Annotated in this window: 52 protein-coding genes, 1 tRNA gene and 1 pseudogene (2 of these 54 only partly in view); 24 read left to right on the top strand and 30 right to left on the bottom strand. The window is 69.0% G+C overall.

What is annotated here, in order from left to right; translation table 11 throughout:
- The 4 genes from ACIBH1_RS26830 to ACIBH1_RS26815 form a co-directional block, all read right to left on the bottom strand.
- A protein-coding gene (locus tag ACIBH1_RS26830; RefSeq protein ID WP_397316674.1) for a dipeptidase crosses the window boundary here: on the bottom strand, positions 1-894 show its 5' portion. 444 nt of this gene lie to the left of the window's left edge; 894 of the gene's 1338 nt are visible here — the first part of the coding sequence; the start codon lies at positions 892-894; the stop codon falls past the left edge of the window.
- Complete coding sequence (locus ACIBH1_RS26825; protein WP_397316673.1) at positions 894-1304, bottom strand: hypothetical protein; 411 nt, start codon at positions 1302-1304, stop codon at positions 894-896. Before ACIBH1_RS26825 ends, ACIBH1_RS26830 begins: the two co-directional genes overlap by 1 nt.
- An 8-nt stretch (positions 1305-1312) precedes the next feature.
- Positions 1313-2782: an APC family permease gene (locus ACIBH1_RS26820; RefSeq protein ID WP_397316672.1), complete on the bottom strand. Its 1470-nt coding sequence runs from the start codon at positions 2780-2782 to the stop codon at positions 1313-1315.
- 201 nt (positions 2783-2983) lie between these two features.
- A complete protein-coding gene (locus tag ACIBH1_RS26815; RefSeq protein ID WP_397316671.1) occupies positions 2984-4837 on the bottom strand; it encodes a xanthine dehydrogenase family protein molybdopterin-binding subunit in 1854 nt (617 codons plus the stop codon).
- Positions 4838-5031: 194 nt separating this feature from the next.
- Here ACIBH1_RS26815 and ACIBH1_RS26810 point away from each other — a divergent pair, with 194 nt between their 5' ends.
- Positions 5032-5724 (top strand): hypothetical protein, encoded by a 693-nt coding sequence (locus tag ACIBH1_RS26810; RefSeq protein WP_397316669.1) that lies wholly within the window; start codon positions 5032-5034, stop codon positions 5722-5724.
- A gap of 298 nt (positions 5725-6022) precedes the next feature.
- Entirely contained in the window at positions 6023-6406 is a 384-nt protein-coding gene (locus ACIBH1_RS26805) for a hypothetical protein (RefSeq protein ID WP_397316668.1), read from the top strand.
- 441 nt (positions 6407-6847) lie between these two features.
- On the opposite strand, the gene ACIBH1_RS26800 is transcribed toward ACIBH1_RS26805, so the two are convergent.
- Positions 6848-6929, bottom strand: a tRNA-Tyr gene (locus ACIBH1_RS26800).
- Positions 6930-7062: 133 nt separating this feature from the next.
- Here ACIBH1_RS26800 and ACIBH1_RS26795 point away from each other — a divergent pair.
- On the top strand, positions 7063-7551 hold the full coding sequence (locus ACIBH1_RS26795) for a YajQ family cyclic di-GMP-binding protein (protein WP_181616061.1): 489 nt from the start codon (positions 7063-7065) through the stop codon (positions 7549-7551).
- Positions 7552-7696: 145 nt separating this feature from the next.
- Here the strand turns inward: ACIBH1_RS26795 and ACIBH1_RS26790 are convergent, their stop codons facing one another.
- Both ACIBH1_RS26790 and ACIBH1_RS26785 read right to left on the bottom strand, forming a co-directional pair.
- Complete coding sequence (locus ACIBH1_RS26790) at positions 7697-9484, bottom strand: FtsX-like permease family protein (protein WP_397316667.1); 1788 nt, start codon at positions 9482-9484, stop codon at positions 7697-7699.
- Between the two features lie 5 nt (positions 9485-9489).
- Positions 9490-10005, bottom strand: coding sequence for a PadR family transcriptional regulator (locus ACIBH1_RS26785; RefSeq protein WP_397316666.1), 516 nt, complete (start codon positions 10003-10005; stop codon positions 9490-9492).
- Positions 10006-10081: 76 nt separating this feature from the next.
- On the opposite strand from ACIBH1_RS26785, the gene ACIBH1_RS26780 reads away from it, so the two are divergent.
- Positions 10082-10543 carry an NUDIX hydrolase gene (locus tag ACIBH1_RS26780; protein WP_397316665.1) on the top strand — a complete coding sequence of 154 codons (462 nt, stop codon included), beginning with the start codon at positions 10082-10084 and terminating at the stop codon, positions 10541-10543.
- On the opposite strand, the gene ACIBH1_RS26775 is transcribed toward ACIBH1_RS26780, so the two are convergent.
- From ACIBH1_RS26775 to ACIBH1_RS26755, 5 genes are read right to left on the bottom strand one after another with little or no spacing between them, the layout of a single operon-like run.
- A complete protein-coding gene (locus ACIBH1_RS26775) occupies positions 10524-11675 on the bottom strand; it encodes an ABC transporter ATP-binding protein (protein WP_397316664.1) in 1152 nt (383 codons plus the stop codon). The two genes, ACIBH1_RS26780 and ACIBH1_RS26775, sit on opposite strands and share 20 nt — an antisense overlap.
- Before the next feature lie 3 nt (positions 11676-11678).
- The gene (locus tag ACIBH1_RS26770; protein WP_397316663.1) at positions 11679-12491 is read right to left on the bottom strand and encodes a carbohydrate ABC transporter permease; all 813 of its coding nucleotides are present in this window, start codon (positions 12489-12491) and stop codon (positions 11679-11681) included.
- Positions 12488-13372, bottom strand: coding sequence for a carbohydrate ABC transporter permease (locus ACIBH1_RS26765; protein WP_397316662.1), 885 nt, complete (start codon positions 13370-13372; stop codon positions 12488-12490). Before ACIBH1_RS26765 ends, ACIBH1_RS26770 begins: the two co-directional genes overlap by 4 nt.
- Positions 13369-14607: an ABC transporter substrate-binding protein gene (locus ACIBH1_RS26760; protein WP_397316661.1), complete on the bottom strand. Its 1239-nt coding sequence runs from the start codon at positions 14605-14607 to the stop codon at positions 13369-13371. Before ACIBH1_RS26760 ends, ACIBH1_RS26765 begins: the two co-directional genes overlap by 4 nt.
- A gap of 31 nt (positions 14608-14638) precedes the next feature.
- Complete coding sequence (locus ACIBH1_RS26755; RefSeq protein WP_397316660.1) at positions 14639-16117, bottom strand: hypothetical protein; 1479 nt, start codon at positions 16115-16117, stop codon at positions 14639-14641.
- 87 nt (positions 16118-16204) lie between these two features.
- On the opposite strand from ACIBH1_RS26755, the gene ACIBH1_RS26750 reads away from it, so the two are divergent.
- On the top strand, positions 16205-17209 hold the full coding sequence (locus tag ACIBH1_RS26750; RefSeq protein WP_397316659.1) for a hypothetical protein: 1005 nt from the start codon (positions 16205-16207) through the stop codon (positions 17207-17209).
- Here ACIBH1_RS26750 and pip read toward each other — a convergent pair.
- The gene (gene pip / locus ACIBH1_RS26745) at positions 17169-18128 is read right to left on the bottom strand and encodes a prolyl aminopeptidase (protein WP_397316658.1); all 960 of its coding nucleotides are present in this window, start codon (positions 18126-18128) and stop codon (positions 17169-17171) included. The genes ACIBH1_RS26750 and pip overlap by 41 nt on opposite strands.
- A gap of 19 nt (positions 18129-18147) precedes the next feature.
- On the opposite strand from pip, the gene ACIBH1_RS26740 reads away from it, so the two are divergent.
- A complete protein-coding gene (locus tag ACIBH1_RS26740) occupies positions 18148-18615 on the top strand; it encodes a MarR family winged helix-turn-helix transcriptional regulator (protein ID WP_397316657.1) in 468 nt (155 codons plus the stop codon).
- A gap of 19 nt (positions 18616-18634) precedes the next feature.
- Positions 18635-19564, top strand: a complete 930-nt coding sequence (locus ACIBH1_RS26735) for a hypothetical protein (RefSeq protein WP_397316656.1) — start codon at positions 18635-18637, stop codon at positions 19562-19564.
- 311 nt (positions 19565-19875) lie between these two features.
- On the opposite strand, the gene htpX is transcribed toward ACIBH1_RS26735, so the two are convergent.
- The 7 genes and pseudogenes from htpX to ACIBH1_RS26700 all read right to left on the bottom strand — a co-directional run bounded on the left by htpX (position 19876) and on the right by ACIBH1_RS26700 (position 28976).
- Positions 19876-20727, bottom strand: coding sequence for a zinc metalloprotease HtpX (gene htpX / locus ACIBH1_RS26730; RefSeq protein ID WP_397316655.1), 852 nt, complete (start codon positions 20725-20727; stop codon positions 19876-19878).
- A 141-nt stretch (positions 20728-20868) separates the two neighbouring features.
- Positions 20869-22644 carry an NADH-quinone oxidoreductase subunit N gene (locus tag ACIBH1_RS26725; protein ID WP_397316654.1) on the bottom strand — a complete coding sequence of 592 codons (1776 nt, stop codon included), beginning with the start codon at positions 22642-22644 and terminating at the stop codon, positions 20869-20871.
- Positions 22645-22951: 307 nt separating this feature from the next.
- Entirely contained in the window at positions 22952-24853 is a 1902-nt protein-coding gene (locus ACIBH1_RS26720) for a NuoM family protein (RefSeq protein ID WP_397316653.1), read from the bottom strand.
- Positions 24854-24908: 55 nt separating this feature from the next.
- Complete coding sequence (locus ACIBH1_RS26715) at positions 24909-26852, bottom strand: NADH-quinone oxidoreductase subunit L (RefSeq protein ID WP_397316652.1); 1944 nt, start codon at positions 26850-26852, stop codon at positions 24909-24911.
- A 167-nt stretch (positions 26853-27019) separates the two neighbouring features.
- Positions 27020-27316 (bottom strand): annotated as a pseudogene (gene nuoK / locus ACIBH1_RS26710) (NADH-quinone oxidoreductase subunit NuoK); the annotation flags it as partial.
- Entirely contained in the window at positions 27316-27999 is a 684-nt protein-coding gene (locus tag ACIBH1_RS26705) for an NADH-quinone oxidoreductase subunit J (RefSeq protein WP_397316651.1), read from the bottom strand. The gene ACIBH1_RS26705 and the pseudogene nuoK, both read right to left, overlap by 1 nt.
- A gap of 2 nt (positions 28000-28001) precedes the next feature.
- Positions 28002-28976 carry a 4Fe-4S binding protein gene (locus ACIBH1_RS26700; protein ID WP_397316785.1) on the bottom strand — a complete coding sequence of 325 codons (975 nt, stop codon included), beginning with the start codon at positions 28974-28976 and terminating at the stop codon, positions 28002-28004.
- 301 nt (positions 28977-29277) lie between these two features.
- Between ACIBH1_RS26700 and ACIBH1_RS26695 the strand changes: the two genes are divergently transcribed.
- The 5 genes from ACIBH1_RS26695 (at position 29278) to ACIBH1_RS26675 (ending at position 33978) form a co-directional block, all read left to right on the top strand.
- Positions 29278-30447, top strand: coding sequence for a serine/threonine-protein kinase (locus ACIBH1_RS26695; protein WP_397316650.1), 1170 nt, complete (start codon positions 29278-29280; stop codon positions 30445-30447).
- A 90-nt stretch (positions 30448-30537) separates the two neighbouring features.
- Positions 30538-31425 (top strand): ATP-binding cassette domain-containing protein, encoded by an 888-nt coding sequence (locus tag ACIBH1_RS26690; RefSeq protein ID WP_397316649.1) that lies wholly within the window; start codon positions 30538-30540, stop codon positions 31423-31425.
- The gene (locus tag ACIBH1_RS26685) at positions 31425-32141 is read left to right on the top strand and encodes an ABC transporter permease (protein WP_397316648.1); all 717 of its coding nucleotides are present in this window, start codon (positions 31425-31427) and stop codon (positions 32139-32141) included. The genes ACIBH1_RS26690 and ACIBH1_RS26685 overlap by 1 nt, the downstream gene beginning before the upstream one ends.
- A complete protein-coding gene (locus ACIBH1_RS26680; protein ID WP_397316647.1) occupies positions 32138-33349 on the top strand; it encodes a sensor histidine kinase in 1212 nt (403 codons plus the stop codon). The genes ACIBH1_RS26685 and ACIBH1_RS26680 overlap by 4 nt, the downstream gene beginning before the upstream one ends.
- The gene (locus tag ACIBH1_RS26675) at positions 33346-33978 is read left to right on the top strand and encodes a response regulator (RefSeq protein WP_397316646.1); all 633 of its coding nucleotides are present in this window, start codon (positions 33346-33348) and stop codon (positions 33976-33978) included. Before ACIBH1_RS26680 ends, ACIBH1_RS26675 begins: the two co-directional genes overlap by 4 nt.
- A gap of 526 nt (positions 33979-34504) precedes the next feature.
- On the opposite strand, the gene ACIBH1_RS26670 is transcribed toward ACIBH1_RS26675, so the two are convergent.
- The 5 genes from ACIBH1_RS26670 to ACIBH1_RS26650 form a co-directional block, all read right to left on the bottom strand.
- Positions 34505-35410 (bottom strand): hypothetical protein, encoded by a 906-nt coding sequence (locus tag ACIBH1_RS26670; protein ID WP_397316645.1) that lies wholly within the window; start codon positions 35408-35410, stop codon positions 34505-34507.
- 170 nt (positions 35411-35580) lie between these two features.
- The gene (gene nuoH / locus ACIBH1_RS26665) at positions 35581-36525 is read right to left on the bottom strand and encodes an NADH-quinone oxidoreductase subunit NuoH (protein ID WP_397316644.1); all 945 of its coding nucleotides are present in this window, start codon (positions 36523-36525) and stop codon (positions 35581-35583) included.
- Positions 36518-37006, bottom strand: coding sequence for an NADH-quinone oxidoreductase subunit C (locus ACIBH1_RS26660; protein WP_397316643.1), 489 nt, complete (start codon positions 37004-37006; stop codon positions 36518-36520). The genes nuoH and ACIBH1_RS26660 overlap by 8 nt, the downstream gene beginning before the upstream one ends.
- 128 nt (positions 37007-37134) lie before the next feature.
- A complete protein-coding gene (locus ACIBH1_RS26655) occupies positions 37135-37602 on the bottom strand; it encodes an NADH-quinone oxidoreductase subunit B (RefSeq protein ID WP_397316784.1) in 468 nt (155 codons plus the stop codon).
- Between the two features lie 205 nt (positions 37603-37807).
- The gene (locus ACIBH1_RS26650; RefSeq protein WP_397316642.1) at positions 37808-38179 is read right to left on the bottom strand and encodes an NADH-quinone oxidoreductase subunit A; all 372 of its coding nucleotides are present in this window, start codon (positions 38177-38179) and stop codon (positions 37808-37810) included.
- A 108-nt stretch (positions 38180-38287) separates the two neighbouring features.
- Between ACIBH1_RS26650 and ACIBH1_RS26645 the strand changes: the two genes are divergently transcribed.
- The 4 genes from ACIBH1_RS26645 (at position 38288) to ACIBH1_RS26630 (ending at position 42823) form a co-directional block, all read left to right on the top strand.
- Positions 38288-39700 carry a polysaccharide deacetylase family protein gene (locus tag ACIBH1_RS26645; protein WP_397316641.1) on the top strand — a complete coding sequence of 471 codons (1413 nt, stop codon included), beginning with the start codon at positions 38288-38290 and terminating at the stop codon, positions 39698-39700.
- Between the two features lie 21 nt (positions 39701-39721).
- The gene (locus ACIBH1_RS26640) at positions 39722-39808 is read left to right on the top strand and encodes a putative leader peptide (RefSeq protein ID WP_376771787.1); all 87 of its coding nucleotides are present in this window, start codon (positions 39722-39724) and stop codon (positions 39806-39808) included.
- 137 nt (positions 39809-39945) lie between these two features.
- On the top strand, positions 39946-41784 hold the full coding sequence (locus tag ACIBH1_RS26635) for a 2-oxoacid:acceptor oxidoreductase subunit alpha (protein ID WP_397316640.1): 1839 nt from the start codon (positions 39946-39948) through the stop codon (positions 41782-41784).
- Positions 41777-42823 (top strand): 2-oxoacid:ferredoxin oxidoreductase subunit beta, encoded by a 1047-nt coding sequence (locus tag ACIBH1_RS26630; protein WP_397316639.1) that lies wholly within the window; start codon positions 41777-41779, stop codon positions 42821-42823. The genes ACIBH1_RS26635 and ACIBH1_RS26630 overlap by 8 nt, the downstream gene beginning before the upstream one ends.
- A gap of 157 nt (positions 42824-42980) precedes the next feature.
- Here ACIBH1_RS26630 and ACIBH1_RS26625 read toward each other — a convergent pair whose 3' ends face one another.
- On the bottom strand, positions 42981-43589 hold the full coding sequence (locus ACIBH1_RS26625; protein ID WP_397316638.1) for a polysaccharide deacetylase family protein: 609 nt from the start codon (positions 43587-43589) through the stop codon (positions 42981-42983).
- A 166-nt stretch (positions 43590-43755) separates the two neighbouring features.
- Here ACIBH1_RS26625 and ACIBH1_RS26620 point away from each other — a divergent pair, with 166 nt between their 5' ends.
- Genes ACIBH1_RS26620 through ACIBH1_RS26605 form a run of 4 tightly spaced genes read left to right on the top strand, consistent with a single transcriptional unit; the run spans position 43756 to position 47195 of the window.
- The gene (locus ACIBH1_RS26620; protein ID WP_397316637.1) at positions 43756-44364 is read left to right on the top strand and encodes a methyltransferase domain-containing protein; all 609 of its coding nucleotides are present in this window, start codon (positions 43756-43758) and stop codon (positions 44362-44364) included.
- Positions 44365-44383: 19 nt separating this feature from the next.
- Positions 44384-45292, top strand: coding sequence for a glycosyltransferase family 2 protein (locus ACIBH1_RS26615; protein WP_397316636.1), 909 nt, complete (start codon positions 44384-44386; stop codon positions 45290-45292).
- Positions 45289-46284, top strand: coding sequence for a GNAT family N-acetyltransferase (locus ACIBH1_RS26610; RefSeq protein WP_397316635.1), 996 nt, complete (start codon positions 45289-45291; stop codon positions 46282-46284). The genes ACIBH1_RS26615 and ACIBH1_RS26610 overlap by 4 nt, the downstream gene beginning before the upstream one ends.
- 32 nt (positions 46285-46316) lie before the next feature.
- Entirely contained in the window at positions 46317-47195 is an 879-nt protein-coding gene (locus ACIBH1_RS26605) for a right-handed parallel beta-helix repeat-containing protein (protein WP_397316634.1), read from the top strand.
- Here the strand turns inward: ACIBH1_RS26605 and ACIBH1_RS26600 are convergent.
- From ACIBH1_RS26600 to ACIBH1_RS26590, 3 genes are read right to left on the bottom strand one after another with little or no spacing between them, the layout of a single operon-like run.
- Entirely contained in the window at positions 47185-48657 is a 1473-nt protein-coding gene (locus ACIBH1_RS26600) for a lipopolysaccharide biosynthesis protein (protein ID WP_397316633.1), read from the bottom strand. The genes ACIBH1_RS26605 and ACIBH1_RS26600 overlap by 11 nt on opposite strands.
- Complete coding sequence (locus ACIBH1_RS26595) at positions 48654-50105, bottom strand: O-antigen ligase family protein (RefSeq protein ID WP_397316632.1); 1452 nt, start codon at positions 50103-50105, stop codon at positions 48654-48656. The genes ACIBH1_RS26600 and ACIBH1_RS26595 overlap by 4 nt, the downstream gene beginning before the upstream one ends.
- A complete protein-coding gene (locus ACIBH1_RS26590; protein ID WP_397316631.1) occupies positions 50102-51130 on the bottom strand; it encodes a hypothetical protein in 1029 nt (342 codons plus the stop codon). The genes ACIBH1_RS26595 and ACIBH1_RS26590 overlap by 4 nt, the downstream gene beginning before the upstream one ends.
- Before the next feature lie 218 nt (positions 51131-51348).
- On the opposite strand from ACIBH1_RS26590, the gene ACIBH1_RS26585 reads away from it, so the two are divergent.
- Positions 51349-52377, top strand: coding sequence for a glycosyltransferase family 4 protein (locus ACIBH1_RS26585; RefSeq protein WP_397316630.1), 1029 nt, complete (start codon positions 51349-51351; stop codon positions 52375-52377).
- Between the two features lie 218 nt (positions 52378-52595).
- On the opposite strand, the gene ACIBH1_RS26580 is transcribed toward ACIBH1_RS26585, so the two are convergent.
- Positions 52596-53705, bottom strand: coding sequence for an acyltransferase family protein (locus ACIBH1_RS26580; RefSeq protein ID WP_397316629.1), 1110 nt, complete (start codon positions 53703-53705; stop codon positions 52596-52598).
- A gap of 234 nt (positions 53706-53939) precedes the next feature.
- Here ACIBH1_RS26580 and ACIBH1_RS26575 point away from each other — a divergent pair, with 234 nt between their 5' ends.
- The 3 genes in view from ACIBH1_RS26575 to ACIBH1_RS26565 are tightly spaced (each overlapping or abutting the next) and all read left to right on the top strand, a layout consistent with a single transcriptional unit that may run on beyond the window.
- A complete protein-coding gene (locus ACIBH1_RS26575) occupies positions 53940-55001 on the top strand; it encodes an NAD-dependent epimerase/dehydratase family protein (protein WP_397316628.1) in 1062 nt (353 codons plus the stop codon).
- Positions 54991-55941 carry an NAD-dependent epimerase/dehydratase family protein gene (locus tag ACIBH1_RS26570; protein WP_397316627.1) on the top strand — a complete coding sequence of 317 codons (951 nt, stop codon included), beginning with the start codon at positions 54991-54993 and terminating at the stop codon, positions 55939-55941. The genes ACIBH1_RS26575 and ACIBH1_RS26570 overlap by 11 nt, the downstream gene beginning before the upstream one ends.
- A protein-coding gene (locus ACIBH1_RS26565; protein WP_397316626.1) for an aminotransferase class V-fold PLP-dependent enzyme crosses the window boundary here: on the top strand, positions 55934-56239 show its beginning. Its footprint extends 798 nt past the window's final position; only the first 306 of its 1104 coding nucleotides appear in the window; the start codon lies at positions 55934-55936; its stop codon lies off the right edge, out of view. Before ACIBH1_RS26570 ends, ACIBH1_RS26565 begins: the two co-directional genes overlap by 8 nt.

Below are 56239 nucleotides of genomic sequence, written 5' to 3'. Positions count from 1 at the left end.
CGGCGGGCAGTCGATGCCGAGCACGGTCAGTGCCGGCCGCGCCCAGAGCATGTCGGAGACGGTGCCGTCGCCGAGCAGGCTCTCGCCGTCGAGGACGTGCGCGTCGGCGGCGAACTGCTCGGTCGGGTACGGCGCGCCGGACCAGGTCTGGGTGTTGTCCAGGCCCTGGATCGTGGTGTTGCCCCTGTCGTCGCGCAGGGTGGACAGCATGTGGATGAGCGCTGCCAGCGCGTCGGGGGCGGCGCCGCCGAACATGCCCGAGTGGATCTCGCTGCTGAGAGCCTCGACCGAGACGATGACGTTGGCCAGCCCGCGCAGGCTGATGGTGAGTGCGGGCTTGCCCACGGCGGCGCCGCCGGTGTCGCAGACCAGGATGGTGTCGGCCCGCAGCAGGTCGGCGTTCTTGGGGACGAAGTCCTCCAGGCCGCCGGTGCCCTGCTCCTCCGAGCCCTCGACGATGAGCTTGAGGTTGACCGGCACGTCACCGCCCATGGCGCGCAAGGCGGTCAGGTGCATGAGGATGTTGCCCTTGCAGTCGGCCGTGCCCCGGCCGTACCAGCGCCCGTCACGCTCGGTGAGCTGCCAGACCGGGGTGTTCCAGGCGTCATCGTCCAGAGGCGGCTGCACGTCGTAGTGCGCGTACAGCAGGACGGTCTTGGCGTCGGGCGGCCCTGGCCGCTCGCCGTACACGGCCTTGCTGCCGTCGGCGGTCTCCACCAGGCGCAGGCCCGTGAAGCCGACCTCGGCGAAGGCGTCGAGCACCCACTGGGCGGCCCGCTCGCACTCCTCCGGCGGAAACTGGCGCGCGTCGGCGACCGACCTGAACGCCACCAGCTCGGCCAGGTCGTTCTTGGCTCGCGGCATCAGGCCGGCGATGCGCTCCCGCAGTTCCATCACTGCTCGCCTTCGAGGTTGAGACCGGCCAGGGCCTGCATGAACTCCTCCTGCTTGTCCGGGCAGTACACCTTGACCACCAGGCCCGCTCCGGTGAGCAGCCGCCGCTCGGCGATGATGGGCCGCAAACCGGGCCCGGCCGCGCCGGTGGTGAGCGCGACCGCCCTGGAGATCGTCTGCTCGGGGTCGGCGCAGAGCGCACCTCCGTCCTTGCCCAGTGCCTGGACGAGCACGCCTTCGTCGATCGGCTTGAGCCCGGCCGCCACCAACTCCTCGTTGAGCTGCGTGGCCTTGTTCTGGGCGGTGGCCGTGGCGTTGGTCTGCCGGGTGCCCCACATGATCGCCATGATGATCAGCAGGACCACCAGGAGCAGCCCGGTCGCCGTGTAAGTGACCCATCGACCGTTCATTGACCGGGTCATGAGATCTCCTCGACTGCGGCGGCCCGCTCGGGGTTGCGCCAGGAGGGCTTGCTGAGCTTGATGAGCAGGTACGGCACTGCCAGGCCGACCAGGAGCAGGCCGCCGCCCACGATCAGGAAGTAGACGAAGGGGCTGCCGGAGCCGAACTGCGAGGGCGGCACGAAACCGATGATCATCGCAGCGGCCGAGGCGAGGAAGCCGACCACGCAGATGAAGCCCAGAGCCGGGACCCGGAAGCCTCGCGGATGATCGGGCTGCTTCTTGCGCAGCCGTACCGCGGCCACGAACATCAGCAGGTACACGATCAGGTAGATCTGCGTCGTGATCACCGACAGGATCCAGTAGGCGCTGGAGACATTGGGGATGAACGCGTAGAGCAGGGCGATGATCGTGGTGACGACACCCTGCGCGACCAGGATGTTCTGCTGGATGCCGTGCTTGTTGAGCTTCTGCAGCGACGGCGGCAGCCAGCCCTCCTCCCGGCTGATCATCAGAACACCCTTGGACGGCCCGGCTAGCCAGGTGAGCATGCCGCCGAGCGAGGCGGCGATGATCATCAGGCCGAAGATCGGGGTCAGCCACTGCACGCTGAAGTGCGCGAACATGGTGTCGAAGGCCTGCATGACGCCCGCCGTGAGGCTGGTGCTGTCCGCGGGGACCACCCAGCTGATCGCCAGCGCGGGCAGGATGAAGATCAGCAGTACCAGGCCGACGGCCAGGAACATCGAGCGCGGGAACTCCTTGCGCGGGTCCTTGAGGCTGGAGACGTGCACCGCGTTCATCTCCATGCCCGAGTAGGACAGGAAGTTGTTGACGATCAGCACCAGGCTCGCGATGCCGGTCCACGGCGGCAGGATGTGAGCCGCGTCCATCGGGGCCGCCGACGGGTTGCCCTGGCCCAGGAAGACGATGCCGAGCAGGACCAGCACGGCGCCGGGAATCAGCGTCCCGATGATCAGCCCGGCGCTCGACAGCCCGGCCACGGTCTTGGTGCCCTGGCTGGAGACCCAGACGCCGGCCCAGTAGATGACCACGATGACGATCGCGGTGTAGAGGCCGTTGTTGGCCAGCGCCGGGTTGATGACGTACGCGAACGTGCTGGCCACGAAGCCGAGCAGAGTCGGGTAATAGAAGATCGTCATCGCGAACTGGCACCAGACCGCCAGGAAGCCGAGCTTCTTGGACAGTCCCTGACTGACCCAGTTGTAGACACCGCCGGTCCAGCCCGAAGCCAGCTCGGCGGAGACCATCGCCGTCGGCAGCAGGAACACGATCGCCGGCACGAGGTACAGGAAGATCGCCGCCAGGCCGTACACGGCCATGCTCGGAGCGGCGCGCAGGCTCGCCACGGAACTTGTGATCATGAAGGCCAGCGCGACCCACGAGATCCAGGTCGTCGCCGGTTTCGCGGTCACGCCCGGCTTGGGCACGTCTCCCGCATCACCGGGTACGTCTACAGAGCTCATGGTGCATCCCCCCGATACAGAGCCTCTCGGTGAGATTTCCATCACTGTGAGTGACAAAACATTGACATGCCGGCTCGCCGTCCGCACGCCTCCGAAGTTCCTGGAGCAGGACGACAACGTCGCCCGGCAGGCGCCGCCAGGCGCGAGGTCGTGCGCCCTGATGATCCGGCCGAAGCCTGCCCGCAGCGATCCGCTCCCGGCTCACCAGAGCTTGTCGAGCGTGATCGGCAGGTCGAGCACTCGCCTGCCGGTTGCGTGGCGCACGGCATTGGCCACCGCCGCGGCGGCTCCGGTGATGCCCACCTCCCCGATCCCGAGCAGGCCCAGCGGCGTGGTGGGGTCTGGTTCGTCGAGGTAGTGCACATCGATGCGGGGAATGTCGGCGTGCACCGGCACGTGGTACTCCGACAGGCTCGGGTTCACGATCCGGCCGTCGCGGCCGTCGATCAGGGTCTGCTCCGACAACGCCATGCCGATGCCCATGATGATGCCTCCGCGCAACTGGCTGACCGCCGTACGCGCGTTGATCACCGTGCCGACGTCGAAGACGCCGAGCCAGCGCGACACTCTGACCTCCATGGTGTCGGGATCGACCCGCACCTCGCAGAACTGCGCCCCCATGGCCGCCGCAACCTGCCGCCGCCGCTCCAGCAGCATCCGGGCGGCGAAGCCGAGCATGCCCGACTTGGACTCCGCCTCCAGGTGGTCGCGGCCGGCCGCGCTCAGGATCTCGGCGTAGCTCTGGCCGCCGTCGCGGTGGTGGAGGCCGCTGTCGCGGGCATCGAGTTCGTCCAGCCTGCGGCCGTGCAGGGGCGAGCCTGGCATACGGCGAGCCAGGGCCAGCACGGCCTTCTTCAGCTTGGCGCACGCGTCGATCACGCCCGCCGCGGCGCTCGCGGTCTGCACCGAGCCGATCGCCCCCGGACCGGGCGGCAGGTCGGAGTCGCCGTACTCCACGCGCACGGACTCGATCGGCACGCCCATCTCGTCGGCGGCGATCTGCGCCTGGACGGTGGCGGTGCCCATGCCCATCTCGTGCATGCCACTGCGAACCAGCAGAATGCCGTCGGAGCTCAGCCGGACGGTGACCTGCGCGGGCATGCGCATCGACGGGTGGAAGGCGGTGGCCACGCCCATGCCGACCAGCCAGCGGCCGTCGCGCATGGCGCCGGGGCGCGGGTCGCGCTCGCGCCAGCCGAACCGTTCGGCGCCCAGCGCGTAGGCCTCCTTGAGCATGCGGTGGGTGAAGCGCTGCCCGCCCACCGGGTTGCGGTCTGGCTCGTTGCGCATGCGCAGCTCGATCGGGTCCATGTCGAGTTCCCAGGCCAGCTCGTCCATGGCCGATTCCAGGGCGAAGGTGCCGATGGCCTCGCCCGGGGCGCGCATGAAGGTGTTGGGCAGCAGGTCGAGCTGGACGGTGTTCTGGGCCAGGTGGATGTTCGGGGCGGCGTACAGGTGGTGGGAGGCGGCGGTGATCGGCTCCGGCATGCCGCCGATCCGCGCGGTCCGGGAGACGCTGGTGTGGATGAGCGCGCTCAGCCGTCCGGCCGCGTCCGCGCCGAGCGCGACCCGCTGCGTGCTGGCCGTACGCCCGCCGACGGTGTGGTAGACGCCGGCGCGGGTGAGCGCCAGCCGTACGGCGCGGCCGGTCGCCCTGGCTGCCAGCGCGGCGAGCAGCGTACCCGCCCAGGCCCGTGACTTGCCGCCGAAACCCCCGCCCACGAACGGCGAGAGCACCCGCACCGACCGCTCCGGCACCCCGAAACGTTGCGCTACGTGTTTGCGCAGCCAGGGGATGTTCTGCGCGCCCTCGTGCAGCGTCAGCTGGTCGCCGTCCCACACGGCGGTCGTGGCGTGCGGCTCGATCGCGTTGTGGTTGTGCTGCGGTGTGCTGAAGCGCAGGTCCACCGAGACGGGAGCGGCGGCCAGCGCGGCGTGCGCGTCTCCCTTGTCGGCCTTGCTCGCCATCAGCGGGATGCCCTTCTCGGGGACGGCGTTCGGCTCCTCGGCCGCGAAGTCCACGACGGCGGGCAGCTCCTGATAGGCGGTCCGCACGAGCGACGCTGGCGGTGAATCCGCCTCCGCGTGGGTCGTCGGCGGGGAACGGGACGAGGTCCTGGACGGTGGCCTTGGTCTGCTGCTGGGCGGCCATGCCGGTGCCCAGGGCGGTGATGGCGGCGGTGGCCTGCTGGCCGCCCGCGCTGGCGGTGTAGACGGTGAGGCCGTCGGCGCCGAGAGCGAAGCCGCCCATGACCTCGCGCTGCTTGATCGCGGTCTGGAGGGCGGCCGCGTCCGCCCTCCCCATGATCATCGGCGGCATCCTGCCCGCCGTACTCCTGCTACGCCTGTTCCCCGGCCACGCCAACCTGCGCCGCCGCCTGACCGGCGTGATCCTCTTCGCCCTCGTCGCCGGAGCCTCCGTGGCGGCCGTCCTGCAATACGGCTTCGGCTCCCTGCACGGCACCTACTGGCTCACCGCACTCGGCCTGTCCCTCGGCATGGCCGCCCTCTCCATCCCCTTCCTGGCCCTGGAGTCGCTGTTCGGCATGGCCGGACTCGGAGCGGGCGCCGCTCTGATGATGCTGCTCGGCAACCCCCTGTCGGGCATGGCCGGGCCGTACTGGCTGCCCAGCGGCTGGGCCACCCTCGGCCAGCTCCTGCCGCCGGGCGCGTCCGGCAGCCTGGTGCGCGCCAACGCCTTCTTCGACGGCACAGGAGCGGGCGCTCCCGCGCTCGTCCTGGCCGCCTGGGTGCTGGCCGGGCTGCTGGTCATCCTCGCCGCCGACCGTCGTACGGCAAGCGGCGCGCCCGCTCCAGCGGTGTCTGATCGGGCTCGGGGCCGTTTCACTGCTCCGCTCGGTACGGCGAGCGCCTTCTACAGGCGGCCGGCCCGAGCAGCAGCGCCCCCGACTGCGATGGCGACCCTCGCCTCTCGGGCCTAACATCCGGCATGATGGCCGAGTGGAGGCAGCCTCCGGCCGTTGACCCGCGTTTGTACTGGTCAAGGGTCATTCCTTATGGTGGCGGCACCATCGAATGGGCGCCGACAGCGGTTGAGCCCAAGGCGTCGGCCTGAGACCTCTTATGATCGCGGCCAGCGCCTTGACACTTGCGCCGCCTTTCCCTCCGACAAGGAACTCTGTGGACATTACGACGGAGATTCAACTGACATCAAAGGAGGCCAGGCGCGCGGTAGTGACCGGGGCAGGAAGATCCTTTGATAACTCTGTCCTCTTGGCTGTGGCGCTTGTCCCCTTCGGCATCCTCGCCGTCATCCACTTCAACACCGCGATCGGCTCGATCACTCTCTTGGCCGGGCTGGTCGCGGCCTGGAAGACCTGGCGGGTGTATCGCTATTTCTGGACGGTGCGGCGATCACTCATCAGCCCGGCCCGAGTGAGGCTGACGAACGAGTCGATTGAGTGCTACGAAAAGGACTTCGATGTGACCCTGGATCTCCCATGGCCGACGTTCACGAACATGGAACGGGGCCACGAATTCTGGTTCCTTCGCAAGGCCGACGGGTGGACCCTGTACCTACCTCGGCGAGTGTTCGACACCGATCAGCAAGCGGCGATCGATCGCTTCATCGCGGACAAGACCCGTACCTCTCCCGCCGCCTGATCACTCCGCCGTGACCCGTCCCGATCCTTGCATCCTGGTCAAGATCCGTCGGCAACACCTCGAGGAATTCGACGGCGGGCAGGAAGCGGCCCTTCCGCAGTGAGCGCGGCGGCGTCGTCGCCTCGACCGCCTACACCGAGGTACTGCAGCAGGACCAAGACCTTGGCCTTCACCGCCGACCATGCCACCTCGCCCTTGACCCGCAGACCGTATGACCTTCGCCACGCGATGGTGTCTCTCTGGCTCAATGCGGGAGTCTCGGCCTTGACGGCGTCCGAACGTGCCGTGCACAGAGTCGACGTGCCGCTCTTCGGCTTTCCATCCGCATATCCGCGACCTACGCCCGCCCAGGCCAGGCCAGGCGGACGGCCGCATATGTGGATCAGACACGAAAAAGCCCCCGACCCGCGTTAAAGCGAATCAGGGGCCTTCCCTTGAGTGTGGCAGGTCCAGGGTTCGAACCTGGGTAGGCTAAGCCGACGGATTTACAGTCCGCTCCCATTGGCCACTCGGGCAACCTGCCGTGTCTTCCGCTCTCGCGGCGACAGGTAGAAGCATAGCGGACTTCCGAGGTGTACGTGACACCGGTTTGTCCCACAGCCGACCTCCCTGAGGACGCTAAGGTCGGAGGGGAAGAAGAGAGGACACCCATACCGATGGCCGACAGCAGTTTCGACATCGTCAGCAAGATCGACCGCCAGGAGGTCGACAACGCGCTGAACCAGACCGCCAAGGAGCTCGGGCACCGCTTCGACTTCAAGGGCACGGGGGCGAGCATCAGCTGGTCCGGTGAGAGCATCGAGATCAAGGCCAACAGCGAGGAGCGGGCCAACGCCGCGCTGGACGTCTTCAAGGAGAAGATCGTCAAGCGGGGTCTGTCCCTGAAGATGCTCGACTCGGGTGAGCCGAGGCTGTCCGGCAAGGAGTACCGCCTCGCGGTGCCCCTCAAGGAGGGCATCGACCAGGACAACGCCAAGAAGATCTCCAAGATCATCCGCGACGAGGGGCCCAAGGGCGTCAAGGCGCAGATTCAGGGCGACGAGCTCCGGGTCAGCTCCAAGAAGAAGGACGACCTTCAGGAGATCATCTCGCTGCTCAAGGGCAAGGATCTGGATCTAGCGCTGCAGTTCACGAACTACCGCTGAATCCGAAGCTCTGACCTGGGCTTCAGCGAGCAACCCCCGCCTGGAGGGCACATCCAGGGCACATGGCCGAGCGCTCCGACCTGCGGGGCGTCGGCCTTTCGTGTGCTCTGGGCTGGTTCGCCGACCTCGGGCGGGCAGGGAACGATCACGGGGCTTCCCCGCTGAGGGTCTGCGCCACCGGCCGCCGCGCCGCCACCCGTGACGGCACCGCTGTGAGAACCGCCGTGGCGGCGAGCGTCGCGAACGCCACCCCCACCACCGACCCCGACGGCACGCTCCACTTCCCCAGCGCGAACAGCGAGTACAGGCCGAGCCCCAGCAACCCGCCCACGACGACCCCCGGCAGCGTGGGCAGCAGCTGCGCCGCCGACAGGCCCGCTGAGACCTGGCCGGGGGTGGCGCCGAGGGTGCGGGCGATGGCCATGTTCGCCCTGGCCTCCATGGCCGTGGTCCAGGTGAAGGTGATGGTGTTGACGACCGCGAGCACGATCAACAGCACGGTCACCGCCAGCATGAGCCGCCGGTCGTACTCCCCGCGCAGGTTGGGCAGCACGGATGACCCGTCCACGCCGTAGCCCCGCTCCGGTTGGGTGTGGACGATGAGCAGGGCGACGAGCGCGATCATGGTGGCCGCGGCGGTGCAGGCCTGGAGGACGGCGCGGCCGGGACGGCGGGCGGTGAGGCGGAGGCCGAGCAGGAGCGGGGTGGGCAACAGGGCCGACACCGCGGTGAGCCACGGGCGGTGCCGGGGCGGCGAGGCGGAGGCCGACAGGGCGGTGGCGGTCGCCGTACGCATGGCCCGGAGGGTCGGCCGCAGGGTCGACAGCAGCGCGACCGCCACGGCGAGGATGGTCGCCGTGATCACGACGCCGCCGGTCGGCCCGGCCGCGTCGCCGATGCGGCTGGCGGTGGGGCCGGCGATGGCGGGGGCGGCCAGGCGGGCGATCGTCAGGCCCAGCGCGTCGCCGGCCAGTGCGAGCGCCAGGTATTCGGTGAGGAGGACTGCGGCGATCAGTCCTGGGGTGGCGCCCACGGCCTTGAGGAGTCCGGCGCGGCGCGTCTGCTCGGCGGTGCGGCCGGCCGCGAGCGCCGCGACGCCGGTGATGGCCAGGAAGGCGAGCAGCCAGCTGCCGACGACGAGGATGGGCTGGCTGTTCTTGAGGATGACCGTGTCCTGTTTGGCGGTGAACTGCCAGGAATGGAAGTCGATCATGACGTCCGCGCTGCGGTGGGTGTCGCGGAAGGAGTCCGCGATGGCGGGGTCGCGCAACTTGAGGTCGAGGGCGGTGGTCACCGGCAGGTCCCGCGATGACGCCAGGGTGCGCGTGTCGGCGCGGGTCATCCAGGCCAGGCCGCTGTAGTCGGTGGCCCCGCCGCCGGGGCCGATCTGGGCGGCCCAGGGGTAGATGGAGGTGGCCGCGGTGACGGCGATGCCGACGACGGGGTACGGCCGGCCGGCGATGGTGACGCGGTCGCCCACGGTGACGCCCAGTGCGGTCGCGAATCCCTGCTCCAGTACGGCGCCGCCGGGCCGTACCCAGTGACCCGAGGTCACCAGGGGCCGGTTGACCGCGGCCGGTTTCTCGGAGAAGCCGTGCACGACGACGGGGGACGACGTGGAGCCGCGAGCCGTGAGGTCGGCGTAGACGATGCGGTAGGGACCGTGGTGGGCGACCACCTCGGGGGCGTCCGCCAGCGCTTTCAGGGCCGGGGTGACGGCGGGCCCCGTGTCGCCGGAGAGGGCGACCACGTCGGGACCGGCGGTTGCGGCGCGGGTCTGCTCGTACAGGGAGCCGCTCGCGTCGCGGAGGGACAGGCCGAGGGCCAGCGTGGCGGTGGCCACAGTCACGGCGAGCAGGAGCATCGCCGCCTGGGCGCGGTGCCGCCGCACGTCGGCGAAGACGAGGCGGGTGATGAGGATGAGAGAGCCCATGACGTTCATCCAGCCTTCGACCAGGCACGCTCGCAGGCGTCCAGCCAGCGCAGGTCGGCTTCCAACCGCAAGATGACCCCTTCCAGCAGCAGCCCGGCGCCCGAGCCCGCCGGCTCGGCCAGCGCCGCCTGCTGCGCCTCGCGCAGGCGCCGCAGCAGTTCGCGGCGCTGTGCCGCGATCAGCGCCAGCGGGTCGGCCAGTTTCGCGGCCGCCGCGGCGGCGAGTTTGAGGTGAAACTCCGCCAGGTCGGGCTTGGGCCGGCCCACCTCGGCCAGCCAGGCGGTGACCCGCTCCTGCCCGGCGGGCGTCAGCGCGTAGACCTTGCGCTCGGGCCGCTCGGGCAGGCCGTCCTCGCGTTCGCAGACGACCAGGCCGGCGCGTTCCAGGCGGGTGAGGGTGACGTAGATCTGGCCCCGGTTCATCGACTCGCCGAGCGGCCCGAGGCAGTCCCGGAGCCGCGCGTGCAGGTGGTAGCCGTGTGACGGCTCCTTGGCGAGCATCGCCAGTACCGCGTCCTGCACTCCTGACCCCCTAACGGTTGGCTAATAGATAGCGGTTAGCCATAGAGGGTGTCAAAACGCGGATAAAGTCGGACCCATGATCCCCTGGCGTCGCCACACCGCTCGCGCCCTGCCCGTGAATCACGAGGGCAGGGTCCTGCTGCTGCAAGGCTTCGAGCCCAAGTCCCCCGACACCCTGCGCTGGTTCACGATCGGCGGGGCACTGGAGGGCGAGGAGTCGATGGCGGAGGCTGCCGCCAGGGAGCTCCTGGAGGAAACCGGCATCAAGGCCGCCCCGCAGGAGTTCAGCGAGCCGTACGGCACGAGCACGATCCGCTTCACCTGGGACGACTACGACATCACCCAGGACCAGACCTTCCTGTCGGTGTACGTGGGCGACGCGGAGGTCAGCTTCGACCGCATGGAGGCGATCGAGCAGCAGACCACGACCACGTTCCGCTGGTGGAGCGCGGACGAGATCAGGGCGTGCCAGGACATCTACCACCCCGACGACCTGGCCGAGCTGATCGACGAGGCGGTCAGGCGATCTGCTCGGTGAGGTTCGCGCCGCTCGACGGGTCGAACAGGTGGACGTCGTCGGGCGAGAACCAGACCGTCAGCTCCCGGCCCTCGCGCGGGTCGCACGCGGGGTCGAGGCGCGCCACGATCTGGGGCTGGCCGTCGGCGTCGAAGGCGGCGGTGTCGGCGAGGTGGTCCGAGGTGATCGCGCCGGTCGACAGCGAGAAGTAGGCCAGCTTCTCGGCGCCCAGTGACTCGACGATGTCGACGGTGTCGGTGAACGACGCCCCGCCGGGCAGTTCCTCGGTCTGGAAGACCTCGGGCCTGAGGCCGACGATGACCTCCGCGGGCACGTCGTGGCCGGCGAGCGCGCGGCGCAGGCGCGTGCCGTACGGGATGTCGCCGGCGTCGGTGCGCAGCGCCTCGGGGGTCACGGTCGCGGGCAGGAAGTTCATGGCCGGGGAGCCGATGAAGCCGGCGACGAACAGGTTGCGCGGGTGGTCGTAGAGCTCCTGCGGCGCGCCGATCTGCTGGACGAGGCCGGAGCGCATGAGCACGATGCGGTCGCCGAGCGTCATGGCCTCGGTCTGGTCGTGCGTGACGTAGACAGTGGTCGTGCCGAGGTTCTTCTGCAGGCGCGAGATGGTGGTGCGCATCTGCACGCGCAGCTTGGCGTCGAGGTTCGACAGCGGCTCGTCCATGAGGAAGGCCTTGGGGCTGCGGACGATCGCGCGGCCCATGGCGACGCGCTGGCGCTGGCCGCCGGAGAGGTTGGCGGGCTTGCGGTCCAGGTAGGGCGTCAGGTCGAGCATGGACGCGGCTTCCTGGACCCGCTTGGTGATGTCCGTGGCGGGGACCTTGGCCAGCTTCAGCGGGAAGGCGATGTTCTCGCCGACCGTCATGTGCGGGTAGAGCGCGTACGACTGGAAGACCATGGCGATGTCGCGGTCGCGGGGCGCCTTGTCGTTGACGCGCTCGCCGTCGATGAGCAGGTCGCCCGAGGAGATGTCCTCCAGCCCGGCGATCATGTTGAGCGTCGTCGACTTCCCGCAGCCCGAGGGCCCGACCAGGATGATGAACTCGTGGTCGACGATCTCGAGGTCGAAGTGGTCGACCGCGAGGGTGCCGTCGGCGTAGCGCTTGGTCACCCCGTTCAGCACGATCTCAGCCACGCGTCATCCCTTCACCGCTCCAGAGGTCAGCCCGGCGACAATCCGGCGCTGGAAGAACAGAACGAAGATCACGATGGGGATGGTGATCACGACGGCGGCGGCGGCGATCGAGCCCGTGGGGTCCTCGAACTGGGAGCTGCCGGTGAAGAAGGAGATGGTCGCCGGGGCCGTGCGGGCGGCGTTCGACGAGGTCAGCGAGATGGCGAACAGGAAGTCGTTCCAGCACATGATGAACGTCAGGATCGCCGTGGTGACCATGCCGGGCGCGGCCAGCGGCACGATCACGTGCCAGAAGGCCTGGTACGGCGTGGCGCCGTCCATCTTCGCGGCCTTCTCCAGCTCCCAGGGGATCTCCTTGAAGAACGCGGCCAGCGTGTAGATCGTCAGCGGCAGCGCGAAGGTGATGTACGGCAGGATCAGGCCGAGCCAGGTGTTGAACAGTCCCAGCGAGCGCTCGATCTGGAAGAGCGGCGTCACCAGCGAGATCTGCGGGAACATCGCGATCAGCAGCGAGAAGCCGACCAGCAGCTTCTTGCCGGGGAAGGTGAGCCTGGCGACGGCGTAGGCGGCCATGGTGCCGAAGACGATGGCGATGAAGGTCGAGATGAGCCCGATGCCGATCGAGTTGATCAGGCCGCGGGTGAAGTCGTCGTTCTGGAAGATTCCGGTGTAGTTGTCGAACGTCCACTTCGTCGGGATGAACGAGCCGTCGGTGATCGTCGACGGGTCCTTGAAGGACAGCGAGACGATCCACAACACCGGGATCAGCGCGTAGATCACGATCGCGATGTCGACCAGACCCCACTTGAGCTTCATCGGCGCTCACTTCCCGGCGCCGACGCCCCGAAGATCTTGATGAAGACGAACGCGATGATCGCCACGGTGATCAGGATCAGCACCGACATGGTCGAGCCGATGCCGAGGTTCAGGCCGCCGATCAGGTTGTGATACGCGATGATCGACACCGAGCTGGTGTTCTGCGCGCCGTTCGTCAGCACGTAGATGTTGTCGAAGATCCGGAACGCGTCGAGGGTCCTGAACAGCAGGGCGACCAGGATCGCGGGCTTCATCAGCGGCAGCGTGACCTTCGTGAAGCGCTGCCAGCCGGTGGCGCCGTCCATCGAGGCCGCGCGCAGCAGTTCCTCGGGCACGACCGCGAGGCCGGCCATGAGCAGCAGCGCCATGAAGGGCGTGGTCTTCCAGATCTCGGCCAGGATGATGATCCCGATGGCCGGCCACTGCTCGGTCAGCGGCGCCGTGCCGTCGGGCAGCAGGTTGGCCAGCCAGCCGGTGCCGGGCGTCCACGCGTACTTCCAGCCGTAGGCGGCGGCCACGGTGACGATGCCGTACGGGATGAGCACCACGGTCCTGACGAGCCCGCGGCCGACGAGCGTGCGATACATCGCGATCGCCAGCAGCATGCCGAAGACCAGCTCGACCGCCACGCTCACCGCGGTGATGAGCAGTGTTACCCAGAACGCGTTCCACCAGTACGGGCTGGACAGGACGGTGCCATAGTTCTCGAAGCCGATCCACGCTTGCTGCTCGGGAAAGCGCAGGTCGGCGCGCTGCAGCGACAACAAGAAGGAGTAGATGATGGGCCATCCGGTGACCGCCACCATGATCACGGCAGCGGGCGCGGCGAGCCAGAGGCCGAGCCTGCGTTCTGCGCGTGCGCCTTCCGTGCGGGCGCTCACGGCAACACCCCCCTGCTCTGCAGCGCGTCGGAGATCTGCTCGCGCAGCTGCGCCAGCGTCGAGGCGGGCCGGATCGCCGCCGGGGGCGAGAGGATCGCGGAGATCATGGTGGAGACGTTCTGGTAGGTCGGCGTCTTCGGCCTGGGCGCCGCCGTCTTCAGCGCGTCGAGGATGGCCTGCCGCATCGGGTACGGCTCGGCCATGGCCGGGTCGGCGTAGACCGCCTCCAGCGTCGGCGGCAGCCCGTCCTTGATCGCGGCGGTCTTCTGGCTCTCCGCGTCACGCAGGCAGAGCGCGGCGTCGTAGGCCAGCTCCGGGTGCTCGGAGTAGCGGCTGACGGCGAAGTTCGCCCCGCCCAGCGGCGACCTGCCGGGCCCGGTCACGCCCGGATACGGCGCCCACTTGAAGTTCGGCAGCATGTCGGGCTTGTTCGAGGCCATCGACGCGTAGACGAAGGGCCAGTTGACCTGGAAGGCCGCCCGTCCGGCCTCGACCGCCAGCCGGGCCTCGTCCTCGTGGGTGTTCGACAACGACGGGTCGGCCGCCTTGGAGGTCGCGTAGGCCTGCATGACCTTCAGCGCCTCCAGCGCCGGAGGCCCGAGCGACACCTCGGTGCCGCCCTCCTTGAGGATCTGGCCGCCCGCCGACATCACCATGCTGTTGAACCAGACGACCAGTCCCTCGTACTGCGCGCCGGTCACCTCGCCGTAGTGCGGCTTGCCGGCCTCGGCCAGCCTGGCCGCCTCGTCCATGATCCCCTGCCAGGTCGAGGGCGGGTTCGGCACGAGGTCGGAGCGATACCAGAGCAACTGCACGTTCGTGGTGTACGGCGCGGCGTAGAGCTTGCCCTGCCAGAGGGCGGTGTCGAGAGGCATCTTCAACGTGCCCTCGATCGCCTTCTTGGCGTTCTCGCCCGTCCACTCGCGGATCCAGCCCGCCTCGGCGAGCTCCGCGGTCCAGGTGACGTCCAGCGCGAGCACGTCGAGGCCGGGGTCGCCGGCGGCCAGGCGGCGCACGAGCTGCTCGCGCTGCCCGTCGGCGTCGCGCGGCAGGATGTTGACGACGATCTTGTAGCGACCCTTGGCCAGCTTGGTGCAGCGCTCGGCGATGGCCTTGATGTTCTGCTGAGGGGAGTTGTAGAAGTTGATCTCCGGGATCCTGCTGTCGCCACCCGAGGAACACGCCGCCGGCAACAGCGCCACGGCGACCAGGACCCCCTTCAGGCAGCGAGACATGCCTGGTCAACTACCCGCGGGCAGGTAACGATCACCCAGGGCGCAGGACACGGGTGGCACCGGCGATGAGGGCGGTCACCAGCACCCACCCCATGATGATCAAACCGTAGGCAAAACCCTGGGTCCAGCCCGCCGGATCGAACATGTCGCGTTGCCCGAACAGCGACACCGGAAGCAGGAGGTCGAAGGTGTAGGCGAAGGGTTCGAAGACCGGGCTCTCATCCGGTTTGACCGCTCGGGGAGGGTTGGTCCAGAAGACCGCCGTCCCAGCGGCCAGCAAGGAGCCGAACCAGACCGTGGCCAGCCAGGGGCGGTAGCCGTACCCGACCGTCATGTCGAGCAGCGCCCCGAAGAACTGACCGCCGGGGCCGCTGCGATGGCGGCGCCACGCGCGGGCCTTGGCCAGCTGGGCGCGCCTGGCGAGCACCTCGTTGCCGTCACGGATGTACCACGCTGCCAGCTGCTCGTACGGCTGCGGGCGGAAGCCCTCGGGGTCGCGGCCGACCCATCCGATGCGGCCGCGCATGTTGCCGCCGCGCAGGCGCTCGTAGGTGAGCCCGTTGAGCCGGATCTTCGACGACCAGGCGCGATGGTCGTCGTAGAAGGTGCCGACCCTGGAGTGTCCCAGGGTGATCACTCCGTCGATGGGTTCCTCGGGGCCGAGCCAGAGTTCCCGGGCTTCGATGCCTCCGAGGTGCAGCGCGTACTCCGTATCCGGACTTGTCACCTTTCCGGCCATCATCAGTGTGCCGTTGAACCGCGAGCCGCGCAGCCGTACGCATCCGTGGGCCGTGAAGCCCACGCCGAAGCGCATGATGTCCTCGACGATCATGTTGTCGCCGGTGAAGGCGTCCTTGCCGGGGTTGACCAGCGTCGTTCCGTCGAGCTCGATGCCGTTGTTCGCGCGCGCTCCCACCAGGCTCGTCGCGCCGGTGAAGTGGGCGTTGCGCATGAGCAGGCCCGAGTCGACGACCATCGAGTGGGCGTACAACGCCCAGGTGCCGTCGCCGTCGATCCGGGTGCCGGCCAGCCAGAGGCCGCTGTCGAAGGTGGCGCGTGCCATCCGCACGGCCCCCGTGACGTGCGAGCCCGACAGGCTCAGGTGCCCCGAGACGCGCAGGCCGCTGGCCATCACGCCGGGTAAGCGGCAGTCGACCAGTCGAAGCGTGCGCGAGGTGCAGCCGCTCATCTGCACGACCTCGTCCAGGTGGCAGCCCTTGAGCTCGACTTCGTGCTTCACCTCGCCGCCCCGCAGGTCGAGCACGCCGACGATGCGCGCGCCGCGCAGCCGCAGGGCGGGCACCCTGCCGGGGTCGGCCTCCACCGCGCCCAGGAGCAGGGCGGCGACGACCTCGGCGCGCACTGTGCGCTCCGGGCCCCACAGATGTCCGTCGTCCGGCGCGCTGGCGCCCGCCCCCTCGGTGCGCGGGCGGATCGGCCCCAATTGCACGGTCCCGCCCGAGGGGAACGCGCGCCACAACTGCCGTTCCGCTTTCGTCAGCCGCCTCATGATCCGATTGTCCGCCCCCGGCCATTCCTTGACGCAACCAAATACGACGATCATGCATCTATCCAGTGGAACGAAAGGGAAAAAGCAATGATCAAATCACGCGGGTTCGCCGCGCTCGCCCTCGCGGCAGCGGCCAGTTCGATGCTGATCGCCGGGCCCGCGCAGGCTACGGCGACGAACGAGGCGAGGTACGCCTGGCTCAAGGGCTGCGAGGTCAAGAACTCCTTCTTCCCGTGCGGGTCGTGGAACCTCACCCTGCGCAACGGCAAGAACCTGGTCCTCAAGGACGCCGTCGTCTTCCCCACGACCGCGGACGGCAAGGTCGACAAGCAGGCCAGCGCCCCGATCGCCATCAGCGGCAACGGCGCCCGCGCCGCCTACTTCCGCAAGAGCGACGGCAAGCTCGTCGTGCGCGACCTGGCCGCGGGCACGGTCACGCCGCTGCCGGGCTCTGCGGCCAAGCTGCCCAGGGGCCTGGGCATGATCGACATCGACCTGGCCTTCTCCGCCAACGGCACCAAGCTGTTCATCGACTACTTCGACGAGGCGGGCACCGCCAAGTCGGTCGTCGTCGACCTCGGCTCCGGCGCGCTGACCCGCATCAACGGCGCCGAGATGATGCAGAGCTTCAGTCCCGACGGCTCCTTCGTGCTGACCTCGCGGATCACCTCCGACAACACCACCGAGTTCGCGGTCTACGACTCCGCGGGCAACGAGGTGCAGAGCCAGGTCGTGCCGCAGGTCGTCAGCAACAACGCGCCCATCGCGCTGAACGACGACGGCACGACCGTGGCCGTGGTGATCACCGGGCCCGAGACGACCAGCAAGGCCCGGCTGCGCACCTACGACCTGGCCTCCGACACCGTCTCCGAGGCGGTCAAGCTGAGCTACCCGCCCGAGCAGGAGGCCCCCACGCGCATCACCTGGGAGTCGGGTGACGGGCTGACCCTGTGGACCTTCCGCAGCGACGCCGAGGGCAACCCGGTCTCCGCGGTGAAGCGGCGGGTCAACCCCGACACCGGCGCGGCGAAGAAGGCCGACTCGTTCAAGATCAAGCAGGGTCTGTGGACCTGGTGGCTTCCTGGCGACTGAGCCGGTCAGTCGCCTGCGCGAGCAGCTCGATCATCGCCAGGCCGCCGTGGCCCTCGTCGACCACGTGCAGTTCGCTGCCCGGCCAGTTCTTGTGGAGCTGCCAGGCCGTCTCCAGGGGGCCGCTGACGTCGTACTTGCCGTGGATGAGGACCGCGGGGATACCGTGGAGCCTGCCCACGTTCTCCACCAGGTCCTCCTTCAGGAAGCAGTCGTTGCCCCAGTAGTGCGTCACCAGGGCGACCATCGGCATCATGAAGGCGGGATCCTGGTGGCGGGGGCTGGGCTTGAAGTTGGGGTCCAAACTGATGTGGGTGTCTTCCCAGTCCATCCAGTCACGGGCGGCCCTCTCCCGCGTTTCCGGATTTTTCAGCAGTTTGGCGTACGCAGCAGCGAGGTTTCCGTCCCGGTCCTCTTCCGGTACGGCGTCGCGGAACCGCTCCCACGCCTCGGGGAAGAGCCTGCCGACGTCCCGGGTGATCCACTCGAGCTCCCGGGGACGTCCCGCCGTCACCGCGAACAGGATGATCTCGCTGACCCGCTCCGGGTGGCGCTGGCCGTACGCCAGGCTCAGGGTGGAACCCCAGCTCGCGCCGACCAGCTGCCACCGGTCGATGCCGAGGTGGCGCCTGAGCAGCTCCATGTCGGCGATCAGGTGGTCGGTGGTGTTGACCGACAGGTCGGTGTCGATGTCGGCGGCGCTCGGCGTGCTCTTGCCGCAGCCCCGCTGGTGGAACACGACGATGCGGTAGCGGTCGGGGTCGTGGTGGCGCCGCCAGTTGGGCGACGCGGCGCCGCCCGGGCCGCCGTGGACGATCAGCGCCGGCTTGCCGTCCGGGTTGCCGCTGACCTCCCAGTAGATCTGGTTTCCGTCTCCTACATCCAGCATGCCCTGGTCGTGGGCTTCGATCGGCGGATACATAAGCGCTAATATATCTCGCATGTCACCCAGTCAGGGCACCCTGATGCGCACGCTCTACGAGCTGACCGACGGGGCCATCGCCCAGCTCTACGTCGACGTGGGCATGCCTGAATACCGGCCGCGATACTCCCCGGTCGTCAGGGCCCTGGTCGCCGACGGGCCCATGACCATCCGCGACCTGGCCGAGGTCGTCGGCGTCACCCACTCGGCGGCCTCGCAGACCGTCTCCCAGATGCGGCGCGCCGGGCTCGTCACACTGGAGACCGGGCCCTCCGACGGGCGCCAGCGCATCGTTCACCTGACCGACAAGACCCTGAAGGCCCTGCCGGTCATCGAGGCCGAGTGGCAGGCGACCGTCAGGGCCGCGGCCGAGCTCGACGCCGAGCTGCCGGTGCCGCTCGCTGAGGTGCTGCTTGCGGCGGTGCGGGCGCTCGAAAGCAGACCGTTTCGCGATCGCATCCGCGCTGCGGGGTTCTCGGTGGAGTGATCCGGTTAGTCTGTCGAGCATGCCTTCGGGACTCGCTCTGGCCGCCGCGCTGATCCTGGGCAGCGGCTCCCTGGTGAATCCGGCCGCCGCGCCCGCGATCCAGGCGCGCTACGCCGGGTTGACCACGTGCGCCAAGCCCAAGCGTCACATCTGCGGGCCGTGGCGATTGTGGCTGAAGGGCGGCGCGACGCTGCCGCTGCGTGATGCCCAGGTGCGCTCGTTCGACGAGAAGGGGCGGAAGCTGGCCCTGCGAGCTCCGATCGCCGTCGACGCCTACGGCCGTTTTGCCGCATATTTCAAGACATCGACCCGACGCCTCGCCGTACGGGATCTCCACACCCGCAAGGTCGTGTCCATCCCAGGCACGGCAGGCGCCACGCCGCGCGGGCTCCTCATGCACGAGCTCGACCTGGCCGTCTCGCCCCATGGCCGCTATGTCGTGGTCGATCCGGTTCCCGGCACCCGCACGACCACCGTGATCGAGACAGCCACCGGCAAGACCTGGTCGCTTCCCGACTACGCCAGAGTGCGGGGCTTCAGCCCCGACGGCAGGCTGCTGCAGCTCCAGCTCGACTTCGAGGAGAGCGTCGCCTACCGCCCCGGCGACGCCGTACCCTCCGGCGGGGCCACCGTCACCGGCTGGGTCGGCCTGCGCGACGGCGGCACGCAGCTCGCGGGGGTGTCACGTGAGGGCCGCACCACCTTCGTACGCTTCTACGCCGCCTCCACCGCCATGGAGCACCGCAATCCCGTACGGCTGACGCTCCCCCGCGGCCACGAACCGCGCCACCTCGACTGGACGTCGTCGGGCAAGCTCCTCCTGCTCAGCCTCAAGCAGCCGGGCTCCTACGTCAGCCGCTCCATCGACCCGGCCACCGGGAAGATCAAGGTCGTCGACTCCTTCGGCATCAGCACCCACACCTGGGACGTTCACCTCGCCGGCGAGTGACCTTCACGCAAGCGGCGCCTTGGCCGGCCCGCGTCACGGCCCCGCATCACACCCTGTGTCACGCCCACGCATCAGGCCCTGTGTCACGCCCACGCATCAGGCCCTGTGTCACGCCCACGCATCAGGCTCTGTGTCACGCCCGCGCGTCAGGCCCTGTGTCACGCCCACGCGTCCTCCCATGTCTCCCAGGACGTCACGTTTCCGCGTCACGCGCCCGCGCCGCGTCACGCGCCCGCGGCAAGCCCCTTGGTCGCCGCGCCGGAGACCCGCCCCACGCGGGGCCGACCAGCACACCGTGGCCGCGCAACCGGCTACCGCCGATACCCCGCCATCCGCTCCAACCGCGCCACCCGCTCGGCCGTCGACGGGTGGGTCGAGAACAACCGCCCCACGCCGGCCCCACGGAAGGGGTTGGCGATCATCATGTGCGAAGCCGACGTCAACCTGCTGTTCTCCGGCAACGGCAACCGCCGGGCCCCCATCTCGATCTTGCGCAACGCCGAAGCCAGGCCCAGCGGATCCCCCGTCAACCGGGCCCCCGACTCGTCTGCCTGGAACTCCCGAGACCGCGCGATCGCCATCTGGATCATCGTCGCCGCCACCGGCCCGAGCACCATCATCAGCAGCGCCCCCAGGAACCCGGGCCCCTCATCGTCGTCGGACCCGCCGAAGAACACCGCCAGATAGCTCACCCACGTGATCATCGTCGCCAGCGCCCCCGCCACCGACGAGATCAGAATGTCGCGGTTGTAGACGTGCGACAGCTCATGCGCCACCACCCCGCGCAGCTCCCGCTCGTCGAGCAGCTGCGTCAGCCCGTAGGTCACGCACACCACCGCGGTCCGCGGTCCCCGCCCCGTGGCGAAGGCGTTCGGCTGCGCGGTCGGCGAAACGTACAACCGCGGCATCGGCTGCCGAGCCTCGGTCGACAGCTCCCGGACGATCCGATACAGCGTCGGCTGCTCCACCTCCCCCACCGGCCGGGCGCGCAACGCCGACAGCGCGATCCGATCGGAGAAGAAGTACGCCGCCCCGTTGCCCACCAGCGCCAGGACCAGCGCGATCTGCAACCCGGTGCTTCCGCCCAGCCAGCCACCGGCCACCAGGATCAACGCAGACATGGCCCCCAGCAGGACCGCCGTGCGCAGACCGTTGTGGTGCAAGGGTTTCCTCCGGTGACATGGCCTCAGGGGCGGCCCCGCCGCCAGGCGGAGTCCTGCCTTCTCCCTCTCCAACGACGACACCATGGCCGACGTTCCCGGCGCGTACTCGAACGCGTACTTACCGCAGCACGGAACGCCGTTCTAGCCGAAGGCGCCCAGCGTCACGGCGTCCAGCACCAGCTGCGGCGCCACGGAGAACAGCACCGCGACCACCAACGCCACGCCCGCGGCCACCCCCACCGCGACGGCCCCGCTCGCACGAGGCCCCCCTCCAGCCACCCCCACCCGCCCAGGGACGGCCCCAGCCGCCGGTGTGAACAGCCGGGCCGTCCAGACCACGTAGTAGTACAGCCCGATGACCGTGTTGATGGCCATCACCAGCGCCAACCAGCCCAGGCCGCCCTGCACGATCTCCCGGAACACCACGATCTTGGCGAACAGCCCGGCCAGTCCCGGCGGCAGCCCGGCCAGGCAGATCAAACTGAACGCGAGTGTCAACGCCGCCGCCGGGCTCCGATACGCCAGCCCGCGATAGTCGTCGAGCTCGTTCCGCTCGACATGCCGCGACACCATCATGACCACGGCGAAGGCGCCGAGGTTCATCGCCGCATAAATCACCAGATAGGCGATGGCCGCTTGGATGGCCTCGGGCCGCTGCACGGCGAGCGGCGCCAGGATGTACCCCGACTGCGCCACCGACGACCAGGCCAGCAGCCTGACCGCCGACCGCTGACGCATCGCCAGCAGGTTCCCCACCGTCATCGTGAGCGCCGAGATGATCGCCACCATCGGCGCCCACAAGCCGACCTGCCCGCCGAGAGCCACGTAGAGCACCAGCATCAGGCCCGCGAAGCCGGACGCCTTGGAAATCACCGACAGCAGCGCGGCGACGGGGATCGGGGCACCCTGGTACACGTCGGCGGCCCAGGCGTGGAACGGCACCGCTGCGATCTTGAACGCGAACCCCGCCACCACCAGCACCACGCCGACCGCCACCACCGATGGCGACAACTCGACGCCTGGCACCCCCGCCATCAACCCCGCACCGTCGGCCGCGATCGCCTGACTCCCACCGGCGACGGCCAGCCCCGGACCTGCACCGGCGGCCAGCCCTTGCCCTCCACCGGCGGCCAGACCCTGGCCTCCACCGGCGGTCAACCCCTGGACTCCACCGGCGGCCAATCCCTGGACTCCACCCGCCGCGATCGCCTGCGCCCCGCCGCCCAATGCGGCAGCACCGCCCCCACCGGCCATGGCCGCCTGACCTTCACCGCCGCCGCCCAGCGCCACCGCCAGCTGCGTGAGATAGACCGTGCCGCTCATGCCGTACAGCAACGAGACCCCGAAAAGCATCACCGCGGTCGAGACGATCGAGACGAGGAAGAGCTTGACCGCGGCCTCCGAGGAGCGCCCGTCGTAGCGGCGCAGGGCGGTGAGCGCGAAGACCGGCAGGGAGACGAGCTCCAACGCCACCACCAGCATGATCAGGTCACGCGAGGCGGGAAGGGTCACCGCTCCGACCAGCGTGCAGAGCAGCAGGAAATACCACTCGCCCACCGGGATGCGCCCACCGGACAGTTCCGTCATCGACAGCAGCACGACCACCACCGCGGCGGCCAGGACCAGACCGGCGAAGATCAAGGTGAACTGGTCGACCACGAACGAGCACGGCCTCCCCGCGGGTCCGGAGGCCGCGAGATCGCTCGGCACGCAGAACGTCGCGAGCGTCTCACCGCGAAGGGCCTGCGCGATCAGGAATCCACCGGCGGCCAGGACTCCCGCCAGCGTGATCAGGCCGAGCGCCGTCATCACCCTCGGACCCGGCTTCAGGAAGGCGTCCAGGAGCAGCACCAACCCGGCGACCAGGGCCAGCACCAGGGGTGGCGCGATCGCGAAGTAGTCGATCGATTGGATCATGGTGTCACCCGCGTCTCGCTCGCCACCGGATTCCGCCGCGATTCAACGAGCGCCCCGCCTCGCCGAACCAGACCACAGCAGGACGGCACCATGCCATAGCAGGGCGGCACCACGCCGCAGCAGGACGCCACCATGCCGCAGCGGGACGGCCGACGCGAGGCTGAACCTGGCCTTCCGACGCATCCCCGGCACATCGTCACGTCGCGACGCCGCGTCACGTCGCGGCACCGCGTCACGTCACGACGCCGCCCATGCCGACGTGGCCACCGCCCTATTGAGGCGAGAGCGCTGCGTCTCTCCATCGCCGTCACGCCCCTATCCCCAGCAGCGCCTGTACGGCAGGCGTCGTCACCGAGAACAGCAGCTTCGGCCACAGTCCGAACAGGATCGTCAGCACGATCAACGGTGTCCAGGCGACCAGCTCGTATGCTCGCAGATCCGGCATGGCGGGCACGGCGGGCTCGTCTGGTTCGGGAGCCTCCCCGGCCGGCTCCCCCTCGAGCCAGTCGTCCGAGTACCCCCACTCCGACCTGTCTTCCTCCCACGAGTGCTCCACCGAGTCGATGGGCCGCTCATCGGGGAACTCCTCATGCCGCACCGCAGGTGCCATCGGCAGCGGCGCCCGCGACGGATCCGCAGAACCACCCATCGCCCCGGCCCTGCCAGCCCCAGCGGCTGAACCGGTCCCGCCTGCCCCAGCGACTGCCCCAACTCCGCCTGCCCCAGCGACCGGCCCGGTCCCGCCTGCCCCAGCGCCAAGCCCTGCTCCGCCGGTTGTCACAGCGACAGGACCATGCCCAGCCCCTCCACCGACGAGCGCAGCCTCCGACCGTCGGCCCGGCAGCCCGTGGGTGACGCGGGAGAGCATGACCAGGAAGTACGCAGCCGTCAGCAGCGCTCCCAACCCCCCGATCACCATGAACGTCACGAACAGCGGCCGTGGTAGCCCGGCAGCCGGTTCGAAGGCGCTGAAGAGGGCCAGCATCTCCCCCCAGAACCCGGCCAGCCCCGGCAGCCCCAGTGACGCGAAGCAGGCGAACGACAACACGGCGCCCAGGTGCGGAAGCACGGCCAGCATGCCCCCGCCGAGCTGCGTCATGTCGGCCGTGCCGTACCTGGACTTGATGCCGCCGGCGACGAAGAACAGCAGCCCGGTGATCAGTCCGTGGGCGATGTTGGCGAACAGGGCGGCGTTCATACCGGCGGGCGTCAGCGTCGCCAGGCCGAGCAGGACGAAGCCCATGTGCCCGATCGAGGAGTAGGCGATGAGGCGTTTCAGGTCGCGTTGCGCCAGGCAGGCCAGTGCCCCGTAGATGATGCCGACGACGCCGAGTGCTCCGAGCCAGGGTGCGACGGCCGCCGCGCCTTCGGGGAGGATCGGGATGGCGATGCGCGCTATGCCGTACGTGCCCATTTTGAGGAGCACGCCCGCGAGCAGCACGGAGCCGACCGTGGGCGCCTCGGTGTGGGCGTCGGGCAGCCACGTGTGCAGCGGCCACATGGGGGTCTTCACGGCGAATCCCACGCCCACCGCGACGAACGCGAGCACCTGGATGCCCCTGGCCATGCCCGTGCCTTGGGCCTGGGCCAGGGCGACCATGTCGAGCGTGCCGGTCTGCGCCCAGATGAGCAGCAGCCCGAGCAGGAGCACGACCGAGCCGAGCAGGGTGTAGAGGATGAACTTGAGCGCGGCCGCCCGGCGGTCGGCGCCTCCCCAGACGGCGATCACGAAGTACATCGGGATCAGCACGACCTCGAAGAAGACGAAGAAGAGCAGGAGGTCGAGCGCCATGAAGGTGCCGATCATCCCCACTTCGAGGACGAGCAGCGTGAAGATCAGAGCCCTGGGGCGGCCGGGTTCTGGGCGCAGGAGCTGGCCCGGTTGCCTGGCGTCGCCCCAGCACAGGTAGAGGAAGCACAGGAAGGTCAGGAGCGCGGTCAGCACGACCAGCGGGAGCGAGATGCCGTCGACGCCCAGGTGGAAGTGGAGCGCCAGGCCGGGCGCCCATTCCCAGTCGATCACGAACTGCGGGGTGGCGGCGTCGGCGTAGTCGAAGGTCACGGCCAGGATCACGGCCAGGACGAGCGTCGCCCCCGTGACCGCGAGGCCGTAGACGCGCAGCAACCCGCGCCGGGACGTGGCGGGCGACAGGAGCACCAGCGCGCCTAGCAGCGGCACCGCCACCAGTGCGACAGGTAGCCAGCTCATCGGCCCACCACCCCATCCCTTCGAGAAGCCACCCGGGCCGACGCGTCAGCGACGATCATGTGAACATCACCGCCCCCACCGCGATCAGCAGCACCCCGGCGAGCACACCGCTCACGTACAGCTGGACGTTGCCGTTCTGCGCCAGCCGCAGCAGCCCGGAGGCGCCGACGACGGACCGCCCCGACTCGCGCACGGCGCCGTCGACCACACGGGAGTCGGCCCTGGCCACCAGCCGCGCCATCGCCAGCACGGGCCGCACGAACAGCACGGCATACGCCCGATCGAGGTAGAAGGCCTGCTCACACGGCACGCGGAAGGGCCCGAGCATGCGCGCCGGATCCGCGGCCGGGTCGCTGCGCCAGACCGCGTAGACGATCCCGACACCCAGGAGGGCGAGCGCGACGCTGATCACCGCCACGGTCGCGTCGAGGTGCCCGAGGCCCGGCAGCCCCAGCAGCATGGCTGGTACGGCAAGCAGGATGACGGGCAGCAACATCGACAGAGGGGCTTCACGCACGTCGATGACATGGGCCGTGCCAGGAGGCGGCTCCGGCAACGCGATGACGGCTCGTGGCCTGCCGAGGAACGTGCGCAACCAGGCACGCGTGGAGTAGGCGCCGGTCACCACCAGCGTCGCCAGCGCGCAGCCGTACAGGAGCACCGCGGCCGCATCGGTCAGGCGCCCTCCGGTCATGGCCTGCTCCACGGCCAGCAGGACGCTGTCCTTGCTGAAGAATCCGCTGGTCGGCGGCAGGCCGATGAGCGCGGCGAAACCCACACCCATCGTGACGAAGGTGACGGGCAGCTCGCGTCGCAGCCCGCCCATCTGGCTCATGTAGTTGACGCCCACGTGATGGATGACCACGCCCGCGGCCAGGAACAGCAGCGCCTTGAACGCCCCGTGGGTGATCAGGTGGAAGATCGCGGCGGTGGACGATCCGGCGGCGAGCGCGGCGGCCATGAAGGCGAGCTGGCTGATCGTGGAGTACGCGAGGACCCGTTTCAGGTCGTCCTGCGCAAGAGCGGCGAGCGCGGAGCCCAGCATGCCGAGAGCGGCCAGCACGGCGAGCACGTCGAGCGTCGGTTGCGCCTGCAGGAAAGCCGGGAAGAGCCTGGCCACGATGAAGATGCCCGCGGCCACCATCGTCGCCGCGTGGATCAGGGCGCTGATCGGCGTGGGGCCGGCCATGGCGTCGGGCAACCAGGTGTGCAGCGGGACCTGCGCGCTCTTGCCCGCCACGCCGGCCAGCAGCAACATGGTCGCCGCGACCAGCGTGCCCGTGGACATCTCGGGCACCTTCGCGAGCACGTCGACGATGCGGAAACTGTCGGCCGCCGCGCCCAGCACGAAGATGCCGAACAGGAAGCCCACGTCGCCGAGGCGCGTCACCAGGAAGGCCTTGATCGCCGCCCGCGAGTTGCCCAGGTCCTCCCACCAGTGGCCGATAAGGAGGTAGGAGCACAGGCCCATGACCTCCCAGCCGACGTACAGCACCAGCAGGTCGCCCGCATAGACCACGAGCAGCATCGCGCTGGTGAACAGGCTGATGAAGGCGCTGTACGACGGGTAGCGGGCGTCGTCCTTGAGGTAGCCGACCGAATAGACCTGTACGGCAAGCGCGACGAGGGTGACCAGGACACCGAGGATCACGGACAGGCCGTCGGCCTGCAGGCTCAGGGAGATGGGGATGGCGCCCGTCTCGATGGTGCCGTAGGTGATCGGGTCGGCGGCTCTGGCGGGGACGTCGTTCTCGATCTGGCCGAGGAAGCTCAGGCCTTCATGCCAGGCCAGCCACAGGGCGAGGACGGTGGCGGCGGCGGCGGGGATGATCGCGAACCAGGCGGCGCGGCTGTTGGCACGGCGGTTTCCCTCGGTGGCCGGGGCGCCAGGGTGACCGCCGCCGGTCTCTCGTGTGCCCAGTCTCGACAGGAGCAGCCCGGCCGCCGCCGCCAGGAAAGGCAGGACGATGACCAGCGGAAGGATCACGTTCGCCGTCATCCCGCACCACCCCTCCTGACCGGCTCGTCCGCTCCTGCCCCGTTGCCCGCCTCGCGGCTGCCTTCCACTCCTGCCAGCGGACGATGGCCTGACGCCAACTGCTGCTCGCCGCCCAGCCCGCCGTCGTCGGCCTGCCGTACGTCGTCAGGACCGTCGTCGGGCTCGGCCAGCTCACGCAGCCGGTCGATGTCGACGTTGGCCTTGTTCCTGAACAGCGCCAACACGATGGCCAGGCCCAGGCCCAGCTCCGCGGCGGCAATGACGATCACGAAGAGGGTGAGCACCTGCCCACCGTGCAGCCGGTCGCCGAGCCACACGTCGAAGGCGACCAGGTTGATGTTGACGGCGTTGAGCATCAGCTCCACGGACATCAGGACCAGGATCGTGTTCCTCCTGGCCAGGACGCCGTAGACGCCGATAGAGAAGAGCACCGCGGACAGGACGGCCGGGTAGACGATGTGCACTACTTCCCTCCGCTTTCGCCGTTCGGAGGCGTGTGGTGGCGGGACGATGCGTCGTCTCGCGCTCCTGGCGGCGCGCCAGGATCAGCGGCACCCGGTGGCGCGCTCGGCGGGGGGCCGTCGGCGCCCCTCGCCTCGGTGCCGGAGCTCCCCATGGGCCGGATGTCGGTGCGCGACAACACGATCGCGCCGATCAGCGCGGCCAGGAGCAGCACCGACAAGGCCTCGAACGGAAGCACCCAGTTGCGGAACACGCTGGTGCCGAGCTCCTTGGCGGCTCCGGCACCCGGTTCGAGCGGCGTGTAAGCGTGGCGGAAGCCGTCGATGACCACGGTCACCAGGACCCCGGCCGTGGCCAGCGCCACGACCACGGCCACCTTCCTGTTGCCGCTGTCGAGGTCGGCGGTGCGCCCGATGGGAGCCCGCGTGAGCATGATGCCGAACAACAGGAGCACGATCACCGCGCCCACATAGATGAGGACCTGCACCCAGGCCACGAACTCCGCGGTGAGCACCAAGTAACACCCGGCCAGCGCACCGAAGGCGAGCACCAGCCACAGGGCCGCGTGGACGAGTTGTCTGGTCGTGACGACGAGCAGCGCCGACCCGATTGCGACCACACCGAGCAGGATCAGGACGATCTCTTGTCCGGTCGGCGGGAAGAAGGGGGGCACCGGCGTGGTCACGACTATTCCTCCTCGGACTCCCGTGTCTCAGCAGGCTCCAGGCCGCCTGGCGGACGGATGGACCGGGGGTCGGTCATCCTGCGCCTTCGTGGCTCCGCGCGAGAAGTCTGCTCCTCCGAAGCCGGGTCGGAGGGCGGCGCGCCCGAACCTGTGGACAACTCTTCTGGCGCCTGCTCGCCCGTGGGCGACGGGGCGGACTCGCCTTGCCCTGCCTCCGTCGCCTCGCCTGGCTTCGGCAGCGACCCAGGGGGCCGGATCGCGCGCACATTGGTCGGCGCGCGGCGCGGGCGCTCGCGAGGCGTACCTTCCTGTACGGCATGCGGTTGGGCGGCTGGTGCTCCACCGTTCTCCTCGGGGGATGCGACACCGCCTGATCCAGTCGCGGGCTCAGAGGGAGCGGCACTGCTGGCGCCTTCAGAAGGCGCGGCACCGCCGACACCAGCCGCAGCCTCGGCGGCGCCACTCGCACCCGACGTCCCGGCCGCAGCCCTCCTGGCCGACGCCTCAGGCGGGGCACTCCCAGCGGATCCCTCAGCCATCCCCTCGGCCGCCGTCTCCCCGCCACCCCGGGCCCCACCCGCGGCCCGGGGCCCGGACCGCCCCGCCGTACGAGCCGCTCCTCCGGCGGGTCCGCCCGCGGGCCTGCGAGGGGTGGCGCTCAGCTCCTTCGGCGGCTCGGCGCCCACCTCGTGCGCGGGCGGCGGCGGCACGGTCTCGACCCACGAAGCCAGCCGATCCTTCTCATGCAGAAGGTTACGAATATCCCCTTCGGCGTACTCGAACTCCGGCGACCAGAAGAGCGCGTCGAACGGGCACACCTCGATGCAGATCCCGCAGTACATACAGAGCGAGAAGTCGATCGCGAACCGGTCGAGGACATTGCGCTGCCGCGGCCGTCCGCCTTCCGGCGCGGGCAGCGTCTCCTTGTGCGAGTCGATGTAGATGCACCAGTCGGGGCACTCGCGGGCGCACAGCATGCAGGAGGTGCAGTTCTCCTCGACCAGGGCGATCACGCCGCGGCTGCGCGGCGGAAGGTCGGGATGGACCTCGGGGTACTGCTGGGTGACCGATCTGCGCAGCATGTGGCGAAGGGTGATGGACAGCCCCTTTGCCAGCCCTACTCCCGGTATCCGCGCCATGATTGAACATCATGACGCAACAGGCGTCCGACGTGAATCCGCCACACGATTTCCACAACAGTCCACAAGAGATCTCGGGTTATCCACAGCTTGCTTCCACAGTCCGTTTTGACCAGGGAAGGACAGATACTCTGCGGGCATGTCGAACAGCCACGCGATGCGTCCGCCGAGCAGCGGAGCCTGGGTGGCCGCGGTGGCGTGGGCAGCGGTGCCCGTGATCACCTGCGGCCTCGCCACACCGTTCTCGATCGGATTCGCCGCCATCTGGCTGCGGAGCGTCGTGCAAGGCGTGGCGGCCTTTCTCTACCTGCTGTGCATCAGCGTGTTCGTCGCGGTGACCGCCAACTACGACGACTTCGACCTGGTTCCCGAACCCGCGTCCACAGTGATCACGATCGCCCTGATGATCAGCTGGATCGGCGGCGCGATCCACTCCGGCATCCTGGTCCCCCACATGGTGCGACGCCGCCAGCCCGTGCACAGCCTGCCGACGCGGCCGACGCATCACCACCGTGTGCCGACGATGCCGCCCTCGCCCATGACCCCTCACTTCATCGGCCACTACCAGGTGCTCCAGACCCTGGGCCGGGGCGGGCAGGGCTCGGTCTACCTCGCCGCCGCGCCCAACGGCGCCCGGGTGGCGGTCAAGGTGCTCCACGAGCTCGGCAACGAGACGGCGCGCCAGCGGTTCCTGCGCGAGGTGGAGGCCGCGCAGCGCGTGGCGACGTTTTCCACAGCCCGCGTGCTCGACGTCAACATCAGCGGCCCGCACGCCTACATTGTCAGCGAGTACATCGAGGGGCCGTCGCTCGAACAACTGGTCAAAAGGTACGGCCCGCGCGACGCCGACAGCCTCACCCGACTCGCGTTATCCACAGCCGGTGCACTCGCGGCCATCCACAAGGCCGGGATCGTGCATCGTGACTTCAAGCCAAGCAACATCCTGATCGGCGCAGACGGCCCGCGCGTCATCGACTTCGGCATCGCCCGAGCGCTCGACCAGGTGACAGTGACCATGGGGAAGATGGTCGGCACGCCGCCCTACATGTCGCCCGAGCAGTTGTCCGGGCAGCCGGTGGGGCCGGCGTCCGACGTGTTCAGTTGGGCGGTGACGATGCTTTTCGCGGCGACAGGACGGCCGGCGTTCGGCGAGGACAGCGTGCCCGCGGTGTTCAACAGGGTGCTCACGGTTCATCCCGACCTGTCGCCCTTACCTCCGTCGCTGCGCAGGATCGTGGGTTCGTGTCTCGACAAGTCGGCGGAGAACCGTCCGAGCGCCTCCGACGTGATGCTGGCCATCGTCCACTGACCCTTTCGCGCCACATCTGACATTCGTCACACCCACGCGGCTGACGCACGGCACTACACGGCATCGGGGCAGGTCAAGCACGCTCGTGGCATGACGAAGGCACTCGAACTCCAATCAGTCAGCAAGCAGTACGGCCAGACCAGGGCGCTCGATCAGGTCGACCTCGACATCGGCGAAGGGGAGGCGGTGGCGGTGCTGGGTCCCAACGGCGCGGGCAAGAGCACCATGCTCTCCATCGCCCTCGGCCTGCGGGCGGCCGACACCGGCACGACGAAGGTCTTCGGCAGCTCGCCGGTGGAGGCGCTGAAGGCAGGACGCGTGGGCGTGCTCCTCCAGGAGGCGGGGCTCCCCGAAGACGTCAGGGTGTCGGAGCTCGTCGAGACCGTGGCGGGCATGTATGCCAAGCCGCTGCCTGCCGTACAGACCATGAGGGCGGCGGGGGTGGAGCAGCTGGCCGGCAAGCGGATCGGGCAGCTGTCGGGCGGGCAGCGGCAGCGGGTCCGGTTCGCGCTGGCGCTGGCCGGGGATCCGAAGCTGCTCGTCCTCGACGAGCCGACGGTCGGCCTCGACGTCGACAGCCGCAGGTCCCTGTGGCACCACGTGCGCGAACGGGTCGACGCGGGATGCACCGTCGTTTTCGCCACGCACTACCTGACCGAGGCCGACGACTACGCCGACCGCGTGGTGCTGCTGTCCGAAGGGAAGATCGTCGCCGACGGCCCGGTGGAGCAGATCAAAGCCCTGGTGGGCGGGCTGGAAGTGCGCTTCACCATGAAGGACGCGGATCCCTCGCGGCTGGAGTCGCTGCCAGGCGTGCGGCAGGTCCACATCGACGGCCCGGCGGTGACGCTGCGCACGAGCGACTCCGACGCCACCCTTCGCGCGCTGTTCCTCGACCTCCACGAGATCAAGGACGTGCGCACCGCCGTCCCCGACCTGGAGAGCGCCTTCGTGAGCCTGACGGGAGGCAAGGACTGATGCGGTCGTATCTCAAGCTCGAACTGCTCCGCGGCCTGCGCAACCCGGCCAACCTGATCCTCCTCACCGGCTTCCCCCTGGCGCTCTATCTGCTGTCCACCAAGGTGCTGCAGCCCAAGGGGCTCACGTTCGACTTCGAGGCCTCCCACATGGTGTCGATGGCGACCTACGGGGCGATGGGCGGCGCGCTGTTCATCGGCGGCGCGATCGCTCTCGAACGAACCAACGGCTGGCTGCGCCAGCTGGCGGTCACGCCGCTGCCGGCGCACGGCTACCTGGTGGCCAAGCTGGTCAGCGGCGCGGTCGGCGTGCTGCCGAGCATCGTCGTGGTGCTCATCGCGGGTGCGACACTCGGCGGCGTACGGCTCCCGGCGGCCACCTGGCCTGCCCTGGTCCTGCTGATCTGGGTGGGTGTCATCCCCTTCGCCATGCTGGGCATCGCCTTCGGCTATTCGATGAGGGGCCAGAGCGCCAGCCTGGCCATGATGGGCGTCTACTTCCTGCTGTCGGTGCTGGGCGGGCTGTGGCTGCCGGTCGAACTGATGCCGTCGGGCATGCGGACCCTGGCCGAATACAGCCCGGCCTTCCAGGCGGGTTCGCTCGGCTGGCGGGCCCTGGCCGGGCAGGGACCGACGGGCACGTCCCTGCTGGTCCTGGCGGCCTGGGCCCTCCTCTTCGCCGCCCTCGCGGCGTGGCGTTACCGTCGGGCGCTATGAGCAACGTCATGGAGCTGGACTTCTCCCGTGGCGGCGCCGTCGCCAGGGCGGGGTCCAGCGCATGGCTGCTGATCCTCATCTGGCCTCTCTGGTCGTTCTTCTCAGCGGCGCCCGGCCTCGGCCTGGTGCTCTGGGTGGTCGCCGGCGTGGGGCTCTTCGCCACCTGCTGGATCTCGATCGTGCGGCGTATGTTCGGCCCGGGGAGCATGACGCCGCGCCCCTGGGCGCTGGCGGGCCTGCTCGGCAGCGTGCTGGTCCTGTTTCCGGTGCTCGGCGTGCCCTGGGCATACGTCTCGTTCGTCTTCGTCGTCACCGCCCTCGCCACCGCCGCCGACGGTCTCGCCTTCGGCGTCGGTCTCATGGTCACCATCGCCGTGGAGGTCGGAGCGCTGGTGGCGTTCGGCGAGCCGATCGCGCAGATCTGGTGGGTGCCACTCATCATCGTGGTCCAGGCGGTGGCGGTGCAGAGCATGAAGCACATGGGCGGACTGCTCCACCGCCTCAACATCGCCCGCGAGGAGGTGGCCCAGCTCGCCGTCGACAACGAACGCCTGCGCTTCGCCCGCGACCTGCACGACACCCTCGGCCACACGCTGAGCTCGATCACCATCCGCAGCCAACTGGCCGCCCGCCTCGTCCGCAGCGACCCCGAACGGGCCGCCGGCGAGATGGGCGACGTGGAGCGCGCGGCGCGGCAGGCGCTCGACGAGGTACGGCAGGCGGTGGCGGGCTATCGGGCGCCATCGTTGTCGGAGGAGCTGGAGAAGGCGTCGAGAAGTCTGGGGCTGGCGGGGATCCGGCTGGAGGTGACGCCTGCCCAGGAGCCGATTCCGGCGGAGACCGAGGTGGTGCTGGCCTGGGTGGTTCGGGAGGGGGCCACCAACGTGCTGCGGCACGGGGCGGGGGCCCGCACGTGCTGGGTGCGGTTGTGGGTTGACGGCATCGAGATTCGCGACGATGGCAACGGGGTGGCGGATGATCGAGCGGCGAGCGGGGACGCGCCGACCACGGACCAGGGGGACGGGCACGACTCGGGAGGTGCACACGCTTCGAGAGCCGGGCAAGGGCTGACTGCGCACGGACCTGGAACGGGGCTGCAGGGGTTGGCGGAGCGGGTGGCGAGTGCCGGTGGACGGCTCGAGGTCGGAGCTCCGCCCGAAGGTGGGTACCGGCTGAGAGTGTGGATCCCCGGAACGGAGGCGCCATGAGCCAGGAGGAGACGGGTGCCGGGGGCTCCGGGCCGCCGATAAGAGTGCTGATCGCCGACGATCAGGACCTGGTACGGGGCGGCTTGGCGGCGTTGCTGGGTCTGGAGGACGACATCGAGGTGGTCGCCGAGGTCGGCAGAGGCGATCAGGTGGCCGAGGCGGTGAGGCTGCACCGGCCGGATGTGGTGCTGCTCGACATCGAGATGCCCGGCTTGTCCGGCCTGGAGGTGGCCGAGCGGTTGCGGGGCGAGCGGGTGATCATCGTGACGACCTTCGGCAGGCCGGGCTACCTCAACCGGGCTTTGGACGCCGGGGTGGCGGGGTTCGTGGTGAAGGACGCGCCGGTGGCCGAGTTGGCGGGCGCCGTGCGGCGGGTGATGGGCGGGGAGCGGGTGATCGATTCCAAGCTCGCGGTGAGTGCGCTGACGCTGGGTCCGAGCCCGTTGACGCAGCGGGAGGGGGAGGTGTTGCGGGCGGCGGCCGATGGGTCGACGGTGCATGACATCGCCACGCGGTTGTTTCTTACGGAGGGGACGGTGAGGAACTACCTGTCGTCGGCGATCACCAAGACGGGGGCGCGCAACCGGGCTGAGGCTGTGCGGGTGGCTGAGCAACGGGGATGGCTTTGAGCAGGCTGCTCGCCGACGCGGGGGTTGCGGAGTGACGGGCGTAGCGGGGCGGGGGTGGCTTTGACCGCGCTCCTCGCCGACGCAGGGGTTGCGGAGCGACGGGGCGGGGCTGCGCGCGCATGCGAGATGGCGTCGCCGGTTGACGTGGCGTCGCGGATGGCGTGGCGGCGCGGATGGCGTGGCGGCGCGGATGGCGTCGCGGATGGCGTCGCGGATGGCGTCGCGGATGGCGTGGCAGGGCGGCGACGCGTCGAGGGGCGGCGGGGTGTCGCGAGATGGCGCGGAATGGTGGGGCGGCGCGAGATGGCCGGGGGCCGGGGTGGCGTGGCGTTGCGGATGGCGGGGCCGTTGCGGGGGGTGGTGGTGTGGCAGGGTAGCGGGACGTTGCGGGGGCGGCGGGCGAGGTCGGTAGCGGGCAGGACGGCGGGGCGTTGCGGGGTGGCGGGCAGGCTCGGCAACGGCAGGACGGAACGTAGCCGGCGCGGCGGCGCTCCGCCGTTAGGGGGGCGATCTGTGACGGGCTTCGTCAGAAGGTGGCGTGCTTGGCCGTGCGGACGCGCTCCAGATACTCCTCCCGCGTCAGCCGTACCACCTGGAGCGGCAGGTCGTGGCGTAAGGCGAAGCGGTTGACGTCCTCCGGAGACCAGAAGCCCGGGAGGTGGCGGCGGGTTTCGTTGCCGCTGTCGATAACGAAGAGGCCGGTCAGGTCCTCGTAGCGGTACAGGATGAACCACAGGCCTCGGCTCAGGCGGAGGGGCGGGAGGTTCTCCTTGCCGCGCGAGACTCGGAGCATTTCCGTGTCCACGGTCAGGTTGACGCCGCCGTACGAGCCCAGGACGTCGCCGCGTTCCACCTTGCGGCGGTGGAACCAGCCGCGGACAGGGCGGAGCACGCCGAGCACGGGGCTGAAGAGTGCCAAGGCCCACTTGGAGTCGAGCAGGTCGAGAAGGAAGCGACCTAAGGAGGACAGGCCGCGCCAGGCCAGGAAGCCGCCGACGGTGACGATGTAGGCCATCAGGAAGAGCCCGGCCACCGACGCGCCGAGGATGAGGGGGCGGGACCAGCGGCCGAGGCGCATGACCTTGTGGCCCGTCAGGCGGCGCCAGCCTGGGGCGCGGGCGGACAGGCGTACGGGGACCGGGGCGGACATGGAGGAGTCGAAGGTGGCTCCGGCCGTCCAGGCGAGCTGCCGGAGGGGGCGATAGTGCCATTCGCCGGGGAGGTCGAGCATGATCATGCCGTCGGCGTCCCGGAGAGCCAGGCCTTTGAGCACGCCGGACTCCTGGGTGTGGGAGTAGAGGCACAGGCCGGCTGGGCGGAGCCGTACGGATTCACCCGGGACGGTGACGACCAGTGCGCTGCCGTCCCACTGGAGGAGCGTTTTGGGGCGTTTGGAGCCCTTGGTTGGTCCGGCGACCGGCTTTACGTCCATGGAAACGATGGAAAGTCACCCCTCTGCGACAGAGGCCCCCTTTGCTCGGGATGACGGATAAAGGGGAGATAAAGTTCCTGGCGATCGAGACCCTTGGCGTCGCTGCGGGGGTGGAGGTGGGGCTCTGGAGATTGGCTGGGCTACCCAGGCTCACGCGACTGGCGGTGGGGCTACAGCGACAGGACCTTCACCACACCCGTGAGCGCCAGCTGGACCAGCGCCAGCGGCACCAGACCCACCCAGGCCAACCTCTGCAACTGATCCTCACGTAGCCGCGGATAGCTGACCCTCAGCCAGATCACGATGAACGACAACGCACCCACCTTGATCAACGTCCACAGCCATCCTGGGAGCAGCGGCCCCTGCCAGCCGCCGAGGAAGAGCACGGTCGTCAGCAGGGAAAGCACCACGATGCCGACGTACTCCGCCAGCATGAAGAGGGCGAACCGCATGCCGGTGTACTCGGTCATCGGCCCCATGATGATCTCGGACTCGGCGATCGGCATGTCGAACGGCGGGCGCCGCAGCTCCGCGAGCCCCGCGACGAAGAAGACGACGGCGCCGATGGCCTGCCACGGCAGCCACCACCACTGCCAGGCCTCGACGATGCCCGGGATCGACAGCGTGCCCGCGGCCATGGCGACAGACGAGGCCGCGAGGACCAGCGGCAGCTCGTAGGACATCAGCTGGGCGGCCGAGCGCATGCCGCCGAGCACGGAGAACTTGTTGGCCGAGGCCCAGCCGGCCATGATCGATCCGAGGACGCCGACGCCCATGACCGCCAGCGCGAAGAAGAGGCCGACGTCGAGGTCGACGCCGACGAAGCCGTCGTCGAGCGGGATGACGATCAGGACGACCAGGTACGGCACCAGCGCCACACCTGGGGCGATCATGAAGACGCGGCGATCGGCTCCGGCGGGGATGATGTCTTCCTTCTGGGCGAACTTCACGCCGTCGGCGATCAGCTGCGCCCATCCGTGGAAGCCTCCGGCGTACATGGGTCCCAGGCGCGACTGCATGTGCGCCATCACCTTGTGCTCGGTCTGACCGACGATCAGCGGCAGCAGGAGGAAGAGCAGCAGGATCGCCGCGAAGTGCAGCAGGATGTCAAGCACTGGGCGCCTCCCAGTCGGCGGGCACGCCCGGCGGGAGCACCTTGCGCCGGGAGGGTGCCGACTCCCCCGGCTCCTTGGCTCCCGGCCACGGCTTGGCGACGCGGGCGGCGAGGATGAAGTCCTTGCGCAGCGGGTGGCCTTCGAAGCCGTCCGGGAGGAGGAGCGGGACCAGGTACGGGTGGTCGTCGAAGGTGATGCCGAACATCTCGAAGGTCTCGCGCTCGTGCCAGTTGGCGCCGCGGTAGACGCCGATCGCGGTCGGGAGGCGGGGGTCGGAGGCGGGGACCCAGGTTCGGAGGAGGAGGCGCTCCTGGGTGCTGGGGTTGTAGACGTGGGCGACGACGAAGAAGCCGTCGGGTGTGTCGTCTACGCCGGTCAGCCAGTCGAAGAACTCGTAGCCGCCGTCGCGGCAGGATCGGAGCAGGGGGATCCAGTCGCCGCGCTCGACGTCGATGGTGCGCTCGCCGAAGGTCTCGGACATCTCGCCGAACGGGATGGATGGGAGGGCGCCCGAAATGTCCCCGGTGGGGGCAGGAGAGTCGCCCGCTGAGGCGGGTGAGCCGGATGGCGGAGTTGTGGGGTCGGAGGGCCCGTCACTGGGAGCCGAGCTCATGCCTCCTCCCCATGCGACCGAGACCACACATACCGCTCGGACAGCCGCTCCGCCGCGATCTTCTCCTGCAACTTCATGATCCCGTGCAGCAACGCCTCAGGCCGTGGCGGGCACCCCGGCACGTACACGTCCACCGGAATGATCTGATCCACCCCGTTGGTGACGCAGTACGAGTCCCAGTAAGGCCCCCCGGAGTTGGAGCAAGCCCCGAACGAGATCACGTACTTCGGCTCCGGCATCTGCTCGTACAGCCGCTTGACCGCCGGCGCCATCTTGTCGGTCACCGTCCCCGACACGATCATGAGGTCCGCCTGCCGGGGCCCGTTGGCGAACGGGATCACCCCGAACCGGATGAAGTCGTGCCGCGACATCGAGGTCGCGATGAACTCGATCGCGCAGCAGGCCAACCCGAAGTTGAACACCCAGAGGGAGTACCGCCGCCCCCAGTTGAGGACGAAGCGCATGGGTGAGGGCGCCAGCCGCGAGACCGGCCCCACGGTGGGCATCGGAAGATCGGCCATGCGGCCCATTGTCGCGCGGGATGGCGACTAGGAGTAGAGGGCCGCGCGGGCGTTGTCGGCGATGACGCCCGCGAGGACGGCGGCGGCCGCCTCCAGTTCCCGGTCGATTTCCTTCATAGAGGGCGTCAGGCAAGGACAGGAGCAACCCCTACGTCCATGTAAGGACACGTTTGCGCCACGAGTAGACGATCCCCAGCGCGATGAACCCCAGGAAGACGAACATCTCCACCAGCGTCGTCATCCCGAACCCCGGCGCCGCGAACACGGTCGCCCAGGGGAACAGGAACACCGCGTCCACCGCGAACACGACGTACAGGTAGATGAACACGTAATACCGGATCTGGGACTGCGCCCACCCCTCACCCACCGGGTCGACGCCGCACTCGTAGGCGATCAGCTTCTCGGCCGTGGGCCGGGAGGGCCGGAGCAGGCGGTTGGCGGTGAGAGCGACGGCCACGATGCCGACCCCGATGGCCAGGAGTACGGCGACCAGCAGGTAGGAGCCGAAATAGCCGTCCATGACGCGATGCTAGCCGCGAAAGGCCCGCCAGGCGAGCATCATCAAGCCTCCGCCCCAGTCATCCCAAAAACGGGTAAATAGCAAATAACCCGTCCTAAGGTGACATGCATGCATAAAAGCCGATTCTTCGGAGGAATCGCGCTGGCCGCCTCCTGCCTCGCAGGATGCGGCGTCGCCACCGCCTCCCCGGACCAGGACGCCCCCGTCCCGGCCGACCCCACGAAGATCAGCTTCGTCGACCCCGCCACGGTGCAGGGACTGACGACCCGGAGCCTGTCCGAGGGAGAGAGCGGCGGCAGATATATCCACGCGTCCTACCCCACCTTCGCCGACGCCCCCGAGTTCAACCGGGAGCTGGAGAAGGAGGCGCGCAGGCAGGTCAGCGAGTTCCAGGGGGAGACCAGGGGCACCAGCGCCCCGGCCAAGCCCGAGATCAACATGGACTGGCAGCTGCCCGTCGTGTCCGATGCGGTCATCGCGGTACGGCTGCGCACGGGCGTCTTCTATGGAGCCAACTGGGGCGACTCCACCAAGACCCTGTGGTTCGACCGCAAGGAGCGGCGCCTGCGCGGGCTCGTCCAGGACGACCGGGGAGTACGGCGAGCGGTGCTGGCGCGGTTCACCGAGCGCGGCATCAAGACCTTCCCCAACGACATCGGCTTCGATTCGCTGACCTTCAATCCCGATGGGGATCTGGTGGTGGAGTTCGACGAGTGCGAGGTCGCCGACTGCTCCCAGGGGCGCGTGGCGGTCGCCGTACCGAGAGAGCAGGCCAGGCCTCTCCTGACGGCGACCGGCCGGCAGGCGCAGGACGCCGCGGCCCAGCCGGTACGGCAGAGCCCGCCGCCGTCGGCCGAGCCCACGGAGACGACGGCGGCGACCGGCGCCACCGACTGCTCGGTCGCCAAATGTGTGGCGCTGACCTTCGACGACGGCCCCGGCCCCTACACCCCCGAGCTGCTCGACCAGCTCGACCGCGCGGGGGCCAAGGCCACCTTCTTCACCGTCGGGCTCAACGTCGCCGCCGATCCGCAGGTGGTGCGGCGCATGGTGCGCGAGGGGCACGTGGTCGCCAATCACAGCTGGTCGCACCGCGATCTGTCGAAGTTGTCGTCCAGCCGCGTCGCCGACTCCCTGACCCGCACCCAGGACACTCTCGCCGCCGCGACCGGCCGGCGCCCGACGCTGATGCGCCCGCCGTACGGAGCGATCGGCAAGGACGTGCAGACCGTGTCTCAAAGGATGGGACTGGCCTTGGTGAACTGGAGTGTCGACACGCAGGATTGGAAGTACAGGGACCCGACAGAGGTCGCACAGAAAGCCGTCGGGGGAGCCCGTCCAGGGGCGATCATATTGATGCACGACATCCATCGGTCCACCGTTGACGCGGTTCCGGCCATCCTCAAAGCACTGCAAGGGAAGGGTTACGCCCTCGTGACCGTTCCTGAGTTGTACGGCAGTAGCGAGATGCGTGCCGGACGCCTGTACACGGCAGGACCCCTCGACCGAGCCACGAGATAGGGGGACGTATAGTTGGCGCTCGTGACCCCTACCGTCCTCTTCGCCCGGCTGCACGTGGACCTGTGCAGGCTAGCCTCTGGGCTGTGTCACGCTCTCGGCGATTCCTGAAGCACCATCCTGAAATCGACTGCGATTACCCACTTTGGGCAGTGGGGAAACGTGTGACCTCCCGAGGATCTAGCATGGTTATAGAGAACGCGCCACAGCGACCGACAGCGCCCCGGCGCGTCGAGGAGGACTGAGCTGTGTCCAAGCAAGTCCAGCAACTCGATCGCGTGATCATCCGTTTCGCCGGCGACTCCGGTGACGGCATGCAGCTCACCGGCGACCGCTTCACCGCGGGCACGGCCGAGTTCGGCAACGACCTGAGCACCTTCCCCAACTTCCCCGCCGAGATCCGCGCCCCCGCAGGAACCCTGCCCGGCGTCTCGAGCTTCCAGCTGCACTTCGCCGACCACGACATCCTCACCCCGGGCGACGCGCCGAACGTGCTGGTCGCGATGAACCCCGCCGCGCTCAAGGCCAACCTGGGCGATCTGCCCCGCGGCGCCGACATCATCGCCAACACCGACGAGTTCACCAAGCGCAACCTGCAGAAGGTCGGCTACGCCGCCAACCCCATCGAGGACGGCTCGCTGGGTGAGTGGCGCGTGCACGCGGTCCCGCTGACCTCGCTGACGGTCAAGGCGCTGGAAGACCTGGAGATCTCCAAGAAGGACGCCGAGCGCTCGAAGAACATGTTCGCGCTCGGGTTGCTGAGCTGGCTCTACCACCGGCCGACCGAGCACACGATCAAGTTCATCGAGACCAAGTTCGCCAAGAAGCCCGAGATCGCCAAGGCCAACATCACGGCCTTCCAGGCCGGCTGGAACTACGGCGAGACGACCGAGTCGTTCTCGGTGTCGTACGAGGTCAAGCCGGCCAAGCTGGCCCCCGGCCTCTACCGCAACATCTCCGGCAACCAGGCGCTGGCCTACGGCCTGATCGCCGCCAGCGTGCAGTCGAAGCTGCCGCTGTTCCTGGGCTCCTACCCGATCACCCCGGCCAGCGACATCCTGCACGAGCTGTCCAAGCACAAGCGCTTCGGCATCAAGACCTTCCAGGCCGAGGACGAGATCGCCGGCGTCGGCGCCGCCCTGGGCGCCTCCTTCGGCGGCGCGCTCGGCGTGACCACCACCTCCGGCCCCGGCGTGGCACTCAAGGCCGAGACCGTCGGCCTGGCCGTGATGACCGAGCTGCCGCTGATCCTCGTCGACGTCCAGCGCGCCGGTCCCTCGACCGGCATGCCCACCAAGACCGAGCAGACCGACCTGCTGATGGCGATGTTCGGCCGCAACGGCGAGTCGCCGGTGCCGATCGTGGCCCCGCGCAGCCCGAGCGACTGCTTCGACGCGACCATTGAGGCCGCCCGAATCGCTGTCAAATACCGGACACCGGTCTACCTCCTGTCCGACGGCTACCTCGCCAACGGCTCCGAGCCGTGGCGGCTGCCGGAGATCGACGAGCTGCCCGACATCTCCACCGAGTTCGCGGTGCACAATCCGGACGAGGAGTTCCTGCCCTACAAGCGCGACCCCGAGTCGCTGGCCCGCCCGTGGGCGGTTCCCGGCACTCCCGGGCTCGAGCACCGCATCGGCGGCATCGAGAAGGCCGACGGCAGCGGCAACATCTCCTACGACTCCAACAACCACGACCTGATGGTGCGCCTGCGCCAGGCCAAGATCGACGGCATCGACGTGCCCGACCTCGAGGTCGACGACGAGACCGGCGACGCGAGGGTGCTGGTCCTGGGCTGGGGCTCGACCTACGGCCCCATCGCGGCAGCCGTACGGCGCATCCGCAAGTCGGGCGGCAAGGTCGCCCAGGCCCACCTGCGCCACCTCAACCCGCTGCCGAAGAACACCGGCGAGGTGCTGAAGAGCTACGACAAGGTGCTGCTGCCCGAGATCAACCTCGGCCAGCTCGCCCTGCTGCTGCGGGCCCGTTTCCTCGTCGACATCATCAGCTACAACCGCGTGCGCGGGCTCCCGTTCAAGGCCGAGGAGCTGGCCGGGGTCATCCAGGACGTGATCGACAATGACTGAGCTGGTTAACGGCAAGGGCCTGGCCCTCATCCCGAAGACGGACGTCAAGCAGACCCTGAAGGACTTCAAGTCCGACCAGGAGGTGCGCTGGTGCCCGGGCTGCGGCGACTACGCCATCCTGGCCGCCGTGCAGAGCTTCCTGCCGGAGCTGGGACTCAAGCGCGAGAACATCGTGTTCGTCTCGGGCATCGGCTGCTCCAGCCGCTTCCCGTACTACCTGAACACCTACGGCTTCCACTCCATCCACGGCCGCGCGCCGGCGATCGCGACCGGGCTGGCCTCCAGCCGGCCCGACCTGTCGGTGTGGGTGATCACGGGTGACGGCGACGCGCTGAGCATCGGCGGCAACCACCTCATCCACGCGCTCAGGAGGAACGTCAACCTCAACATCCTGCTGTTCAACAACAGGATCTACGGTCTGACCAAGGGGCAGTACTCCCCCACCTCCGAAGTCGGCAAGATCACCAAGTCGACGCCGATGGGCTCGCTCGACAAGCCGTTCAACCCGATCTCCCTGGCGATCGGCGCCGAGGCCACCTTCGTCGCCCGCACGATCGACTCCGACCGCAAGCACCTGCAGTCGGTGCTGCGCGAGGCCACCGCCCACCGCGGCAGCTCGATCGTGGAGATCTACCAGAACTGCAACATCTTCAACGACAACGCCTTCGAGCCGCTCAAGGACCCCGACGTCCGTGACGGCATCACGCTGCGGCTGGAGCACGACCAGCTGATCGCCAACGCGACGCAGGCGGTCGTGCGGGGCGCCAACGGCAGCCTGGAGGTCGTGCCGCGCGAGTCTGTCAGCGACGAGCGCATCCTGGTGCACGACGCGCACAACCCCGACCCGTCGGTGGCCTTCGCGCTCAGCAGGCTCGACGAGCCGGCGTTCGAGCACGTGCCGATCGGGATCTTCCGTCAGGTCGACCGGCCGGCCTACGACACGCTCATCAACGAGCAGGTCGACGCCGCGGTGGCCGAGAAGGGGCAGGGCGACCTGGCCGCACTGCTGCAGGGCGGCGACACCTGGCGCATCAGCTAGCAGACCGACACGACGAGGCGCCGCACCCGCGACCAGCGAGGGGCGGCGCCTTCGCCGTAAGCAAGCGCCTTCACAAGCAAGCGCCTTCGACGCAAGCAGGCGCCTTCACAAGCAAGCGGCTTCGCCGTAAACAAGACGGCTGCGCTCCGTGAACGGGCTAGCGGAGGCGTTTGTACAGCACCGCGGCCGCGTCGCGGCTGCGCCGCAGGGCCGACGGGGGCGTGAGCACCTTGGCCCGCACGCTCTCGATCGTGTCGCCCGCCACGATGCTGTACCGCGGCTGCAACCACCGCCCGGGCACCGCCCGCCGCCGATCACTCGTGTACACCATGCGGTAGCCGTATCCCCGCAAAGCCGTCAGTACCGACCGGTCGTACCACCCGAACGGGATGGCCGCCTCCGCCACCGACCGCTCGCTCGCCTGCCCGATCATGTCGCGCGCCCGGTCCATCTCGTCGTTGCGCGTCGCCGGATCCACGTACCGCCAGTCGACGTGGTCCATGCCGTGCGACCCGATCCGCATCCCCGCGGCCACGAGTTCGCGCACCCCCGCGACGCTCACGCGTCCCTTGTCGCCGAATCTCCCGGCGAGCGGAAAGAAGGTGGCCGTCAGTCCCCTTGACTCCAACTCCGGCAACGCGATGTCGACATCAGAGGTGAATCCGTCGTCAAAACTGATTCTGACGTGCTCATTCCCCGCCACCTCGTCAAGAATCTTGACGAACAGGTCGCGAGGAATGAAGTACTGATGCGCGTCAGGCTCCACGTGCGGTCCTGGCTCGCCAATTCCATGAAACAGGATATTTACCCTTTCGATCATGAAATTGGCTCCTTCTCGTGATTAGTTGCGCGTCAAGAATCTCGTAGGGGAACATGTGCTAGTGAATCGCTCATCCTCCTTACGTGCCAAGCTAGTGGAAGCTCCGGGTTCCGTGGCAGGCAAGGCCCGACTGCGCCGCTGGAGCTGGATGCAGGCCGCATTTCCCGAGCTCGACAAAATGCGCGTCATCGACCTCGGCGGCACTCCGTCCTTCTGGCTCCGGGCTCCCGTCCAGCCTGAGCACGTCAAGGTGGTGAACCTAGCAGAAGCGGCGGAAAACGACATTCCCTCGTGGATCTCCACCGACGTCGCCGACGCGTGCGACCTCCCCAAGGAGATCGCGGGGGAACACTACGACCTGGTCGTGTCCAACGCCGTCCTGGAGCACGTGGGCGGCCACGCCCGCCGGGCCGCCTTCGCCGAGGCCGTCCACACCCTGGCCGACCGCCACTGGGTGCAGACGCCCTACCGCTACTTCCCGGTCGAGCCGCACGTGCTGTTCCCGCTCTACCAGTTCCTGCCCGTCCACGTCCGCGCCGGGATCATCCGCCGGTGGCCGCTGGTGCACACCAACGCCGCCACCCGCGCCCAGGCCCTGCGCGACGTCTTCGAGGTGGAGCTGATCGGCGTTGCCGAGATGTCCTTCCTGTTCCCTTCCTCCGTCATCAAGAAGGAGCGAATGGCGGGGTTGCCTAAGTCCCTCATCGCGATCAAGGCCTGACCCCGTGTTCACCGCCCTGATGAAGATCGCTATCGTCATCGTCACGTACAACAGCGCCGAAGTGCTCGAAGGCTGCCTGGAGTCCCTGTCCAGAGGCTCCCAGGGCACCCGGCTCTCCCATGTCGTCGTCGCCGACAACGCCTCGGCCGACAACTCCTGCGCCGTGGCCACGTCCGCGCGCGAGCTGCCGGTCCAGGTCGTCCAGATGGGCAGGAACGCCGGGTACGCCGCCGCCGTCAACGCCGGCGTCGACTCGCTGCCCCTCGAGGACCTCGACGCGGTCCTGGTGCTCAACCCCGACTGCCGCCTCCATCCGGGTTCGCTCGGCTACCTGGCCAAGGCCATGGACCTCGGCGAGCGGCGCGGCATCACCGTGCCCCGCCTGGTCAACCCCGACCAGAGCCTGCAACCGTCGCTGCGTCGCGACCCCGCCATCCACCGGCAACTGGCCGAGTCGGTCATCGGCGGAACCAGGGCGGGCCGCATCGGCTCGCTGGGCGAGCTGATCACCGATCCGCGCCACTACGACCAGCCGGGTCCGGCGGTCTGGGCGACCGGAGCGGCGATGCTCATCTCCACCTCGCTGATCAAGGAGATCGGCTCCTGGGACGAGTCGTTCTTCCTCTACAGCGAGGAGACGGAGTACGCGCTGCGTGCCCGCGACCACGGCTGGTCGCTCTGGTACGAACCGCAGGCCGTCTTCGAGCACATCGGGGGCGAGTCCGACACCAATCCGGCGCTCTACGCGCTGCTGATGGTCAACCGGGTCAGGCTGTTCTACCGCAGGCGCGGCAGGATCGCCGGTGGAATCCACCACGGCCTGATCATCGCGGGCGAGAGCGTGCGCGCCCTGACCGGCAGGCGTACGGCACGCGCGGCGCTCAAGGCCGTGCTGCGCCCCTCGAAGCTCCCTTGGCCGCCCCGATGAGGATCGTTCCATTCGACAGCCTGTCCGACGCGGACCTGGCGCACTGGCACGCCCTCAGGGCCACGGACGAGGCGTTCGACAGCCCGTACTTCCACCCCGGCTTCGCCGCCGCCGTCCACGCCAGCGGCCATGCGGTCGAGGTGGCGGTGGACGACGGCTTCGTCTTCGCCTTCCACCGCGACGGCTCGCTGGCCCGGCCCGTGGGCTGGCCCGCCGCCGACTTCCAGGGGCCGATCGGCACCGGCTTCCCGCCCGAGGAGTTCGTGAAGACCGCCGGGCTCGGCGGCCTGGCCTTCGACCACCTGATCGAGGGTCACCCGGGCTTCGAGCCGTACATCGAGAACCGGCGCGTGTCGCCGTACATCGACGTCAGCGGCGGCCTCGACGGCTATCTGAGCCGCGCGTCCCGCAGCGGCAAGGACAACATCGGGCAGGCCCGGCGCCGGGCCAAGAAGGCCGAGCGGGAGCTGGGCGAGGTGCGCTTCGCCGCGGACGCGGCCGACCCCGGGCTGCTCGACGAGGTGATCAGGCTCAAGCGGGCGCAGTACGCCGCGACCGGCGCGCGTGACTACTTCGCCGACACGCGCCACGTGGATCTGATGCACCGCCTGCTGAAGGTGCACGACACGGACTTCGCGGGCGTGCTGTCGACCGTGCACGCGGGCGATCATCTGCTGGCCGCCCACTTCGGCATGCTCTCCGGCGGCGTGCTTCACTGGTGGTTCCCGGTCTACGAGCCGAGTCTGTCCGGATACTCCCCCGGCTGGATCCTGCTGCGCGAACTGATGGGCGCGGGCTTGGAACGTATCGATCTGGGCCGGGGCGAAGATGAGTACAAGCGGCGTGCCATGACCGGCCAGACCCTCGTCGGCGAGGGCCTGGTGGGCGGTGGCGCGGTGCGCAGAGTCGTTCGCACGGCCGGCAAGATGGCACGATCGTCGTCCCTCCTGCGCCAGGTCGCACGAGGTGTTCGGAGGTACACCCAGAGATGATCCGTGCTCTCCTGGCTGCCACGGTCCTGGCCGTGACAGCCTCTTGCGGTGCGAGCACGCCCCCCACGGCGGCCACGAGCGCTCCGCCGGCGCCGGCCACGAGCGCCGCGGCGCCCGAGCAGAGCGCCACGCCCACACCGTCGCAGAAGCCCGTCAAGCAGCCCAAGTACGGCGTGCCGAAGGATCTGAAGCTGACGCCCTCCACCGGCGTGTGGGCGGTCCCCGGCCAGGTGATCGAGGGCCTCGACATCAAGGGGCACATCTTCATCGACGACGGCGTGACGGGCGTGGTGATCCGCAACTGCCGCATCACCGGCACCGGCAAGGACGCCTTCGGCATCCACCAGGCCGGCAGCGGCGAGGTGACCGTCGAGAACGTCACCATCCGCGGCGACTTCCTCGACGCGGGCATGGGCTACGAGAACATCACCGCCCGCAACCTCGACATCTACGGCATGACGCACGACGGCGCCAAGGTCGGCGACAACTTCTCGATCACCGACTCGTGGATCCACGACTTCAAGCCCTCCAAGGGCTCCCACGCCGACGGCCTGCAGGTCTTCGAGCGGGTGAAGAACGTGCTGATCAAGGACAACGTCATCGAGATCGGCATGGGCGGCACCTGGCGCGGCCACGAGCCCACCGACGACAACACCAACGCGGCGTTGTTCATCGTCTCGACCCTCGACCGCGGCAGGTCCGGCAAGATCGTCATCGACGGCAACCGGCTCAGCGGCGGCGGCTACACCGCCTACATCGGGGTCAAGGGCGCGGATCTGTCATTCGTCAACAACACCTTCAAGCGCGGCGCCTACCTGTGGGACGCGGTCGACGAGCGTGCCTACGCGACCGTGTGGCGCAACAACACCTTCTCCGACAACGACCAGGAGATCCCGCTGCCTACTCGCTGACGCCGGCGAGCTTGCCGCGGGCCAGCAACCGGCCCGCGGTCATGATCTCGGTGAAGGCCGCCGCGCTGATCAGGCGCAGCACGAGCAGGTAGCCGGCGCCGATCACGACGCTGCCCGCGACCAGGCCGAGCGGCACGGGCAGGCCCGCCTGCCGTACCCCGAAGGCGGCCAGCCAGCCGGCCGCGGCGGCGATCGCCGTGGCGGCCGTCGGCGGCCACAGCGCCCGCAGCCAGTCGACGAGGGTGAAGCCGGTCACCCTGCCCATGTCCATGATCCGGAAGGGCACCAGCACCATGGTCGCGAGCGAGTAGGCCGCAGCCACGCCGACGACGCCCCAGGGCAGGCCGGCGAAGAAGGCGGGCAGCGTGACCACCATCGGGATCCAGGACCAGCGGAAGGTCATGTCGGCGCGGCCCAGTCCCATGAAGACCGAGCCGCCGATGGTCGTCAGGGAGTCGAAGATGCCGGTGGCCGCCAGCGCGATGAGCACGGGCACGGCGGGCAGCCACTCGGGGCCGAAGACCGTCTCGATGAGCTCGGGCGCCAGCACGGCGGCGGCGACCATGGCGGGCACCGCGATGGCGGCGATCAGCCTGGTCATCGCCAGATAGATGGAGGCGATGCGCGCCTTGTCGTCCTGGATGCGGGAGATGATCGGGAAGGCCACCCGGTTGGCCACGGTCCCGAGCACGCCGACGGGCACCAGCATGATCCGGTAGGGCACCATGTAGAACGAGAGCGCGGTCTCGCCCAGGAACCTGCTGATGATCACGTTGTCGGCGCTGCGGGTGGCGTAGCCGATGCCCTGCGAGACCATCACCGGCACCCCGAAGCGCCACACGTGGCGGAAGCCCTCGCGGTCGGCGCGGAAGGACGACAGGCCCGCGGCGACCAGCCAGATGGCCAGCACGATCAGGTCGGTGGCCACCTGCTGCACCACCAGCGCCCAGTAGCTCGCCCCCATCATCGCGGCCGCGATGCCCAGGCCCGCGCCCATCAGCACCGCCACGACCTCGCCCAGGCCCAGCACCCGGAATCGCAGCTCTCGCTGCAGCCGCGCGCTGGCCACCACGGTGAAGCCCTTCAGCAGCGGCCCGATCGCCAGCACCGCCAGCACGGGAGCCAGCCGCTCGATCCCCAGGAAGTCGCTGACAGGTACGGCCAGCAGCACCGTCAGCCCCGACAGCAGCACCGCGATGCCGGTCATGGTCCAGAACGTCGCGCCCTCGTCCTGCTTGCGCAGCACGTCCTTCTGCACGATGCCCGAGGCCAGCCCGGTCTCCAGCAGCACCGCGGTGAAGGTGATGTAGATCGTGGCCGCCGCGGCCACGGCGAACTCCGTGGGGCCGAGCATGCGGGCCAGCACCACCACGAATCCCAGCCGCCCGACCTGGCGGGCGATCATCGCGGCGACGGTCCACTTGGCCCCGCTCGCGGCGGTCTCGGCGGTGCTCACGCTCACTGGAGGGGAACCTTGTCTCTGTCTCGGATCGACACCCGCCACATCACCCCGGCGATGCCGACGAGGAAGTGGGTGGTGACGAACATGATGTTGAAGCCGAAGGAGTCGAAGGTGGCGGTCACCAGCGCCGCTCCCGCGATCGACCCGGCCAGCGCCTGGGCCAGGTCACGCATGTGCGGGTCCTTGGTGGTCCACTCGATCCTGCGCACGAGGAAGTAGCCGCACGCGAACAGCCCCACCAACCCGAGCAGGCCGAACACCCCTTGGGTGATCAGGTAGTAGAGGTAGCCGTTGTCGAGGATGCGGTAGAGCTTGGGGATGTAGGTGCCCGGTCCGGTGCCGAACACCGGATAGTCGGCCCACAGCTTGAGCGCGATGGCGTAGTCGTCGGTCCTGCTGGAGATGCTGGTGTCGTTGGCGATGTAGCCGAACAGGAAGAGGTTGCGGATCGAGCCCAGCAGGCCGGGGAAGACCAGGCTCATGCCGAGCACGCCCACCAGGCCGATGGGCACCAGGGTGGCCAGCACGCGGACCCGGGTGGCCAGCAGGTAGATGATCAGCGAGACGCCGGCGGCCAGGATGCCCGAGCGCGACAACGCCATCGGCAGCCCCGCGCCGATCACCGCGACCGCCGCCCACCAGCGCAGCCGCTGCTCGCGGGGCGAGTGCAGGGCGAAGTGCAGCGCGATCGGCAGCAGCATGCCGAGCACCACGCTGAACTCGATCGGGTGGCCGGCCAGTCCCTGCACCCGCAGGTATCCTTCGCGGGCCAGCGACTCCAGGCCGATGGGGTCGAAGTACTTCATGCCGGGGATGCGCAGGTCACGGTAGATGTCGATGACCTGGAAGTTCTGCAGCATGCCGGTCACCGACAGGATCACGCCGAGGCCGACCAGCCAGCCCAGCAACCGGCGCACGCCGGTCATGTCCTTGATGGTGTCGGCGGTGAACAGCAGCATGCCCAGCGACGACGCGACGAAGATCATGGTGGCGTCGGCGCCCGAGGCCTCCAGCGACGACATGCCGCGCAGCTGGCCGGCGATGTAGCTCGCGAACAGCGCGATCATGATGTACAGCGCCATGTAGCGCACCGGCTGCGGCCCGCTGTCGAGACCCAGCTCCGGCGTGCAGCGGCCGTAGAGCCACAGGAGGAGTAACAGCAGGCCGATGAGCATTGAGGGGATGCCGACCTGGCCGAGCGCCTCGATGCTGAGCGAGGTGGGGATCAGGAAGCCCGCCGCGAGCAGCAGCCCGAGGACGGTCTGCTCGTTCCACCGCATCACCATGGCGAAGGCGGCGAACAGGGTGACGACCAGGATGCCGAGGGTGAAGTTGGGCAGGAACGTGGGCAGCGTCAGGGAGAGCCCGCAGACCACCAGGTAGACGGTCGGCAGGCCCCAGCGCTTGTGCAGCAGGGTGCTGACCCTGCCCCTGACGATCGAGCTCATCTCATGCGGCTGATGTCGATCCTGGGCAGCTCGCCGGTGGGCATGTCGTCCTCGTGCGAGACGACGCGCTCGGGCTCGGGCTCAGGCTCGGGCGTGGCCTCGGGCTTCGGGTCGGGCTTGACCTCGGGCTTGGGCTTGGCGGCACTCTTGGGCTTCGCCTTGCCGTTCCCGTTCCCGTTCCCGTTGCCGTTGCCGTTGCCGTTGCCGTTCCCGTTGGCCGCGGGCTCCGGCTTCTGGACGCGGAACTCGACCGTGGCGGAGGCGGGCCGCTCCTTCTTGACCTCGGGCTCCGGCCTGGAAACGGCCGACGAGGCGACCGGCGAGGCGACCGCGGGAGCGAGGGCAGGGGCGGAGACCGGCGCCGCGAGCGGCGCGGGCGACGGAGCGGGCGTGACGGCGGCGGACGGTGCGGCGGGCGTGACGGGCGCCGCGGCCGCGATCGCGGGAGCGGGCTGGCCGCCCGTGGCGCGGGCCTGGCGCGAACGCTTGGCGTAGTCGAGGATCAGGCACAGGCCGAAGGAGAGCACCAGGCTGAGCGCTCCGGCCACACCCGCGACCTTGAAACGATTGCCGTTGGAGACCGCCGCGCTCTTGGGCTGGACGACGTCGTCGAGGACGACCCGGTAGCGCATCGGGATGGCCTTGTCGGCCTGCAGCTGCTCAAGGCGGTTGCTGAGCTCCTTGCCGATGGCCCGGTAGATCGCCAGCGCCTCCTTGTCATCGGAGTCGGTGACCAGGACCGAGATGACCGCCTGCCCGGGGTTGTCGAGCGCGAATTTCGCGTCGGACCCCTTCGGAATAAGCTTCTTGGCGACGTCGGGCGATTGCCCGACCTGAGCCATCACCCAAGCCGTCGACTGAATGTCGAAATAAGGGTTGAGCTGCAGACTCTGGACCGATTCCAACGTTCCAAGGAACTGGTAGTTGACCCGGAACGCGCCCTGGACCTCGTATGACGCAGCGACGTGCGTCACCGCCAGCACGCTCAGGCCCACCGAGGCCATGAGCATGGGAATCAGGATCATCCATCGCCTGAAGCCAATGCGAAGGATGGCGATTAAGTCCATTGAATCCCCCTAGCGCGTCCACGCAGTGGACCTACAATGTCCGCCAGATAATCCGTTTTGACCACACGGAGGAACACGTGGCCCCCGATTCCCTCAAGCTGGGGTTTGCCTGCGCCTGGGATAACCCGCCTGAGAAAACATGGTCGCACGCCCCCTGGACCATCCGAAAGTGCCTTTTGGAGCGCACCGACGTGGTCGACCTGGGGCTCGAATGGTCCACCCCGGTCAGGTCGGCCCTGCGAGGCCTGGGAGCCTACCGGCACAACGGCACGTGGCGCACCCAGTGGACCCGCCACCCGGTGACGCTGAGCCTGGCGGGCCGGCAACTGCGGGCCGCGGAGCGCCGGTTGCGCCCCGACGTGGTGTTGCAGTTCGGAGACCTGGCGAGGCTGGACACCCCGTACCTTCTCTACCAGGACCTCAGTTTCGACATCGTGATGGAGCATCTCGACCCGGCGACGGGCCGCTCGGTGCAGGCCCCCGGCCTGTCCCTCGACGACCTGAAGCGGTTGCGCGACCGCCAGCTGTCGATCTACGCCGAAGCGAGCGGCGTGCTGGCGATGAGCCACTGGCTGGCCGACCACCTGGTGCGGGTGACCGGGCTGCCGGAGGAGAAGGTTCACGTGGTGCTGCCCGGCGCCAACAGCCTGCCGGCCGTACCTCCGACGACCAGGCGCGAGGCGCCGCGCAAGCGGCTGCTGTTCGTGGGCATCGACTTCCACCGCAAGGCGGGCGACCTGGTGGTGGCCGCGACGCAGATCCTGCGCCGCGAGGTCGACCCCGGCATCGAGCTGACGATCGTCGGCCCGCCGGAGTGGCCGCTGCCGGGCCCCGTGCCCGACGGCGTGCGTTTCCTCGGCAAGCTGCCGCCCGCGGAGGTCCGGCCGCTGTACGCCGAGCACGACGTGCTGGTGATGCCGAGCCGGTTCGAGGCGTACGGCCTGGCCTTCATCGAGGCGCTGGCGCACGGTATCCCCTGCGTGGCGCGGCGTGCCTACGCGATGACGGAGATCATCGAGCCGGGAGTCAACGGCGACCTGGTGGACGGCGACGATCCCGAGGTCCTCGCCCGGACCATCGCCGGTGTGCTCGGCAACGATGAGATATACACCCGCATCCTGACGCGCGCCGAGGCGCTCATCCAGCATTACACCTGGGACCGTGTGGCCGACGACATCGTCCGCATCGCCAAGACGGCACGCTGACCAGAGCGGGGGGCGCTCGGTCGCGGATCCCATATCTGGGCATTCGTCGCCGAGCGTCTCCCCGTTACGTCTGCCCCCCGACGCAACGCGCGCTGAGTGCCCCACACCCTCCCCCAAGGGTCGATGTCGCAAAATCTCGCCAAATGTGATCCTAGGCGCATGCTTGTGGGCAACGAATATAGCGAATTGTCCACATCCGGACAGTCCAATCGCTTGACTCAACTCGCCGTTACCGGAGCGGGTTCCTCCGCGTCGGCAGCCCGCTGCTTTTTGGTGCGATAAGTCCGGATAAAGCGCTCCATGGGCTTCTCCACCACCCGGAAAAGCGCCCACGACAGCAGCATCGAGACGGCCAGCGAGACCACGAACACCCCGATCGCCAGCCCCACCGAGATCCCGGTGCCGGTCACCTTGACCACGAACCGGATGACGAACTGGTGGACCAGGTAGAAGGCGAAGGAGATCTCACCGAGGAAGACCAGCCAGGGCCGGCGCATCACCGAGGGCGTCTGCTTGATGTCGGCCTGCGCGGCGGCGGCCAGCAGCAGCGCGAACGGCCCGACGGTCCAGGCCACGTAGCCCCACTCCTGCAGCAGCGGCACGGTCAGGTAGGCGCCCAGCGCGATCGCCCCGGAGACCAGCAGGCCGGGGCCCCGCCAGGTGCCCCGCTGGATCATCAGCGCGACCGCCATGCCCAGCGCGAACTCCAGCATGCGCGAGAAGGGCAGCACCCACACCAGGTAGTACGCCGGGTCGTGCGGCATCACCAGGAACAGCAGCGGCAGCGCCCAGATGGCGGCCAGCAGCCCGGCGGCGGCGATCCACATGCGGCGCACCCGCTTGAGCAGCGGCAGCAGCAGGGGGAACGAGGCGTAGAAGACGGCCTCGGCCGACAGTGACCAGGCGGGGGTGTTGACGCCGAAGACGTAGTCGAAGTCGGGGATCCAGGCCTGGACCAGGAAGAGCCCGCTGATCACCTGGCCGGCGTTGGGCGCCGCCTCGCTGCTCAGGACCGTGAGGCCGATCGCTACAACGATCCAAGTGACGACGTGGTTGGGATAGACGCGGGCGACGCGGCGGCGCCAGAAGGACGAGGGCCGGTCGCCGGCCTTGGCCGACCAGGTCAGCACCAGGCCGGACAGCAGGAAGAAGAAGGGGACGCCCACCGTGCCCGGCCAGAACAGGACACGGACGATCTCGGAGTAGACGGCGTTGTCGGAGATCTTGAGCTGGTCGATGTGGAAGCCGAAGACGACGAAGGCCGCGATCCACCGGAGCCCGGTTAAGGAGTGCAGGCGCACTGGAGTACCGGAGGCGGCCTCGGTCATGGTTTCCCCCTGATCAGAGCGGACGTGACCGTTCGATTGGAGCACAAGGACGGGGCTCAGGCTACAACTCGAAAATAATATTCATTTCCTACCTGTAAGCTATGTTTTGCACCGTTCCAGCTCACGTGGACATGGCCCTGACATGTGTGCTTTGATCCCAGGGGTTGATGGCATTTCGGGGGAATGCGAAATCTGTAGAGTTCCTGCGAACTTTCGCGAGGGGGGAACGTCTCCATGCCCACAGAATTTGACAGCGAGTTATCCGATTCCCTGACTCTGGTCACAGGCGGAATGGGCTTCATCGGCTCATATCTCACGGCGAGACTTCTCGCCCTGGGAGGTCGCGTCGTGGTCGTCGACTGCGACACCGACCCCGCCCGGCAGTCGCTTCTCCACGAGCTGCCGCAGGACCGGCGTTCCGGGCTGGAGATCGTGGACCTGGACCTGCGTGACCGCGACGCGGTGGCGGCGCTGATCCACGGCAGGAACTTCGACTACGTCTTCCATCTGGCCGGTTACTCGGTCATCGAGAAGTCGACGGCCTTCCCGTACGACTCGCTGATGACCAACGCCATCGGCGGGCTCAACGTCTTCGACGCGGTGCGCCGCAGCGAGACGCCGCCGCGCCGTGTCGTCATCACCTCGACCGACAAGGTCTACGGCGAGATGGACGGCAGCCACTACCTGGAGGACTCGCCGCTGCGCGGCATCGGCATCTACGACGCGGGCAAGCTGACCGCCGATGTCATGGCGCGCAGTCATTTCCACACCTTCGGCACCCCCATGGCGGTGCTGCGGCTGTGCAACGTCTTCGGCCCGCACGACTACAACGTCGGCTACCGGCTGTTCCCCAAGTCGCTGAGCAAGATCTTCAACCCGGTCGCGCCGGAGCCGCCGGTGCTCTACTACGAGTCCATGGACCACTGGCGCGACTACGTCTTCGTCGAGGACGTCATCGACGCGCTGATCACCATGGCCTGCCACGAGCAGTCGCTGGGCGAGGTCTTCAACATGAGCTCGGTGGTCCACCTGTCGACGCCCAGCGTCATCAAGGAGATCATCGACACCAGCGTGCGCATCCTGGCCGAGGTCGACCCCTACCGGGCCGAGCTGGTCGAGAAGAACGGCATGCAGGTCACCACGTACGGCCAGGGCGCTCTGGCGATCCAGCGGCAGCGGCTCGACCACACCAAGATCGCCCAGCGGCTCGGCTTCAGGACCTCCGTCACCTTCGAGCAGGGGCTGGAGCGGACCATCACCCACCACACCGAACGGCTCCTCCGCAATGGCCACTAGGACCTGCCTGGTCACCGGTTCCGCCGGCTTCGTCGGTTCCGTCCTGGCCCGCACCCTCGTCTCGCGAGGGTGGCGGGTCGTCGGCGTCGACCGCGAGGCCGTGCCGTCCTGGCGCGAGTGCCCGGACGTCTCGCAGGTCCAGCTCGACCTGTGCGACCTGGAGGCGGTCGTCGCCCTCGTCGGCGAGACCAGGCCCGAGGTGATCTTCCACCTCGCCGCCCAGCCGTTCGTGCCCGTGAGCGTCGCCGAGCCGTACGCCACCGTCCGCGACAACGTGCTGGCCACCACCTCCGTCCTGGAGGCGGCCAGGCTGCACGGCGTCGCCCGGGTCGTCCACGCCTCCAGCGGCGCGATCTACGGCTCGGAGCCCGGCGAGCACACCTACTTCGAGAACGACGAGCCCAAGGTGGGCGCCAACCTCTACGGCCCCTCGAAGATAGCGGCCGAGAACATCGTGCTGGCCTACTCTCGCACGTTCGCCCTCGACGTGCGGATCGGGCGGTTCATGAACACCTACGGCCCGGGCGACACCAGCCCGAGCCGCATCGTGCCGACCGCCGTCTGCCAGGCGCTGGGCGGCGACTGCTACGACTTCGGCGACCGCGACGACGGCTCCACGGCGCTCGACTTCGTCTACGTCGACGACGTGGTGGCCGGCTACCTGGCGGCGGCCGAGGTCGACGACGGTGCGCTGCAGGGCGTCTACAACTTCGGCACCTGCGACCCGGTCAGCGTGCGCGACCTGGTCTGCGCGATCAGCCGCCTGGCCGACGGCGCCGAGCGCGAGCCGGTCTTCCGCGGCCCGGTCGCCGACAACCCGCGGCGCAAGTGCCTCGACGCCGGACGGGCGCGCAAGGAGCTCGACTGGGAGCCGCGCACCGACCTGATGACCGGCCTGCGGGAGACCGTGGACTGGTATCGGGAGCACCTCCATGCTTGATCGGCTCGTCAAGGAGCGCGAGCTCGAGTTCCCGATCACCCGAAGCCGGATCTTCATGGCCCACGCGGCCTTCTCGCCGCTGCCCGCCCGGGTGGCGGCGGCCGTGTGCGACCTGGCCACCGCGCTCGCCGAGCGCGGCCAGGGCTCGTTCCTGGAGGATCCGATCGAACGTGGCGCCCGCGAGGCGGCCGGCCGCATGCTGGCGGTCCCGGCCTCCGACATCGCGTTCGTCCTCAACACCTCGACCGGCGTCTCGCTGGTCGCCTCGGCGGTCGACTGGCGGCCCGGCGACAACGTC

Origin of the sequence: Nonomuraea sp. NPDC050663, assembly GCF_044456985.1 — a bacterium.
In the GTDB taxonomy this organism is placed as follows: domain Bacteria; phylum Actinomycetota; class Actinomycetes; order Streptosporangiales; family Streptosporangiaceae; genus Nonomuraea.
Note: the sequence above shows the minus strand (reverse complement) of the source record. Positions and strands in the feature narration are given on the sequence as shown.

What these genes read in the sequence shown, in the direction of transcription:
- ACIBH1_RS26645 (WP_397316641.1), top strand. Translation starts at nt 38,288, where the DNA reads ATGCATAAAAGCCGATTCTTCGGAGGAATCGCGCTGGCCGCCTCCTGC.
- ACIBH1_RS26590 (WP_397316631.1), bottom strand. Translation starts at nt 51,130, where the DNA reads ATGATCCTGATTCCCATGCTCATGGCCTCGGTGGGCCTGAGCGTGCTG.
- ACIBH1_RS26760 (WP_397316661.1), bottom strand. Translation starts at nt 14,607, where the DNA reads ATGTCTCGCTGCCTGAAGGGGGTCCTGGTCGCCGTGGCGCTGTTGCCG.
- ACIBH1_RS26820 (WP_397316672.1), bottom strand. Translation starts at nt 2,782, where the DNA reads ATGAGCTCTGTAGACGTACCCGGTGATGCGGGAGACGTGCCCAAGCCG.
- ACIBH1_RS26695 (WP_397316650.1), top strand. Translation starts at nt 29,278, where the DNA reads ATGTCGAACAGCCACGCGATGCGTCCGCCGAGCAGCGGAGCCTGGGTG.
- ACIBH1_RS26700 (WP_397316785.1), bottom strand. Translation starts at nt 28,976, where the DNA reads ATGCTGTGCGCCCGCGAGTGCCCCGACTGGTGCATCTACATCGACTCG.
- ACIBH1_RS26790 (WP_397316667.1), bottom strand. Translation starts at nt 9,484, where the DNA reads ATGGGCTCTCTCATCCTCATCACCCGCCTCGTCTTCGCCGACGTGCGG.
- ACIBH1_RS26615 (WP_397316636.1), top strand. Translation starts at nt 44,384, where the DNA reads ATGAAGATCGCTATCGTCATCGTCACGTACAACAGCGCCGAAGTGCTC.
- pip (WP_397316658.1), bottom strand. Translation starts at nt 18,128, where the DNA reads ATGTATCCGCCGATCGAAGCCCACGACCAGGGCATGCTGGATGTAGGA.
- ACIBH1_RS26660 (WP_397316643.1), bottom strand. Translation starts at nt 37,006, where the DNA reads ATGTCCGAGACCTTCGGCGAGCGCACCATCGACGTCGAGCGCGGCGAC.
- ACIBH1_RS26630 (WP_397316639.1), top strand. Translation starts at nt 41,777, where the DNA reads ATGACTGAGCTGGTTAACGGCAAGGGCCTGGCCCTCATCCCGAAGACG.
- ACIBH1_RS26750 (WP_397316659.1), top strand. Translation starts at nt 16,205, where the DNA reads ATGATCAAATCACGCGGGTTCGCCGCGCTCGCCCTCGCGGCAGCGGCC.
- ACIBH1_RS26740 (WP_397316657.1), top strand. Translation starts at nt 18,148, where the DNA reads ATGTCACCCAGTCAGGGCACCCTGATGCGCACGCTCTACGAGCTGACC.
- ACIBH1_RS26575 (WP_397316628.1), top strand. Translation starts at nt 53,940, where the DNA reads ATGCCCACAGAATTTGACAGCGAGTTATCCGATTCCCTGACTCTGGTC.
- ACIBH1_RS26690 (WP_397316649.1), top strand. Translation starts at nt 30,538, where the DNA reads ATGACGAAGGCACTCGAACTCCAATCAGTCAGCAAGCAGTACGGCCAG.
- ACIBH1_RS26735 (WP_397316656.1), top strand. Translation starts at nt 18,635, where the DNA reads ATGCCTTCGGGACTCGCTCTGGCCGCCGCGCTGATCCTGGGCAGCGGC.
- ACIBH1_RS26715 (WP_397316652.1), bottom strand. Translation starts at nt 26,852, where the DNA reads ATGACGGCGAACGTGATCCTTCCGCTGGTCATCGTCCTGCCTTTCCTG.
- ACIBH1_RS26725 (WP_397316654.1), bottom strand. Translation starts at nt 22,644, where the DNA reads ATGATCCAATCGATCGACTACTTCGCGATCGCGCCACCCCTGGTGCTG.
- ACIBH1_RS26825 (WP_397316673.1), bottom strand. Translation starts at nt 1,304, where the DNA reads ATGAACGGTCGATGGGTCACTTACACGGCGACCGGGCTGCTCCTGGTG.
- ACIBH1_RS26685 (WP_397316648.1), top strand. Translation starts at nt 31,425, where the DNA reads ATGCGGTCGTATCTCAAGCTCGAACTGCTCCGCGGCCTGCGCAACCCG.
- ACIBH1_RS26580 (WP_397316629.1), bottom strand. Translation starts at nt 53,705, where the DNA reads ATGACCGAGGCCGCCTCCGGTACTCCAGTGCGCCTGCACTCCTTAACC.
- ACIBH1_RS26810 (WP_397316669.1), top strand. Translation starts at nt 5,032, where the DNA reads ATGACCTCGCGCTGCTTGATCGCGGTCTGGAGGGCGGCCGCGTCCGCC.
- ACIBH1_RS26670 (WP_397316645.1), bottom strand. Translation starts at nt 35,410, where the DNA reads ATGGACGTAAAGCCGGTCGCCGGACCAACCAAGGGCTCCAAACGCCCC.
- ACIBH1_RS26680 (WP_397316647.1), top strand. Translation starts at nt 32,138, where the DNA reads ATGAGCAACGTCATGGAGCTGGACTTCTCCCGTGGCGGCGCCGTCGCC.
- ACIBH1_RS26610 (WP_397316635.1), top strand. Translation starts at nt 45,289, where the DNA reads ATGAGGATCGTTCCATTCGACAGCCTGTCCGACGCGGACCTGGCGCAC.
- ACIBH1_RS26780 (WP_397316665.1), top strand. Translation starts at nt 10,082, where the DNA reads ATGATCCCCTGGCGTCGCCACACCGCTCGCGCCCTGCCCGTGAATCAC.
- ACIBH1_RS26650 (WP_397316642.1), bottom strand. Translation starts at nt 38,179, where the DNA reads ATGGACGGCTATTTCGGCTCCTACCTGCTGGTCGCCGTACTCCTGGCC.
- ACIBH1_RS26795 (WP_181616061.1), top strand. Translation starts at nt 7,063, where the DNA reads ATGGCCGACAGCAGTTTCGACATCGTCAGCAAGATCGACCGCCAGGAG.
- ACIBH1_RS26655 (WP_397316784.1), bottom strand. Translation starts at nt 37,602, where the DNA reads ATGCGCTTCGTCCTCAACTGGGGGCGGCGGTACTCCCTCTGGGTGTTC.
- ACIBH1_RS26755 (WP_397316660.1), bottom strand. Translation starts at nt 16,117, where the DNA reads ATGAGGCGGCTGACGAAAGCGGAACGGCAGTTGTGGCGCGCGTTCCCC.
- ACIBH1_RS26595 (WP_397316632.1), bottom strand. Translation starts at nt 50,105, where the DNA reads ATGAGCTCGATCGTCAGGGGCAGGGTCAGCACCCTGCTGCACAAGCGC.
- ACIBH1_RS26570 (WP_397316627.1), top strand. Translation starts at nt 54,991, where the DNA reads ATGGCCACTAGGACCTGCCTGGTCACCGGTTCCGCCGGCTTCGTCGGT.
- ACIBH1_RS26770 (WP_397316663.1), bottom strand. Translation starts at nt 12,491, where the DNA reads ATGAAGCTCAAGTGGGGTCTGGTCGACATCGCGATCGTGATCTACGCG.
- ACIBH1_RS26675 (WP_397316646.1), top strand. Translation starts at nt 33,346, where the DNA reads ATGAGCCAGGAGGAGACGGGTGCCGGGGGCTCCGGGCCGCCGATAAGA.
- ACIBH1_RS26720 (WP_397316653.1), bottom strand. Translation starts at nt 24,853, where the DNA reads ATGAGCTGGCTACCTGTCGCACTGGTGGCGGTGCCGCTGCTAGGCGCG.